Raw genomic sequence first — 57068 nt, forward strand, 5'->3', positions numbered from 1 at the left:
ATCATCGTCTCCGGCAAGACCAAGCAGATCGAGCGCTTCACCGACCTGCCCTGAACACCGGTTCTGACCTGCGCGGACGGCGGTCAGGGCCGGGTGGGCACTCGATGATGTTATCCCGAAATGGGATTTTCCCTAGGAAAACCGGGTTCATACGATCCACCGTGACGACGAAAGAGCGGCGGCCGTCCGTGCCCTGCCTGCCCGGCGGCGCGTCCACTCAGGAATGAGGGCCCGGTGAGTCGAAAACGCATTCTGTCTCTCGTGACCGCGCTTCTCGCGCTTCCCCCGCTGGCGGTGACCACCACCGCCTCCGCCACCGTCACTGCCGCCCCCTACTGTTACGAGGAACCCTCACAGCCGACCGCGGACGTGAGCGACCTCAGGGCGAGGTTCACCTCGTCCAACTGGATGCAGACGCTCCAGGCGGTGTACGGCAGGCGGTGGCCGAGCGGCCAAGCGCTGGCCGTCGCCCAGGCCAGGGACAAGTACTGGACCCAGTTCGTCCAGACGAGCAGCTTCGAGGCCTTCGCCGAGTCGATGATGGTGGCGATCCACGAGGAGACCCACATGTGGGACCTCGACCCGGCGCGGACCAGGTGGAACGTGCACACCGCGGCCTGGATCAACGCCTCCCGGCAGGACACGGTCGTGCCGCTGTACGACGGGTTCCCCCGCAAGGAGATCCTGCCGCTGATCCAGGACCGGCTCAGCGACTCCATGGACGGCATCTACCTGCGTGACCGGACCCAGGGGGAGTATCACCTCCAGGGTGTGCTGGCCGAGCTGAACGCCGGACTGACGGGCCTGCCCGCGGTGACGGTCCTCCAGGAGTACATCAGGGGCATCGGCGCCAGCAACGCCCGCGACATCGCCGCGACCAACCTGCGCTACCTGCTGCTCTACCTCCGGGTGGCCAAGAGCAGGCACCCCGACTACTGGACGAGGATCAAGAACGAGCCGAAGCTGCGTGAGCTGGTCCTGACCCAGTTCCTGCGCACGGCCTACTGGCTGGAGAAGTCGGCGCCGTACACCGGCAAGCTGGGCAGCGCCGACGCCGACCGGATCACCGCGACCAACTACTCCCCGGCGAACATCGCGATCCTGGAGGAGTTCACCGGCAGAAGCGTCCGCACCGACACCCAGAAGAACTGCACCCTCTGAACGCCGAACGATCCCCTCCGGGTGCGGCCCCGGGGGGATCGTCTGCGTATTTCAGGAAATTTCCGTAATGCCTTGGATGGACTCCTGTACGTTCGCCGGGGCCGTACGCGAGGGGCGGTCAGGCGCAGCGCCAGTCTCCGTCCCAGTCGTGGGAGTCGTACGCCTCAAGGACGAACCGGTGGCCACCGGCGACTTCCTCGTCTTCGAAGAAGAGGGAGATCTCCGCCCTCGTCTCGGCTCCCGCGACCGACACGTTTCTGTAGAAGCGTTGGATCTCCTGCGGCGTCAGCGCCGTCCGGAGCGTGAGCCTGACGCGGTAGTCGCAGGAGGACCCGCTACCGCCGACCAGGTTCGGTCCGAAGACCACGTCACGGTCCGTCGAATAGACGCTCCGCGTCCGTGGCGGGAGAGGAAGGTCGAGAACGCGTTCGCGGAAGGCTTCGAGACGAACCGTGTCCCGCCAGATGGGAGCGATGACCAAGGCGGCCCCAAGGACGGCCGGCACCAGCACGAGCGCCGACCTCGTCCACATGGTCCACGTGCTTCGTCTCATGAGATCGCACCCTAGGGCTGCCGGCGACCGTATCCATGCGGAACAGGATTCAGGTGGCTCCTCATCATGGAGAGGAGCCACCTGGCGATCGATCGGGACAACTCAAGGCCCGCGGTGTTCACCGTCATCTTCATGACGGCTGTTTCGGGAGGAAGCCCTGGTTCCCGGTTATCTGGATGAGTGGGGAGACGAGCTTCGCACGACCGGGAATCCCGGACGACCCGGTTACTCGGGCACCGTCAGGGTCACCGGGACCTTGATGACCGGCTGGCGCGCGCTGGTCGAGTGGATGACGAGTTCCCCCTCCCGCGTGTCGCCGGGGGCGAGACCGGCGGTCGAGACGGTGACGGTCAGGGTCGCCGACTGGTTCTTGAGGAGTCCGCCCGTCAGGGGCGAGACGCTCAGCCAGCCGGACTGGGCGGATTCGGCGGTGACGTCGTAGGGGGTCGGCCAGCCCTGGTTGGTGAGGGTGACCGTCGCGGTCCTGGTGGTGCCGGGCGGGGCGGTCAGGCTCACCTGGGTGGGGGCGGCGACGACCTTTCCGGTGATCAGCTCGGTGTCCATGGTGGTGCTGTCGCCCGCGACGACGGTCACCTGCCGGGTGGTCGTGCCGTAGTTCTCCCCGGAGACCTGCGCGGTGTGGTTCCCGGCCCGGATCTGACCGGAGAAGGCGCCGTCCTGGCCGGTGGTGAACGTGGCGACGTAGGGGAAGGTCACCGTCGCCCCGGCCACCGGCCGGCCGTCGTTGGCGTCGGTGACCGTACCGCGCACCACGCCGTGGTCGGCGGCGACGAACGTCAGGCTCTGCCCGTCGGTGAGGGAGGCCGTGTTGTAGGAGTAGAGCAGCGCGTCGGTGCCGTCGGCGTTCTCGATGCCGACCGTGGCTCTCAGGCCCCGCTCGACCAAGCCGTCCAGGTCCTTGTAGCGGTAGCTGATCGTGCCGTCCTCACCGAGGAGGGCGGAGAAGGAGATCCTTGGACCCAGCGTCACGACGGAGACGTCCCGCCATTCGATCACGAAGGATCGGTGAGGGGCGGTGCCGACCGTGGCGGTGTAGACGTCGGAGCCGTTCTCGATTCTCAGGTCCTCACTCCAGAACGGATAAACCCCCAGATTGGGTGTGAAACTGTCCGGCAGCGTCGTGTGTGCGTCGCCGGTGGACAGGGTCTCGATGAAGCTCGCGAAGCCGTCGGAGGTGACCCACGCCTCGCTTCGCGACGTGCCGTAGAAGGGCACGGGGAACGGCAGGGCCACCCGCTTGGGTGTGAAGTCGGCCAGCGCGAGAGCCTGGGTGCCCGCCACGTACGGCTCGGTGCCGACCTTGCAGGTGTAGCCGAAGGTGTCACCGCGCGGTTGCAGGCCGATGTTCTTGGTCAGGGTCCCGGCCACGGTGATCTGCTCGTCAGTGGGTGTCTCGCAGAGCGAGGCGCTGATCCGCAGCAGGTGGGAACCGTACGGCAATTCCATCTGGTAGTGACCCGTGGCGCCGGTAACCGCCGTGACCGTCGTGCCGGGTACGGCGACCGTGGCGTCCTTCAGCGGGGAGCCCGCCACGGTGACCGTCCCCGAGACGACGCCCTTCGGCTTCATGGTCAGCGTGGCGTCGAAGGTCGTCGTCTGGCCGTCCGTGACGGTCGCCGTCCCGGTGAAGTCCTGGTAGCCGAACTTGGAGACGGTGACCTGGTAGGAACCGGGAGACAGACGCGGCAGGGAGTAGACGCCGTCCTGGCCGCCGGCCGCCGTACGGCCGAGTGGGCCGGTGACCCTCACGTCGGCGTGGGGCACGGGCTGACCGTTCGCCGTGACGGTGCCGTGCAGGTCGCCGAGCGGGTCGTCCGGCGCGGCCAGCACGGCGGCGTGGGCGTCCATGGCGCCCTCACCGGCGACGTTGTTGTCGTCGGCTGTCCCGCCGCAGCTCGTGTCGGGGATGTCGACGGCGGTGTCGTCGAGCAGCGCACGGATGGCGCTGACGTTTCCCCGCAGGGAGGGCGCGGCGGACAGGACGAGCGCCACCGCTCCGGCCACATGCGGGGCCGCCTGAGAGGTTCCGTCCATGAGGGCGTAACCTCCCCCGGGCATCGAAGAGCGTACCTGTTGTCCGGGGGCGGAGATGTCAGGCTTCATGTCCCCGTTCTCGCCCGGCCCTCGGCTGGAGGTGCTGGTGACGTCTCCGGCGGAGTTGAGATTGCCCACGCTGTAGCTCTCGACATACTTACCGGGCCTGCGACTCGTGTCGCACGGCCGCATCGTCCCCTCGTTGCCGTTGGCGAAGATCGGAAAGATTCCGGCGGCGATCCAGGAGGTGACGACGGATCTGAAGTCGGCTCCCCCCTCAAGCCAGCCCCATGAGCTGTTGACGACGTCGGGGGCGAGATCTTCACGAGGGTTCTGACCGTTCAGGTCGGTGGGCTTGATCATCCACTGACCGGCCGCCGCCAACCCCGCGGTCGTGCAGCCGTGGTCGCAGGCGTTGGAGCCGATCCACCTGGCGCCCGGCGCGACTCCGATCCCTTCGGCACCGGCCGCGATGCCGGTCACGTGTGTGCCGTGCCCGTCCTTGTCACACGGAGCGGCGGAGGGGCACGCCCCGTAGGCGTCGAACCAGTTGTAGTTGTGGTCAACGGACCCGTCGGCCCGTGTGCCGCGGTAGGACCCGATCAGCGCCGGGTGCGTGAAGTCCATCCCGCTGTCGATGACACCGATGACGATGCCCTCGCCCCGGTTGTGCAGGTCGTTCCACACCTGCGGGGCCTTCACCATGTCGATGTTCCACTCGACCCCGGCCGCCGCCTTCGAACGAGCCTTGTCCGGCTTCGGCTTGGGCTTCTTCGGCATCTCGATCTTGGCCACCGGCTCGACGGCGGTCACCTCGGGCAGGGCGGCGATCTCCTCGGCCAGCTTCTCGTCGGCGGTCACCTTCACCGCGTTGACGATCCAGAACGGCGTGAACTCGGCGTTCCGTCTGGTCAGCAGCGCGCGGAGCCCGGCCTGGGACCGGTCGGCGTAGGCGGTCTTGGCGTCGTAGACCGCCTTGCCCTTCGCGGCCTTCGTCGTGGCTCTGGACGCGGGGCTGAGGTCGGCCTCACCCTTCAGCCGGACCCAGAGGGCGGCCTTGCCGTCCTTCAGGCTCGCGCGGGCCTTCGCCGTGATCTTGCCGGGCTCGTACGGCTTGGCGTTCGCCACGTTCTGGGGGAGGAGCAGGCACAGCAGGGCGAGCACGCCGACGAGTGCCCGGGATAAGGAAGTACGTCGTAGGGCATGGGACATGTGTTCTCCTAGCGTCCGCCGGAGTTCGGGACACCGGACCTCCTCAGGGAGGTCCACATGACTCTCCCGCGGCCGAGGAGGGACCTTCCTCGGCCGCGGAGCACTGGTGGGGGAGGACACGCCTGTCAGGCGGTCCCTGGCCGCGGCCCTCGTGGGCCGGTCGTCATGGGGCAAGCATGGCGGCGGGGGTACGCCGTGATCGATCCCGCCCGCTGCCGGGACGGGGTACAGCCTGCGCTACCCGTGCGTGACGCGGGCCTGGATGCCGTGGAGCACGTTGTGGGCCGCGCGGATGGAGCCCTCCTGCCAGCCGTTGATGTGGCTCATGCGTTCGCCCGCGAACCAGTACGGCCCGTCCGGCGGCAGCAGTACGGAGTAGATGTCGCGGCGGGTGGCCAGGTCGTCCCCCCAGTCGATCCAGGCACCTCCCTGGAAGGGCACATTCGGCCACGCGACGGAGACGGGACGCCGGACCAGGTTCCGGTAACCGGGGTGGAGGTGTTCGCCGTCGGCGACGGCCGCGGCGGCGCGTTGCGCGGGCGTCATCGCCGAGAAGGAGTTCCCGATGTCGTGTGTCCAGATGTAGGCGCCGACGAGGATGCCCTCGCGGGCGTGGAGGTTCGAGCTGGGGTACCACATCTGGGTGATGTCCCGGCTGCTCCACGAGATGCCGCCGTAGATCTGGTGGTCCTTCTCCCACCACCGGTCCGCCTGGAACGCGATCTTGACGGCCGGGATGTAGTAGGGGACCGCCGCCTCGACGGCCCGTTTCACGGGCGGCGAGAAGTCGCTGTCGATGGCGTTGACGACCGTGAGGGGGACCGTCACGATCACGTGGTCGGCGTCCCAGACCTGCACGCGCCCGGTGACGCGGTCACGCCAGGTGACCTGGGCGCCGGACCCGGCGCGCCTGAGCTTCGTCACCTGCGCGTTGAGCGTGATGAACCGCCGGGTCCGCTGGTAGAAGGCCCGCGCGACGGCGTCCATGCCGCCGGTCGGCTCCACGACGGTCGACTGCTGCGGATACTGCTCGCTGAACAGCGCGCGCCAGCGCAGCGACGAGCCCTTGGAGATCTCGACGAGGTCGAGGGGTTCGAGGACCTGGCCCGGTTCCGGTCCCCCCGGCGGCTCGGAGTATCCGGCGTCAGGCGACCCGGTGTAGCGGTAGTTCCCGTCGAGCCCGCCGAACCCCTGGATGAAGTCACGCACCCGGGCGAGGTCCTCCTCCGACATGGGACGGTCCAGGTCCTGCTTGAGCGCGCGCGCCGCCAGCTCCGCGACGGCTCCCCGCGTGTCGGTGATCACCCGGCGGGCGCGCTGCGGCCGTCCGCCGAACGCGGCGGCGTCGTGCAGGTAGGCGGCGCGGTTGTCGTTGACGAACACCTGCAGGGGGACGTCGAAGTCGCGGCAGTACCCGAGGAGCGCCTCGTGGTGGTGGGGGAACCTGGCGGGCCCCGCGTTGAAGTAGAGGCCCGGGTCGCGGTCCCAGTCGACGCGCTGGACCGAGCCGTTCTCGACGACGGTGTCCCCGCCGCGGTAGGTCCTGATCCGGCCGCCGACCCGCTCCTGCGCCTCGAAGACCCGCACGTCGTACTGCGCGGCCGACAGTTCGAGCGCGGCGACCATGCCGGAGACGCCGGCGCCGATCACCGCGACCTTGACGCCCCGCCCGCCGCCGTGTCGTGCCAGGTCCGGCCGTCCGGCGTAGGCCTCGGGTACGGCCAGCAGGCCCATCGCCGTCAGCGTCCCGTACGCGGCTCCCACGCCACCGGCGCGTCCGACCAGGTTCACGAACGCCCGGCGTGTCAGTCGATCACGGTACATACGCCCTCCAGTACGGGGATGAGTGCGTCGGGATCGGTGGGGCGCCGCCCGGCGGAGCGTGGGCGGGAGAGAGCCCACAGCCGCTTGGCGGCGACCTGGCCGGGGTCACGAACCGGGAGGCGTCGACGCGCTGAGCTCGACGGGTCCGATACGCCTGTTCTCCAGATGCGCCTCTCGGGAAAGCACGAGGTTCTGGGGAGGTGCGAGGCCAGTTTGTCGTTTTATGACGGGAATGTCATTGACGGTTTCTGTAGTGGTTGTTGATGGTTTCTGCGCGCTCTCTCGGCGGGCGGGGCATGGCCGTTCGCCGGGGACGGCCCCTGTCGTCGCCCGCTCTCGCCGGGTGGGCCGCCGATCAGGGACTTCCGCCGCCCTCGCCCCGCGTGGCGCCCTCGTGGCTCGCCTGCACCGGAAATATATGGATATATCCGACTATTCCTCACTCAACAGGTGTAACTCTCCCTGAGGTCGGTAGCACCTGAAGTCAGGAGAGGAGGAGCCATGGAATTGACGGCCACGACGACAATCCGCAAACCGGCGCGGGACGTTTACGCGTTCTGGCGTCACCTGGAGAACCTCCCGACGTTCATGTGCCACCTTGACGAGGTACGTGTCACGGGCGAACGGACGAGTCACTGGACGGCGAGCGCCCCGTTCGACCGGACGGTCGGATGGGACGCCGAGATCACCGACGAGGTGCCGGGAGAGCTGATCGGCTGGCGCTCGACCGGCGACGCCGACGTGCCGAACGCGGGAAGGGTCCGGTTCGCGCCGGCCCCGGACGGCGTGAGCACGGAGGTGTACGTACTGCTCGTCTACGACATCCCGGGCGGCCCGCTCGGCAAGGCGGTCGCCAGATACTTCGGCGAGGAGCCGCACCAGCAGCTCGACGACGACCTGCGCAGGCTGAAGCAGGTTCTGGAGACCGGTGAGGTGATGCGATCCGACGGGGCGCCCTGGGGCAAACGCGCCCGCCGGGAGTTCCCGCAGCGTCCGGCGCGGCCCCTGTCGGCGGAGGAACTCGCGAAGGGGGCGGGGGCATGAGGGCCAACACCTGGGCCGGACGCAACAAGGTCGAGGTCCGCGACGTGCCGGACCCGACGATCCTCAACGGCCGTGACGCGATCGTCCGGATCACCTCGACCGCGATCTGCGGTTCCGACCTGCACCTCCTCGACGGGTACGTGCCGACGATGCAGGACGGCGACGTCATGGGCCACGAGTTCATGGGCGAGGTGGTCGAGGTCGGGAACGGCGTCGACCCGTCGCGGCTGCGTGTCGGCGACCGCGTCGTGGTGCCGTTCCCGATCGCCTGCGGCGCCTGCGCGGCGTGCGCGGCGCGGCTGTACTCGTGCTGTGAGAACAGCAACCCCAACGCCGGGATCGCGGAGAAGATGTTCGGCCACCCGGTCGCCGGGATCTTCGGATACTCGCACCTGACCGGGGGGTTCGCCGGAGGGCAGGCGGAGTACGCACGCGTGCCGTTCGCCGACGTCGGGCCGCTGCGGATCGAGTCGGAGCTGAGCGACGAGCAGGTGCTGTTCCTGTCCGACATCCTGCCCACCGGTTACATGGGCGCCGAGATGTGCGACATCCAGCCCGGCGACGTCGTCGCCGTGTGGGGCGCGGGCCCGGTCGGGCAGCTCGCCATGGACAGCGCGAGACTGCTCGGCGCGGCCGAGGTCATCGCGATCGACAGGGAACCGTACCGGCTGCGCATGGCCGAGGAGGCGGGCCACACCACCGTCGACTTCGAGGAGACCGATGTCCGCTCCCGGCTGCTGGAGCTGACCGGCGGACGCGGCCCGGACAAGTGCGTGGACGCCGTCGGCCTTGAGGCCACGCACGGCAGCGCCCACATCGGCGCCTACGACCGCGTCAAGCAGGCCGTCCGCTCCGAGACCGACCGTCCGCACGCCCTGCGGCAGGCCATCCTGTCGTGCCGCAGCGGCGGAGTGGTCTCGGTCATCGGCGTGTACGGCGGGCTGGTCGACAAGTTCCCCGCGGGGGCGTGGATGAACCGGTCGCTCACCCTGCGCACCGGGCAGTGCCATGTGCAGCGGTACATGGAGCCGCTGCTGAGGCTGGTCGAACGGGGCGAGCTCGACCCGACCCGGATCATCACCCACACCCTGCCGCTCGAACAGGCGCCGTACGGCTTCGACATCTTCAAGAACAAGCGGGAGGACTGCGAGAAGGTCGTCCTCAAGCCCTGAGAGGGCCCTGGGCGCCACGCCGCCGGAGCACCCCGCCCCCCGAGGGCGGGGGTCAGACGCCCGGCGAGGCGTGGACGGGGGCCAGGTCGGTGAACCCGGAGATGTTCAGGACGGGGAGCAGGAGAGGAGGGGCGATCAGTTCGATCCGGTCGACATGGGCGAACAGGACCGACAGGCCGGCGCTGTCGAGGTAACCGACGGAGGTCAGGTCGAGGACGACCGCGCCCGTCGTGCGTTCGAGGGCGGCGGCGAGGACGTCGGTGTTGCTCATGTCGATCTCACCGACGGCCGTCAGCAGGACGACGCCGTCCGGGCGGAGATCGGGGACCAGGGTGAGCGGTGTGGCCATCAGGTGATCCTCGTGTGCATGTCGACGGTGGTTCCGGTGGAACCCGGGGTGACGGTGACGTGCTGCATCATGGCGCGCATCAGGGCCATGCCACGGCCGCGATGGGCGTTGATCTCGGGACGGGGAGGCTTCCAGTGGCCGCTGTCGGTCACGGTGAGCCGCAGATCGTCGACGGAGGCCTCGGCACGCAGGCGGATCGTGCCGCCGGGGGCGTCGCGGTGCCCGTGCTCGATGGCGTTGGCGCACGCCTCACCGGCGGCGAGCAGGATGCCCTGCAGGACCGGTGGGGAGAGCCTGCACTGGGTGAGCCAGCCACGCAGGGCCGTACGGATGGGTGCGAGCTGGGACGACTCAGCGGGGAAGACCACGTCCAGGGGAGCGGGGTGCCGGTACAGCAGCAGGGCGACGTCGTCGTCGTAACCCCCCTCCGGGGCCAGGCGGGTCATGACCTGGGTGGCGAGATCGTCGACGGCGATGTTCCGGCCCGCCTGGACCGCCGCGCCCGCCTGGTCGATGCCCGCGGTCAGGGGGCGGCGACGGCGCTCGACGAGGCCGTCGGTGTACAGCAGCAGGGTGGCGCGCGCGGGGATGTCGCACTCGCCTTCGGGACGCGCCCTGCCGGGGAGGACGGCCAGCGGGGCGGAGCGGCCCTCGGACAGGAGGCGGACGGTGCCGTCGGGGTGGGCGAGGATGGCCGGTGGATGCCCGGCGCTGGAGTAGGTCAGGTGCCCGGTGTGCGGATCCAGGACGCTGCAGAAGACAGTGGTGCACCTCGCGCCGGGGAGACCGGCGGCGAAGTGGTCCAGGGCCATGAGGGTCCGGCCCGGCCGGGCGTCCTGCAGCAGCAGGGCGCGGCAGGCGCTGCGCAGCTGCCCCATGACGGCCGCCGCCTCCAGCCCGCGGCCGACACAGTCGCCGACCACGATGCCGATGCGGCCGTCTGGCAGGGCGACCGTGTCGTACCAGTCGCCGCCGACCTCCAGGGGAGGGGTGGCCGGTTCGTAGCGGACGGCGAAACCGTCGGGAAGGCTGGAGGGGCCGAGGATGGCGCGCTGCAGGGCGAGGGCGGTCTCGCGCTGCTGGTCGATCTGGTGGGCGCGGACCAGGCCCTGGGCGAGATGCCCGGCCAGCAACGACAGCAGCAGCTGGTCCTCACCGGTGAAGGGCCGGTGGTCACCCAGGTCGATCCACAGGGCCAGCGGGCCCTCGGGGTGCTCCAGGAGGACGCCGGCCCCGGTGCGGTCGGTCACCGAGGAGAGCGGAGGCCGTCCGCGCAGTTCGGTGAGGGCGTCACGGCGCCGCTCGGGCAGCAGCCGCCAGACGGGTGAGCCGTCGGTTGCGGTCAGGGCCGGCTCGTCGTCGCCGTCGAAGACGGCGGCCAGCACCGACCGGGCGCGCCAGAGGTTCTTCAGTTCGGTCAGCGCGCCGCGCAGCGCGTCGTCCAGGCTGGTGGCCCGGGACAGGCACGTGCTCAGCGACGCCAGGGCGATCTCCCGCTGGACGGCGTAGTGCTCCGCGGTGACGTCGCGGAAGGTGCCGACGGTCACCCTGCGGCCGGTTTCCGGGTCCTGGGCCTGGTTGAAGGTGGCGCTGATCCACAGCCGGTGCCCGTCGCGGTGGGTGACGGGCAGGGTGTGGCTGCCCCGGCCCCGGCCGAGCAGGTCCGCGAAGGACTCGGCGACCTGCCGGTGCGCCTCGGGATCGGTCTCGGCGTCGGGCCACCAGGGATGGGCGGGCGCGTACGGCAGGCCGTCGGCCCCGTAGCCGAGGATGTCGGCGAAGGAGGCGTTGATCTCGATGACCGCGCCGTTCTCGTCGCAGACGAAGAACGCCTCCCGAAGGGAGTCGATCAGCGCGGTGCGCCAGCGGGCGTGGTGGCCGCGCAACCGGGCCAGTTCCACGCTCGCCCGTACACGTGCCAGCAGTTCGGCCGCGGTGAACGGCTTGACGAGGTAGTCGTCGGCACCGGCCCGCAGGCCCTCGATGGAGGCCTCCTGTCCGGCCCTGGCGGACAACAGCAGGATGGGAACAGAGGCGGTGCGTGAGTCGGCCCGGAGCGCCGCGACCAGCCCCAGGCCGTCCAGGTGGGGCATCATCACGTCGCTGACCACCAGGTCGGGAGTGGTCGTGCGGACGGCCCGCAGGGCCTGCCGTCCGTCGCCGACCGCGTCGACCAGGTAACCGGCTCCCCGCAGGATGCGGGCGAGGTACTCGCGCATGTCGGCGTTGTCGTCGGCGATCAGCACCCGTGCCGGGGGGTCGGAGGCCGGAGCCGTCCCCGCCGCCTCCGTCGTCCCGGCGGCCGGATCGTCGGGCAGCCAGCGCAGCGCCTCCTGCAGGTAGGGGTCGGCCGCGGCGGAGGTCACGGAGAGGGGCCCGGCGAGGGGCGGGGCCGTACCGGTGGCCGGGGTCAACGCCTCGGGGGGCAGGTGGGCGTGCCCGAAGGGCAGACGGATGGTGAAGGTGGTGCCCTCTCCTTCGACGCTGTCGGCGGTGATGGTGCCGCCGTGCAGACCGACGAGCTCCCACACCAGGGCCAGCCCGATTCCGCTTCCCTCGTTGGAGCGGGACCGGGTGTTCTCGATGCGGTGGAAGCGCTCGAACAGCCTGGGCAGTTCCCCGGCGGGCACGCCGATGCCGGTGTCCTCGACGGTGACCACGGCGTGGCCGTCGCAGGCGCGCACGCGGACCCGGATGGAGCCGTCGAAGGTGAACTTCAGCGCGTTGCTGAGCAGGTTGAGGATCACCTTCTCCCACAGGCCGTAGTCGATGTGGACCGGATCGTCCAGCGGGGGACAGTCGACGTCGAAGGACAGACCGGCCTTCTCGACGGCCGAGCGGAACACGCTGGCCAGGTCGGAGGTGACGGCGGCCAGGTCGACCGGCCGGTAGCGGGCCCGCATACGGCCGGCCTCGATGCGGGAGAAGTCCAGCAGGGTGTTGACGAGCTTGCCCAGCCGCAGCCCGTTGCGGTGGACGGTCTCCAGCTCCTCGCGTATCCGGGGGTCCGCCTCGGCGAGCTGCCCGCGCAGCTCCTCCAGCGGCCCCATGATCAATGTGAGCGGGGTGCGGAACTCGTGACTGATGTTGGAGAAGAACGTGGTCTTGGCCCGGTCGAGCTCGGCCAGTTCCTCGGCCCGCCGCTGCTGGGCCTGGTAGTTGCGGGCGCCGGCGACCCCCGCCGCGATGTGCCCGGCGACCAGCTCGGCGAATCCGCGGTAACCGTCGTCCAGCGGCCGGTACCGGTTCAGCGCGGTCACCAGGAACCCGTACGGCCCGCCGCCCTGTCGCAGCAGCGGCAGGACCAGTGCCTGCGTGGGCGGCTGTGGCCAGTCCCCGGTGGGCAGGGCGGTGAACGGAGCCCTCCCGAGGTCCACGAGCGCCGGTTCTCCCTGGGCGAGTGTCGCGGCGGGCCACACTCCGTCCGCGTCCCCGGCGGGCAGGGCCGCCGGGGCGGCGGGGTGCCCGGGGGCGACGCCGGTCGCGTTCGCCAGCCGGGCGGAGCCGTCGTCCTGGAACAGGTAGGTCAGCGTGAAGGGAAGGTCCCGCAGGTTGCGGCCGAGTTGCCTGCCGGTGAAGGCGAGCATCTCCTGCTCGGTGCGCACCACGCTGAGGTCGGAGCCCAGGTCTCGCAGCGTCGCCATCCGCCGTCCGCCGACGACCCGCTCGGTGTCCTCGCTGACCACGCACAACATGCCGACCACCTGGCCGTCGTCGTCACGCAGGGGGCTGTAGGAGAAGGTGTGGTAGGTCTCCTCCGGATACCCCGAACGCTCAAGGAACAGCAGCAGGGCCTCGTCCCAGGTCGCCCTGCCGGTGGACAGCACGGTGTCGATCCGGGAACCGGCGTCGTCCCAGACCTCCGCCCAGACCTCGCTCGCCGGGCGGCCGAGCGCCCACGGGTACTTGCGGCCCAGCGTGTCGCGCCGGTAGGCGGCGTTGCAGAAGAACGTCAGGTCCGGCCCCCAGGCCATCCACATCGGGAACCGGGACGACAGCAGGATGCTCACCGCCGTCCGCAGGCTCTGCGGCCAGCGAGCCGGTGACCCGAGGGGGGTCGCCTCCCAGTCAACCAGGGCGAGATCACCGCCGATCTCGCCGTCGACGGCGAACACGTCGGCACCCGCCGTCACCGACGGTTCACGCCCAGCGTCTTCAGAACGCGTCACCGAACGCCCTTTCACCCACCTGACCGGATCCCGAAGCCGCCACTCGTCCCGGTCGCGTCCACGGCCCATGATGCACGTCCCGTTCTCTTGCCGATGTGGGGAAGAAAACACCGGCATCGCCCCGCTACCTTGGCCGCTGTATTATTTTTTCGCCCATTGTAGGACAATTCGGTCTTTTTTCGGTGCGTGTGGCCGGGCCGACGAGGTACGAAAAGCACCCCTCGGGAGTACGGTGGCCAGGGCCTGAGGGCCCGGGGCAGGAGAATCCACCCCGGAGCGCAGGCACATATCGGCCGTCCATGGGCAGTAACCGGTTCGGCGCTCGTCGCCACGACCAGTAAGCATCACACAAGACAGGTGAACACCGATGTCGACCAAGGGCGCCGAGGACAGGCGGTGCGAAGAGCGAGGACGGACCGGCCTGTCGGCCAGGGCGGACACGAACATGGAGCGCTTCGCCGCTCTGGTGGCCCGGACGTTGCGGGCACCGGTGGCGCTGGTGTCCCTGGTCGAGGGAGACCGTCAGGTCTTCCCCGGCCTGGCAGGCCTGACAGGACCATGGGCCGAGAGCCGGCAGAGTCCGCTGTCGCACTCGCTGTGCCGGTACGTCGTGACGGACGGCGAACCGCTGGTCCTGACCGACGCCCGCCTCGACGAGCGGGTGCGCGCCGTCCCGGCCGTCGCCGAGCTGGGGATGGTCGCCTACGCGGGGATGCCGCTGACCGACGAGGACGGGCGGGTGCTGGGGTCGCTGTGCGCGGTCGACACCACCGCCCGCCGGTGGACCGACGCGGAACTGACCGACCTGGCCGACCTGGCCGCGGCGTGTTCGAGTGAGTTGCGGCTGCGCCTGGCCTCCCGCGCCGCGGAGGACGCCCGCGCGGCCGCGGAGGAGGCGCGCGCGACCGCCCAGGCCAACGCCGCGATGCTGCTGCGCGCCTCCCAGGAGATGGCCGAGGCCACCAGCGTCCAGGACGTGCGGCAGCGACTGCGCCACCTGGTGATCGGCGCCCTGGCGCCGCACTACATCGGACTGAGCCTGCTGCGGGACGGCAGGCTGACGCGGGTGCCCGACACGGACGGCCCGCACGAGGTCGAGGAGGTCCTCGGCCAGTACGACACCGAGGCGCCCTTCCCCTCGGCACGGGCGCTGCGCGATCGCCGGATGATCGCCATCCCCAGCCGGGAGGACCTGGCGGCCCGGTACAGCCCCGAGGCGGTGGCCGCGTTCGACTCCCTGGGCCTGACCTCGGCGGTGTGCCTGCCGCTGATCGCCAGCCGCGGCCCGGTCGGCGTGCTCATGGTCGGCTGGAATCGGCACCACCAGCCGGACCTGGTGGAACAGGCGACACTGAACGCGCTGGCCAGCTACACCGCGCACACCGTGGCACGCGCGCTGTTCCTCGGCGAACGCATCACCGTCGCCCGTCAGCTGCAGAGCGCCATGCTGACCGACCTGCCCGCCACGCCCGGACTGGACAGCGCCGCCCTGTACCGGCCCGCCGCCACCGACGACATGGTCGGGGGCGACTGGTACGACAGCTTCCCGCTGCCCGGCGTCCCCGGCGGGCCGGTGACGTCCTCCCTGGCGATCACCGTGGGCGACATCACCGGCCACGACATACGGGCCGCCGCCCTGATGGGACAGGTGCGCAGCATGCTTCGCCAGGCCGTACTCGATCATCCCGCGCTCGGGCCCGCGGCCGCGCTGACCGCTCTCGAACACGCCTGCCTGAGCCTGCGGCTGCCCGCGACCGGCAGCATCCTGCACGCCCGTCTGGAGCACGGCGCCGCCGGATGGGCGTTGACCTGGTCGAACGCCGGTCACCCGCCTCCACTGCTGCTCCTGCCCGACCGGAGCACCCGGCGGCTCGACCAGCACGACGTGCTGTTCTATCCGGGTCTCGGCCATCCACCGCGTACCGACCACCGCATGGACCTGGTGCCCGGCTCGACGCTGCTGCTGTACACCGACGGCCTCGTCGACCGGCCCGGCCGGGACGTCGAGCAGGCCATCGGCACCACCCGCGCGTTGCTGGCCGCCCACGGGGAGCGGCCGCTGCCCGAGCTGCTGGAGACACTGGCCGACGAGATGGCCGGGCCGAAGGCCGACGACGACGTCGCCATGCTCGCCGTACGCGTCCCGCTCCGTCCGCATGTCTGAGCCCGGTGGGCACCCGGGGCCGGCGCGGCGCACAGGACGCCCGGATGTGCCTTACCGTGGTCCCAGAGCCGTGTACCGGCAGGGGGCGCCTGTCAGTGGAAGGGAAGCCATGTCGCACCACGCCGACCAGAACGACCAGACGGGGCAGGCGCAGCAGGCCTTCATCGTGGAGGCCGGTACAGACGGCTATCCGACGATCGTGCACGTGTCCGGTGCGCTGGACTACGACACCTCTCCCGTGCTGGGCGCCGTGATCGACAGGCTGTGGGAGGAGCTGGACGGCGACCACCTGCTGCTGAACCTGGAACGAACCACCTTCTGCGACTCGGTCGGCCTGAGCCGCCTCATCGCCGCCTTCACCGGTTCCCAGCAGCGGGGGGTGACGCTGCTGCTGGTCGCCCCGCAGCCCTTCATGCGCCACGTCCTTGACCTGACCGGCCTGTCGCGGATCCTGATGATCCGCGACAGCCTCGCCCAGGCGCTCGACGAGGCCCGGGAGCGCTCCACGAACGACCAGGGCCACGTGCCCTCCCTGTGAGGCCCTCGGCCGGCGCCACGCCCGGACCCCGGGCCGCGGGACCGGTTACCCGTGCTGGGGCACCGGCCGCGTGTCGGCGAAGGGGACCGCGGGAAGGGGGAGCGTCACCTCGACCGTGGTGCCCTCCCCGGGGCCGCCGCTGACGAGGCAGAGCCCGCCCAGCTCCGCGGTGCGCTCGCGCATGGAGGTCAGGCCGACACCCGCGCGGCGATCCGGCGCCAGCCCGGCGCCGTCGTCGACGATCAGCAGGCGCAGCGCCTCGGGTTCGCGGCGCAGTTCGACCCGGACGTGGGTGGCGTTCGCGTGCCGCCGGACGTTGGTCAGCGCCTCCTGCGCGATCCGGTAGACGGCCACCTCGACCGCGGCGGGCAGGTCGTCCAGCTCGCCCTCGACGCTCACCTCGGTGACGGGCCCCTCGGGGGTGGCGGGTTCGGCGAGCGCCCGTACGGCGGCGGCCAGCCCGAGGTCGTCGAGGGCGGGCGGGCGCAGGCCGTAGACGAGCTGCCTGATGTCGCCGGTGACCGAGTCCATGCCGGAGCGCAGCTCACGCAGCAGCCCGTCGGCGGCGTCGGGGGAGGTCTTCAGGCTGAGGCGGGCCATGTTGATGGTCATGGCCAGCCCGCTGAGCGTCTGCCCGAGGCCGTCGTGCAGGTCACGGCGCAGCCGCCGCCGTTCCTCCTCCCTGGTGCTCAGGATGCGCTCCCGGGAACGTTGCAAGTCGGCCGACATCCGCAGCGCGTGCGCCACGTCGGCCGCGTAGGGGACCAGCGTGGCCAGCACCCGCTCGTCGTGCGCGGCGGGGAAGCGGCGCGGGGTCGGCGGTCCGACCAGCAGCCGCCCCACCCGCTCGCCGTGCCAGACCAGCGGCACCTCACGGGGAGCGTCGCCGATCTGCCCGCTGGTCGCGCTCGCCACGCCGACCCGCTGTCCCGGCTCGCCGCCGGTCACCTCGACCGTGACCCCCTGTACGGCCAGGCCCTCACGCAGCACGCCGATCACCGACGCCAGCGCCTGCGCCGGATCCCCCCGGCGTACCTCCTGGACCAGCCGTTCCGCGAGCACACGCGGGTCGCCGACCGGACCGTAGAGCAGGCGGTCGATGGACCGTTGCAGCGTCCGGCGCAACGGCTGGAAGAACGCGCCGGTGAACAGGGCCGCGGCGAGCCCGGCGATCTGGTCGAGGCCGGAGACCAGCAGGCTCGACAGCGCGGCCACGCCGAAGTAGACCCCACCGACCACGGCCAGCAGCCCCGCCGCGACGAAGGTCCGGCTGACGATGGTGTCGATGCCGTACAGCCGGTAGCGCATCACCGAGAACAGCAGCGCGACCGGGATGAGCATCGCCCACAGGATCGACAGCCAGGTCAGCTCCGGCGCGGCGACGCCGACGAACATGAACACGATGTACCCGGCGAACGCCAACAGCGGCCAGCCGATCTGCCGCCTGACCTCCGGGTCCGCCCCGCGGAAACGCAGCAGCATGGACAGCGCCGCCAGCGGCAGCGTCGCCAGGATCCCCGTCCAGTTCACCACCAGCATCGTCTGGTGGTACGGCGCCAGCTCGGGGATCTGCAGCGGGTTGTGGATGACCGCAGGAAACAGGTAACCCTCAAGCGGCGGGTCGGGCCGGATGAACTGGCGGGTGGTCTCGGCGACGGTGGACACCACGCCGAGCAGCACCACCGCCCGCCAGCGCCGCGAGGGCAGCCTGCCGTCCGGGGAGTACAGCGGCAGCAGCATCTCCAGCGCGAGCCCGGAGACCCCCCAGCCCAGATACACCGCGAACCTCAGGAACCCCGCGAGCGTGAGGTTCCCGTGCGAGGCGGTCAGCAGCATCATCGCCTGGCAGAAGTCGTGTACGGCGCCGCCGAGCCCGCCCAGGCACATCAGCCACGCCAGCTTGAGCCTGGGCCGGTGCGCGATGAGGAACGCGCCGACCGCGGGGAAGGTCACCCCCGCCGCCGTCAGCGGCGTGACGGTCTCGGGCGACTTCCACTCCTCGGGGAGGGTCGCGTAGATCCATATGGCCGCGGTCACGAGCAACGGAGACACCACGGCCAGGACGACGGTGACCGCCCTGGCTGCCCACGCCATCCCACTCCCGCTTTCCGGCGCCTGTTTTCGCCTGACCCTAGTGTGCCTTTGGGGCGGTACAAAGGTCACGATTCACCACCATTGTGGCAGGGGCGTTATCAAGGGAAGCGCCGGATTTCACACTGATGACCGCCAGCTCGTTCACACGACGACGGGAATGAGATACAAACTCTCAGTGATCCCGATCGATGGCACTGATCCTCGGCGAATCGGTCCGTACCACATCATGGGCAGATTGGGAGCGGGCGGCATGGGGGTCGTGTACGCCGGTCTTGCCCCGGACGGTGCTCGTGTCGCGGTCAAGCTCGTCCACGACTCCCTCGCCGGAGACCCGGAGTTCCGGATGAGGTTCGCGCGGGAGATCTCCGTCCTCACCCGGGTACGGGGCCTGTGCACCGCGCGGATCCTCGAATCCGACGCGGACGCGGCACGCCCCTGGCTGGCCGCCGAGTACGTGCCGGGGCGGACGCTGGGCGACCACGTCCGGGCCGACGGCCCCCTGACGGGGGATCAGTGGTTCGGCCTCGTGGTGGGGCTGGCCGAGGCGCTGGTCGCGGTCCACGCCGTGGACGTCGTGCACCGTGACATCAAGCCCTCCAACGTGATCCTCGCGCCGAACGGCCCCAAGCTCGTGGACTTCGGGATCGCGCGGGCCCTCGACGGGACGTCCGTGACCCGCACCGGGGCTCTGGTCGGCACCCCCGGCTGGTTGAGCCCGGAGGAGTACCGCAGCACGTCGGCAGGACCGGCCGCCGACGTCTACGGCTGGGGACTGCTCGCCGTGTACGCGGCGACCGGCAGACCGCCCTACGGCACGGCCCGTCCCGAGGTCCTCGCGCTCAGGGTCCTCAACGACCCGGTGGACACCTCCGAAGTCCCCGAACCCCTGCGCGAGCTGGTCGGCAGAGCACTGGCCAAGGACCCGGCGTCGCGGCCCTCCGCGCGGGAGATCCTGGCGGAGGCGTCGCAGGCGTGGCGGATCGACGGGACCGACGAACTGACGACACGGCTCGACCACACCTGGGAGCCTCCCGTCGAGGATGTCTCCTGGCGGAAGGAGGAAGAGGAGGAGCAAGCCGGGCAGGAAGAGCAGGACAGCCCGGACAAGCAGGGGGAGCAGGGCAGGCGGGAGACGCGGAAGGGCGGCCGTCGCCGGGGCGTGCTGGCCGGTACCGTGGCCGTCGCCGTCGTGGGGGTGGTGGGGGCGGTCCTCTGGTCCCTGCCGGACGGGGCCGGCCTGTTCGCCGCGCCCTCGTCCACGCCACGGTCGACCCCACCGTCCGCCCCGGTGTCCACCCCACCGTCCAGCCCGTCGACCGTGCCCGCCTCGACGACTCTCTCGACGCCCCCGCCACCTTCGACGACCCCGGCCACTCAGATACGGCCGGAAGCCCCGGAGACGACCGCCGACCTTGCCGCCGCCCTCGACCTGGCGCTGACCATGACCCCTTCGGCGAGTTTCTCCTACGAGGGCGGTTTCACCCAGAGTTCCGCCGTCGCGACGGTGACCGGCAGGGTGGTGAACCGTACCGCTCACGCCGGCCGTGACGATTTCGACATCAGGATCGGGGGCGACGAGTTCGATGATCGTCACGTCGTCGTCCGTGACGGTGTCCTCTATCCCGGTAAGAAGAACCTGTTGAGCCTGAAGGCGGGCACCGCCGAGTGGGCCGTGCTCATGGTCGCGGGAACAGCCGGGCCGTCCGTCATCGGTGAGGTGGTGGCCAACTCCACCCGGATGGAGCGCAAAGGACACACCTACTCGGGAACCCTGGCCGTCGACAAGACGAACGGGCTCCTGCGGGAGCTTCTCGACTCGTGGATGGGTGGGGACGTCATGAAGGAGGGTTCTCGTTCGTACCTCACTTACCTGCTGACCACTGACACGCACGACAGGCCGAAGGCGTTCCACCTCGTCTGGAGCTTCCCCACCGGAAGCGCCGGCATCTACCGGGCCGACTTCACCACCACCTACAGCGACTGGCGCTCCGCCGAGTGACCTCGGGGTCTGGGTGTTCTCAGCGGTTCGGGCTGATCAGGCCTGGCTCGTAGGCGATGATCACGCGTTGTGCATCGTGTCTCCCGGCCAGTACTTGGTCACGGCGCCCAGCATGAACTGAAGGGCTATGAACCCGCACAGGCCAGTCTTCAGGTGTTTCGACATGTGCTCTCCCCTTTCGGGGCAGGTCAGACCTCCGCGTTGCCGGAGGCGTCGTTTCTCTTCGCTGGGATCGCGACACGCCCCGCGCCGGGGTGCAGCCGTCCGGGACGGCGGCGCGTGGTCCGCCGTCCCGGGCTTGGCGCAGAAGGTCGCGGTCACTCCGCGTAGGGCTGGTCCGTTCCCCGGGGGCTGTAGCCGAGACTCCAGACGTAGCCGTCCGGGTCGGCGAAGGTGCCGCCGTACCCGCCCCACGGCAGGGCACCGGCGGGCTTGAGGACTGTGGCGCCGGCCTTCTCGGCCTCCGCCATGATCTCGTCGACCCGCGCCTCACCACGGACGACGTAGGTCAGGACCAGTCCGCTGAAGCCGCTGCCCTCAGGGCTTGTGCCCACCTGGTCGGCCAGGCCCTCACGACCGTAGAAACCGACGGGCGAGGCGCCGTCCGACTCGAAGAACACCGAGATGCCGTAGTCGTTCTTGATCTTCCAGCCGAGTCCCTCCGTGTAGAACCGCTTGGCCCGGTCCATGTCCCGGACTCCGAGAAGGATCGAGCTGACGTGCGCTTTCATGCCTTGCTCCCTGTGCGTGGGGTGGTGTGCGCCGGCGGGCCGGACATCCGGGCCGGGGCCCGGATGTCACATCGGCGTGCGTTCGCCGGTCAATTGGTATGACAGGCACGGACGGAGGAATGTGACAGATGGCTGAGCAGGACTGGCTGAGCGAGCGGTTCGCCGAGCACCAGAACCGCCTGTACGCGGTGGCCTATCGGATGCTCGGCTCCTCGACCGAGGCCGAGGACGCGGTGCAGGAGGCCTGGCTGCGGGTCGGCCGCGCCGAAACCGGCCAGGTGGAGAACCCGGCCGGTTGGCTGACCACCGTCGTCGCCCGGGTCTGCCTGAACATGCTGGAGACGCGCCGGGCCCGGCGTGAGGAGTCGGCCGGGGCGCTGCCGCCAGAACCGGCCGAACCGCGACCGAGCACCCACCCGGTCGGCCAGGCCACCCCCGAGGAGGAGACGCTTCTGGCCGATTCGGTCGGTGTCGCGCTGATGGTGGTGCTGGACACGCTGACTCCCGCCGAGCGGCTCGCGTTCGTCCTGCACGACGTCTTCGCTGTGTCGTTCACCGAGATCGGCGCCATCCTCGACCGCTCCCCGGCGGCGGCCCGGCAACTCGCGAGCCGGGCCCGGCGCCAGGTGCGGGGAACGGCCGACGCCTCCGACGCCGCGCGATCGGCGAAGCGGGAGATCGTCGAGGCGTTCCTCGCCGCGGCCAGAGGAGGGGACTTCACCGCCCTGGTCGAGTTGCTCGATCCGGAGGCCGTGGCCATAGAGATCCGCGGCGCCGAAGCGGTGGCGGCGTTCTTCGCCGGACGGGCCCAGGCCGCCAGGCTCGCCCTGGTCGACGGCGTCCCGGCGGCCGTCTGGTCACACCGGGGCCGGCCGAAGGCCGTCATCACGTTCACCGTCCACGACGGGAAGATCACCCGCATCGCCGTCGAAACCGATCCGGACCGGCTCCGCGACCTCGACATCGTCCATCTCCTGGCCGGTGACGAGGAGCGGCGTTGACCGGCGTCGGGTCAGGGCGCGGAACGCCGTTTTCGGGGAGGGGGGTCAGCGGTTCGGGCTGATCAGGCCCGACTCGTAGGCGATGATCACGAGTTGGGCTCTGTCTCGGGCGTGGAGTTTCGCCAGCAGCCGTCCGATGTAGGTCTTCACCGTGGCCGGTGACAGCTGTAGCCGCTCGGCGAGTTCGGTGTTGGACAGGCCGCGCGCCACCAGGGTCAGGACCTCCCGCTCCCTTTCGGTCAGGAGCTGGAGTTCGCGGGTCAGCACCGGGGGCCGTTCGGGGGAGCGGGCGAACTCGGCGATCAACCGGCGGGTGACGGTCGGGGCGAGGAGCCCCTCTCCCCGGGCGACGAGGCGGATCGCGTCGCACAGTTCCGCGGGCCGGGTGTCCTTGAGCAGGAACCCGCCCGCCCCGGCGCGCAGCGCGGCGTACACGTGGGAGTCCAGGTCGAACATGGTCAGGATCAGGACCCGCACCCCCTGGGTCTCCGGCGTCCCGCAGATCCGCCTGGTGGCCTCGATGCCGTCCATCGTCGGCATGCGCACGTCCATGAGCACGATGTCGGGCAGGTGGGCGAGGGCGAGTTCGACGGCCTCCGCGCCGGTGCCCGCCTCCGCGACGACGGTCATCTCGGGCTCGTTCTCGATCAGCGCCCGGAAACTGCCCCGCAGCAGGGCCTGGTCGTCGGCGACGAGCACCCGGATCGGCTCGGTCACAGCGCCTCTTCGTAGCGCAGGGTCGCGTTCACCTGGAATCCCCCATCCGGCAGCGGCCCCGCGGCGAACCGCCCGCCGTACATCGTGACCCGCTCCCGCATGCCGATGATGCCGTGTCCCGGGGAGGTCGCGGGAGGCGGGGCGCCGTGGCCGTCGTCGGTCACCTCGATCGTCACGACCCCCTGCCCGGCCAGGACGTTCACCCGGCAGCGGGCAGGGGCCGCGTGCTTGACGACGTTCGTCACGGCCTCCTGGACGATCCGGTAGGCGGCGAGCTCGACGGGTTCCGGGAGGTCGTCCCCGCCCTCGACCGACAGTTCGACGTCCACCCCGGCCATGGCGGCCCGCTCGGCGAGTTCGGTGAGGCCGCCGAGGGTCGGCACGGGGGCCGGTCCGGTGTCCTCCCGGAGCACCCCGAGCAGCCTGCGCGTCTCGGTGAGCGCCTGCCTGCTCGTCGCCTCGATGACCCGCAGCGCGTCGAGGGCCTCCTCCGGCCGGTTCCGCGCCAGGTGGTTGGCGACGCTCGCCTTGACCGCGATCAGCCCCATCCCGTGGGTCATCACGTCGTGCAGCTCACGGGCGATCCGCAGCCGCTCGTCGACCAGCACCTGGTGCTCACGCTGCCGTTCCAGGCGTGCCTCCTGGTCACGGCGTTCACGCACGTTGAGCGCCCACCGCCAGGCACCCCCGAGCAGCGGCAGGGCCAGGACGTACCACCACGCGCCGCCGGGGAGCGGCAGGTCACCGACGGCGGCGGCGACCACCGTCGCGGCGGCGGCGCAGGCCATGGCCCGTGCCGCGAGTTCCCTGCGGGCGCCGAGTGTCAGCGTGTACAGAGCGCAGGCCGTGGCGACGAACGGGTCCCACAGCAGGCCGAGCGCGGCGGCGGGGGCCGAAAGCGCCATGATTACGACGAACGCCCCGAACGGCCGGTACCGCCTGAGCGCGAGCGGTACGGTGATCGCGGCGGCGACGGCCAGTGAGACCGGGAGCCGCCACGGGGACCCGGTCTGGTCCATGAGCAGGTTGCCCGCGAGACCGATGTCCACGGTCAGGAGCGCGACGGCCGTCATGACATCGGCGGCGACCTGACGGCGGGTGGGCTTCTCTGCGGGCATGACCGGTACGGTAACGCGCCGCCGAACCAGGACACATCCACCCAGGGAGGATCATCCCTGGGGATGAACGACAGCCCTGGGGCTGACCGGGAAGTGTCCACGGAGGGCTGATCCGCCCCGGGTGGACGCGGTGCGATCGTCGGGCCATGCCAACCGACCACAGCTTCCCCGGCCGCCGGATCAGCGCGGTCTCCATGATCGTCGGACCCCTGCTCCTGCTGGCGGGGGCGTTGACGCGGGTGCCGTTCCCCTTCTCCTTCACCGAGCAGCTGGCGGCCGTACAGCGGGCTCCCGGCCTGGTGATCGGCGGCTACACCGCGTTCCTGGCGGGCAACGTGCTGATGTGGCCCGCCGTCGTCACGCTGGCCCGCGGGATCGGGCGGACCCATCCCATGTGGGCCGCGTGGGGTGGGGCGTTCGTCATCTTCGGGCTGTTCGAGCGCACCTTCCACGCCGGAATCAACCAGACCGCGTTCCGGCTGGTGCTGCGGCGCGGCCTGGACTCCGCGACGGCCTTCGTCCAGGACTCCTACCAGGACACCCATCTGTTCAGCTACCTGTCGTTCACGATCATGTTCGGCTGGTACGTCCTGGCCTTCGGCGCCTACCGCAGCCGGGTCCTCGGCCTGACCGGCTCGATCGCGCTCGCCTCGATGGGGACGGTGCCGCTCGGCGTGCTCAAGGGGACGGACGCGTTCACGATCGCCGGGACCCTGGGGTTGTGCGTGGCGTTCCTGCCGCTGGGGTTCAGGCTCGTGCGTGAGGGGCCGAGGCCGAGCCGCCGCTCCGTCCTGCTCACCCTGCTCGGCACGGCGGTCGTCGGCCTGCTCGCCTACGCGAGCACCCTCGGCTGAGCCACTCGAACGCCGTTCTCACCCGTTGTTAGACTCCCGGAATGCGGATTCCTGGAGACGAACAGATTCGCGCGCTCCACGAGAAGTACGCGCCCACGCGGGAGGCGTTCGAGCTCGTCTTCACCCACTGCGAAATCGTGTGCGGCATCGCCGAGCAGATTCTCGCGCGTACCGGATCCGACCTCGACAGGGACCTTGTGCGGGCGGGAAGCCTGCTTCACGACATCGGGGTCTACCGGCTTTACGGCGCCGACGGAGAACTCGATCACACACGTTACGTACGGCATGGCGTGCTCGGTCACGAACTCCTCCGTGAGGAGGGATTCCCTGAGGAGATCTGCCGCTTCTGCTCCTGCCACACCGGAGTGGGGATCAGCCGGGACGACGTGCGGAACCAGGGGCTTCCCATCCCCGTCGCCGACTATGTCGCCGAGTCGGGTGAGGAGAGACTGGTGATGTACGCCGACAAGTTCCACAGCAAGTCCACCCCGCCCACATTCGTCTCCGCCGCGTCCTACGCCACCCGGGTCCGGCGCTTCGGCGAGGACAAGGTCGTCGCGTTCAAGGCGATGTGTGAAACCTTCGGCGTTCCCGATCTCACGCCTTTCACCACGGCCTACGGGTGCGCCGTGGTCTAGGACCTGTTTTGTGGATCTTTACGCCTACTGCGGTCGTCCAGGCGGCCCCCCGCCGCGTTGTCGTCGTCGCCCATAACTCCGTTATGAGCTCCTCCTCCGCCTTGCGGGGCATCCACCTGGACGATCCTCGCCACGGCGAAGATCCACAAAACAGGTCCTAGGAGGGCGGGCGTACGGCAGGGCGGCCTCTCCCGTCTGACGAGGTCGTGGTCCCGTCAGGAGAGCCGGAGGTGATCCCACTCGGAGGCCTCCAGCGGGGTGGCCGTCTCCACGGGGACGACCAGCCCGGCCCTCCCGCGTGACCCGCCGGGGCCTGTGGGGTCGCCGACGCGCAGCAGGACCCGGGCGGGCTCCCCCAGAACCTCCTCGGGCACCTCGTACAGGGCGAGGGTCAGGGCCGGGTCGCGGGGGTCCTCCGCCGAGGCGACCAGCGGCAGTCCGGTCTCGGCGACGTAGCGGTCCCAGCCGAGGGACTCGATGGCGCACCTGCGGACCTCGGCGTCCTTCTCCGCCGCGATGGCCTCGCAGTTCGGGGCCTCGATCACCCACTTCGGAACGCGGGTGCCGTGCCAGGCGTAGAGCGTGTGCCCGTCGGGCCAGGAGAGCGCGGGCCCGTTCTCGCAGTGGAGCCGCAGGTCGCCGTCACGCCGGATCGCGACGGGACGTCCGGACATGACGACCGCGCCGGCCAGGGGGATCCACCAGCCGAGCCTGCGGGTCACCTCCGCCAGCGCGTCCAGGCGTTCGTCGGATCCCGCCCCGGCCACACGCAGGGCGGAGGTGTAGAACGCGATCCAGTAGGCGTCCCTCCAGATGTCCTTGGCCCCCCACACGTACCTGGACGGATCGGATCCGGCCCGGTCACCCAACTGGCTCAGGAGCTGCCCCCGTAACTGGGCGCGGAGCTGCCCCCACAGCGGCTCCCAGAGCCGGGCGCGGAGCTGACATCGGAGCCGGTCCAAGAGCCGCTGCCCGAGCCGGTCCCTGAGCCGGCCCTCCAGGCACTCCTTGAGCCGGTTCTCGAAGTGCCCACAGCGGACGATGGAGCCGCCAAGGGCGGAGACCATCGGGAAACAACCGGGTGGCGAGTCCACCCACACCTTGAGAAGGGGCGGCTCCAGGCCGACCAGCGCGTACATCTCGCGCACCGCCCGCTCCGCCTCGCCCCTGTCGACGGGGCGGGTGGACAGGCCGTCGCGCATCCACTGGTCACGGATGTCGGCGACGAGGGTCTCGTGCTCGGCGGTGAGGACGCCCTCGAAGGGGGGCAGGGGTGTGCCGCTCATCTGCAGTCGGTCATCCATCTCGGAGAGTCGCTCAGGACGATCGGTGACACCGCCGGTCCGGACTTCTCGTCGGCCGCCTCCGGACGCGTTCGCCGGGTCGAAGGAGCCGGGCGAAACACGAAGCGTGCCGGCGCTCTTCTTCGAGCGGCTCGGTCCGGAGGGGAAACCTGCGTTGTTCCGATGCCGCCAGGTTCACCGAACATTCTTGCGAGCCACTTGGAATTCGCTGGAGGACATTCTTGTGAGCCACTTGGAATTCGCTGGCGTCAAGGAAGTCGCCGGTCAGGGCGCCGGATCTCAGTCGCGGTGTGGTGCCCGCGGTTTCAGAGGGGCGAGGTGGCGGCCGACGGCACGGGCCAGTGTCTCGACGTCACCGTCGGGCTCGGGCTGCACGTTCCCCTCGACGAGCAGGCTGGCCAGGCCGTGCATCATCGCCCATGTGGCGACGGCGGCGGTCCAGTCGGTCGAGCCGTCCGGCATGGTGGTGCCGCTCAGCCACTGGTGCCAGGCCCGGTCGCGGGCGGCCACGAAGTCGGGGTCACGGCTGTTGAGCAGGTCGGGGACGCGCATGACCGCGAAGTGGGCGGGGTGGGCGGTAGCGAAGAGGACGTAGGCGACGCCCTGCTCGACGAGTCCGCCGGTGGCCCGGACCCGTTCCAGCTCGTCGGCCAGCAGGTGGTAACCCTCGACTGCGATCGCGGTGAGCAGGCCGGCCTTGTTGCGGAAATGGTGAGTGGGAGCGGCGTGGGAGACGTCCGCCCGGCGGGCGATCTCGCGAAGGCTCAGCGCGACCGGCCCGTCCTTCGTGACGGCCTCCAGCGCGGCGTCCAGCAGGGCCCGCCGCAGGTCCCCGTGATGATAGGACTGCTTACTCACGGCGATCAGCCTACCGGGGCCGCCTGAACGCCGTAATGCCCCCTCAGGGCTGCGGACCTGCTCAATCATCGGCCGGGCGGCCGCCCCGGGCCCCGGTTCTCGCGGGAACCCCACGACGCGGGCCGCCTCCGGGATCACGGCTTCGCCGGTCCCGTTCGGCTCCCTTCGGCGGCAGGAGAAGAACCGGGACGAGGGCCGCGTGGCCCGCCGTGCCGGACGGCTCGCCGTACGGGCTCGGGGCCGGGCGGACATCGGCCCCGGAATGACCCACCTCAATCTTGCCGTTGCCAAGATTGAATCCGCGTCGTATCTTGTCGATGTCAAGTTCGGCATCGGGGGGCCGGCCGGCAGGGGTGGTGCCGGCGGATCCCACGACGGCCTCGGCCGGGGGCCGGCCTGCTCAAACGGTGGTCTCGACAGACCGGTGAGCGGACCGGTGCCGACGCCGCTCACCCGGAGCCGAACCCGGACGGTGAGCCGTTCGCGTCCGTCGTGGACGACGCGGATCGAGATCGAGTGAAGACGATGGGGAAACGTGGACATGCAGGCTGTCAACGGGGGAAACCGGTTCGATGAGGATCGTCACGTCCTGCGGGACGTCGCCACGGCGACGCTGGCGAGGGCCGTGAGCGGACCGGGCGAGGCGGAACCACGGGCGGAGGGAGGGGTCGTCCCGGGCTGGGAGATCCAGCAGGGCGAGCCCTGGACCTACGTGACACCGCAGAGCGCGGCGACCCGCCCGCAGGGCTGGAAACTCCACGTCTCGGCGACGCCGCTGTCGGCGCCGCTGGTGCTGGCGCGGGTGGTGGAGGTGCTGGCCCGTCACCGCTGCTCGTTCAAGTTCGCCGCCACGCTCACGGAACTGAGCGGACTCGTCTCCCGTGACCAGAACCGCGGGTCGATGGGCAAGTTCGTCACGGTCTACCCGCCCGACGACGAGGCCGCCGTGGCGATCGCCGAGGAACTGCACACCGCCACGTACGGGCTGCCGGGCCCGCCGATCCTGTCCGACCGCGCCTACCGGCCCGGCAGCCTGGTGCACTACCGCTTCGGGGTGTTCTCCGCCCTCAGCGAGCTCGACAACGACGGCACCTACGCCTCCCGGCTGACCGCCCCCGACGGCACCCTGGTGACCGACGAACGCAACGCCTGGTACTCCCCGCCCGCGTGGGCGCCCTGCCCCTTCGAGTCGGGACAGGCGACGGTCAGGACCACCGCGCCCGAGGCGGTCCTGCTGGCGGACCGGTTCGTGGTGCGCCAGGCCCTCCGGCACAGCGCCAAGGGCGGGGTGTTCCTGGCGGAGGACCGCACCGACGGCGGCATGGTCGTGATCAAGCAGGCCCGCCCGTACCTCGGCGCCTCGATCGACGGACGCGACGAACGCGATCTGCTGCGTCACGAGGCCCGCATGCTGGAACTGTTCGGGCCGCTGGGGGTCACCGCACGCGAGGTGGCGTTGTTCGAGACCGGCGGCAACCTGTTCCTCGCGCAGGAGCACCTCACCGGGACCCCGCTCAGCGCCTGGGTCAACGAGCGGCGCCCTTCCCTGCCCGGCGCGGAGTGGCGCAAGACGGTGGTCGGCCTGGCGCGGAGGATGACGGCGCTGGTCTCGACGGTCCACGAACAGGGATACGTGCTGCGCGACCTGACGCCGAACAACGTCATGGTCCTCCCCGACGACGAGTGCCTGCTGATCGACCTGGAGATGGCCGCCGTGCCCGGCACGCCGGTCGGCCGGGCCTACACACCCGGTTACGCCCCGCCCGAGCAGGTGCGGGCCGCCCACTACGGCCCCGCGCCCGATGCCACGGTCGACCTGTTCGCGCTGGGAACGACCCTGTTCTTCCTGGCCACCGGCTGCCAGCCGTCGGTTCCCGAGGACCTGTCCCCCGAGGTCAGGCCGTGGGAGTCCCGGCTGCGCACGCTGCTGAGCGTGGTGACCGCCGACGACGCGACGGCGACCGCGCTGGCGCCGATGATCCTGGGACTGATGAGGGAGGAGCCCTCCCTGCGCTGGGACCTGATCCGGGTGCGGGCGTTCCTGGACGAGATGGCCGACGGGGCCGGGCCGGCTCCCTCCGCGGGGGGCGCCTACCGCCTGAGCGTGGCCGACCAGGATCGTCTGCTCGGGGACGGGCTCGCCCACGTCCTGCGGACGATATCGCCGTCCGGACCCGGAGGCGGTGTGACGCGGCGCGGTTCCCTGTGGCCCGTCACCGGGTTCGGCACGACCGCCGACCCGTGCGCCCTGCAGTACGGCTCGGCCGGGGTGCTCACCCTGCTCGCCGCCGTGGTGGATCCCGAGCTTCCGTCGTCCTCCGAACCGGGTACGGGCGGTGACCTCCTGGCGGGCTCGCGCGAGGACCTGACGGCGGGGCTGCGGCAGGCGGCGGACTGGACCGTACGCCGCCTGGCCGGTGAGCCGCGGCCCTCGCCGGGGCTGTACTTCGGCCGGGCGGGCATCGCGTGGAGCCTGTACGAGGCGGGCCGCGCGCTCGACGACGCCTCCCTGCGGTCCCAGGGGCTCGACATGGCCCGGGGCCTGCCGGACGACTGGCCGAACCCGGACATCTGTCACGGCCTCGCCGGAACGGGACTGGCCCTGCTGCACTTCTGGCACGCCACCGGCGACACCGAGTTCCGCGACAAGGCGGACAGATGCGCCGACGCCCTGCTGAAGGTGGCCCAGCGCACCCCGGAGGCCGTGCTGTGGCGCATTCCCCCGGACTTCGACTCCGCACTGGCGGGAGTGCTGCACTACGGCTTCGGCCACGGCGTGGCCGGGATCGGGGCCTACCTGCTGGCGGCGGGAACCGCGCTCGGCCGGGACGACTGCCTGGAGACCGCCGTGGCGGCGGGGGAGACCCTGCTGGCCGCGGCCATCCGCCAGGACGACGCCGCCTGGTGGGCCGAGAGCCCCGGTGGCGTGGCCCGCAAAACCCACTGGTGTAGCGGCTCCTCCGGGGTGGGAACGTTCCTGGTCCGGTTGTACGCGGCCACCGGCGAACCGCGCTTCCGTGACGCGGCCGAGGCCGCCGCGGTGGCCGTGCACTCCGGCCGCCTGCACATGGGTACGGCCGCCTGCCACGGGCTGGCCGGTGACGGGCAGTTCCTCCTGGACATGGCCGACCTGCTCGACGAGCCCGCCTACCGCGAGCGGGCCGAGGAACTGGCCGCGTGCCTGTGGGCACGCGCCATGCTCCACGACGGGCTGCTGGTCGTGGCCGACGAGAGCGGGCACGAGGTGAGCCTCGGCTGGAACACCGGCATGGCGGGTGTGCTGGACTTCCTGCTGAGACTGCGCCACGGCGGGCCACGCCCCTGGATGGCGGACGAGCCGAAGGGCGTTCCGGTGCCCGTGGCGGCCACGGGCCGGGCGCGATGAAACTCGGCACGGCGGACGCCGGCCGTACGGCGGCAGGCCTCGCGACCGGAGCTGACCGCCTTCCCGACGTCCGCCGGATCAACTTCCGCTTCTCCGGGCGCGGCCGGTACCTCGCCTGCCTGGCCGACCACGGTCACGGCCGCCTCGCCCCCGAGATGTGGGACCTGACCGACACCGGGCGGGAATCCCGGGAACTGCGCGTCCGCGACGAGCAGACGCCGATGACGGTGCCGATGGCCACCGACGACGGGAACCTCCTGCTCTGCCACATCGGCACCGAGGGCGTGCACCGCGTCCTGCTCGCCGTCCCCTCCCGGGGCGGCGGGCGGCCCGAGGAGCACGAACTGGGCACCGTCCTCGGCAACGGCCTCGGGGTCGTCGCGGGACGAGGCGGGGGAACGGCTGCCGTGGCCTTCGCGACCGGCGTCGAGCAGAGCAGGGTGCTGCGCCTGTCCGGCAGGCCCGAACCGCCCGAGCTGGTCACCGTACTGCCGGACCTGGTCGGCGGAGGGATCTGGCTCGACGAGAACGGCACACGTCTGGCCGTCCGCTCCATGGCGGGAACGGGCACGGCGGTCCTGGACCTGGCGCGCGGCGCCCTCGAACCCCTGACCGGGCTGTCCGGTGACGAGCACCTGCTGCTGGCCGCGCCCCGTACGGGTGCGCTGCTCACCGCCGCCCGGCGCGACGGCGCGTACCGGCTCGGCGTGCGACTCCTGCACGACGACAGGCCCACCGTCTTCCCCGACCGGCTGAACGCGATCGAGGGAAGCGTGACACCGCTCGCCCTGTCCCCCGACGGGCGACGGCTGGCCCTGGCGGTCACCCGCCGCGCCCGTTCCCACCTCCTGCTGCACGACCTGGTCGGGGACGTCACGGAGGAGAGCGGCCTGCCGGGCGGGACGCTGTTCCCCCTGGCGCACTGGGGCGACACCCACCTGCACCTGATCCACACCACGCCCGACCGGCCTCCCGGCCCGATCACCGTGTCCCGGCGGACACACCGGATCCCGTCCGTCCCCGAACCGTCCCGGCCCCGCTGGGCCGGTGCCCGCGTTCACACCTATGACGGCCCCGCCGGAGCCATCGAGGCCGTCGTGTACGGCGAGCCGGCCACCGCCGCGCAGGTCGTGATCGCCCTGCACGGAGGCCCCGAGGCGGCCTGGCAGCTCGGCTTCGACCCGTTGTTCCAGAGCCTGGCCGCCGAGGGGATCGCGGTGGTCGCCCCCAACCAGCGCGGCAGCACCGGATACGGCGCCGCCCACCGCGACGCGATCCAGGGCGTGTGGGGCGGCCCCGACCTGGACGACGTCCTCCACCTGGGACGCGCCCTGGGCGCCGCCCGAGGGCCGCTCCTGGAGCGACCGGCGCTGTACGGCGCCAGCTACGGGGCCTACCTGGCGCTGCTGGCCGCCGCCGCGCGGCCGGAGCTGTGGGCCCGTGCCGCGGTCGTCGCCCCGTTCCTGTCCGGGCGGGAACTGTACGAGGACGGGCCCCCCACGGTGCGTACGATGCTCGACCGGCTCGGCGGCCGCGAGGAGATCCACGACGACCTCGGGCCCCGCGACCTGCTGATGCTGGCCGACCGCCTGCGAACGCCCCTGCTCATCGTCCACGGCGAACGGGACCCGATCATCCCCGTCTCCCACTCCCGGCGCCTGCGCGACCGGCTGCTCCGGAGCCGCCACCACGGTGTGGGCCCGGCCTACCTGGAGATCCCCGGCGCGGGCCACGACCCGCTCTCCGAGAGCGACGGGAAGGTCGTCCGCGACGGCCTCGTCGGCTTCCTGCGCACCGGGACGCCCCCGTCCGCCTAACCGTCGTGGACGGGGCCACAGCCCCGGCCGGCCCGGGGGCTCCCACGGGCTCGCCCGGTGGAGGAACCCGGGACCGGCCGGTACGGAGGGCCGTCGTCATCGAAGGCGGCCGGCCCTGACGACCAACAACAAAGAAGGGAAAACGATGGAACTCGACATCACCGCTCTGGACCTGCTCCCCGCCGAGGAGGAGTCCCCGCTCTACCCGTGCCAGGTCACCTGCTACCCGCGTACCTGCGGCACCCACCGTACCTGCCAGATCACCGAATGGTGACGTCTCCCTCGCACTGATCGGTATCAGAACCAGCGGATCAGCAGAAAGGCACCACCGTGGAACTCGACATCACGGCCCTGGACATGCTCCCCGCTCAGGAGGAGTCCCCGCTCTACCCGTGCAAGGAGACCTGCCCGCGCACCTGCGCCCGCACCTGCTTTCTTCTCACCTCCGCGTGACGTCTTCTTCACGCTGATCAGTACCGAAAACACCGAACCAACAGAGAGGCATCGCCATGGAACTCGACATCACCGCTCTGGACCTGCTCCCCGCCGAGGAGTCCCAGCTGAAGGACTGCCAGGTCACCTGCAGCATCACCTGTCACGGCCGCACCTGCATGATCACCTCGGCCTGAGGCCGTCCGTCCTCGTGTGGCCGCCGGGTGTCCGGTGTGTTCCGAGGACAGTCCTGACGGTGCCGTGCCCGGGCGTCGGCCCGGGCGCGGCCCCTTCCGGCGCGGTGGTGTTCACGCGACACCGCCGGAGAAGGTGCGCCTTCGCGCCGGACATCTCCCAGAGAACAGCAAGAAAGGCAGAAGCCATGGAACTCGACATCACCGCTCTGGACCTGCTCCCCGCCGAGGAGTCCCCCCTCTACGTGTGCACGGTGACCTGCGCCAGGACCTGCAGCATCGGCGGCACCTGCCGGGTCACCAGCAGCTGACGTCTCTCCTCGCTCCGAGAGAGCGGGAAAGAGGCGGACACCCGCGGACCTTGACGGCGACCGGAGAGAAAGGAGGAGAAGGCGATGGACCTCGACGTCGCGGCCCTGGACATGCTCCCCGAGAGGGAGGAGTCCCGGCTGTACCCGTGCAACCACTCCTGTGAGTACACCTACCACTGCCAGCTCAGCTGCGAGGGCACCAACCGGTGACACCTCCTCCCCAGCGGGAGGAACGCGAGGAGATCGCGGATCTCCGAGGCGAAGGAACGTCACGGACCGTCCCCGGAGTCCGCACCTCCCAGAAGGACACCGCGGGCGTGTCCACGCCCGCGGTGATTCCGACCACGGAAAGGAAGAAGTCATGGAACTCGACATCACCGCTCTGGACCTGCTCCCCGCTCAGGAGGAGAGCCCCCTGTACCCGTGCCAGGTCACCTGTAACGGCAAGTCCTGCGAGCACACCTGCACCGGTCCCACCTGCGACTGGACCAACCCCGTCTGACGTCTCCCGCGTCGGGAGGGTCCCGGGGGACGACGGCCCCGCTCGGGGCCGTCACGACCACGGTGGCCCGGACCTCCTGCGGGGCGATACGCGCCCCGCAGGAGGCACACCTGAACATCGCCCGCGAGGCGGCAACGCCCGCGGCGACTCCCATCACAGAAAGGCAGAAGTCATGGAACTCGACATCGTCGCCCTGGACCTGCTCCCCGCCGCCGCGGAGGAGTCCCAGCTGCGGGAGTGCAGCGGCCCCACCTGCGGCATCACCTGCAAGGGCCGCACCTGCAGCATGACCACCACCTGAGCACGTCCGCCTCGTGGGAGGCGCCGGAGCCCGGCGTCTCCCCGGGAGGACGGCCATGACGNNNGCCCCTTCCCGGCCGGATGGCTCCCCAGCCGTGACGCCGCCGGAGAACCGAGAGAGGACAACGATGTCAGACCATGCGTCGGACGCGCCGGAAGAGCGAGTGACGCACAAGCACGGCGACCGGCTCCTCTGGTCGCTGACGCGTGGCGCGTGGGCGCCGCTGGCGGTGGCCACGGTGTCCGTCCTCACCTCCTCCGCCGCCGCACTGGCCCTGCCCGCCGCACTCGCCGCCGCGGTCGACGCGGTCCTGACCGGACGGGGAACGGCGGACGCCGTGACATGGCTCGCCCTCGTCATCGCCGTCGCCACGGGCGCCGAGGTCACCGGCGCGCTGGCCGGGGTGACGGCCACCGCGTCCGCCACGTCGGCCCTGCGCTCCCGCCTCACCGCCCACGTCCTGGGACTCGACACCGTCCAGGCGCGCCGGTTCCCCACCGGGGAACTGGCCAACCGCCTGGTGAGCAACACCGCGATCTCCGGATACGTCCCGCTGACACTGCTGTACACGGTCACCGGGCTTCTCACCTCCATCGGCGGCGCCGTCGGGCTGTTCCTGATCGACTGGCGGGTCGGTCTGACCTTCCTGGCCGGTGTGCCCGTCGCGATCGTCGTCATCCGCGTGTTCGTCGCCCGGGTCTCGGGGTTGTACGACCGCTACCAGGACGCGCAGGGCCGCCTGGCCGCGCGCCTCACCGACGCCCTGGCGGGCATCCGTACCGTGCGGGCCTCGGGCACCGCCGACCGCGAGATCTCCCGGGTGCTCGCCCCGCTGGCGGAGCTGTCCGCCAGCGGGCACGCCCTGTGGCGCGCCCAGGCCCGCAGTGTGTGGCAGCTCTCGCTGTTCCTGCTGCTCGTCGAGGTGCTGGTGCTCGCGGTGACCGGTCTCGGCATCGCCGACGGGCGTCTTGAGCCGGGCCGGTTGCTGGCCGCGGCCGGTTACACCGCGCTGGCCCTGGCCGTCGTCGAGAGGATCGACTCGCTGATGGATCTCGCCCACGCCCGTTCCGCGGCCCGGAGGGTCGGGGAGGTGCTCGCCCTGCCCGCCCAGGTTCCCGGCTCCCGCCCGCTGCCCGAGGGCGCCGGAGCGCTCTCGTTCCGCGCCGTCACGGTGGCCGGCGACGGCCCGCCGCTCCTGGACGGCGTCGACCTGGAGATCCCCGCCGGGGCGCTGACCGCCGTCGTCGGGCGTTCCGGCGCGGGCAAGAGCACCCTCGCCCTGCTGGCGGGACGGTTGATGGACCCCGACCACGGCCAGGTGCTGCTCGACGGCCTGCCCCTCACGGAGGCCGACCCCGACGCGCTCAGGAACGCCGTCGCCTACGCCTTCGAACGCCCCGTGCTGCTGGGCGGCGACCTCCTGTCGGCCGTCGCCTACGGCCTGCCCGCCGACGCTTCCGACGTCCGCGAGGCGGCGCGCGCGGCGCACGTCGACGGCGTCGTCAGCCGCCTTCCCCAGGGGTACGGCACGCCCGCCGACACGGCCCCGCTGTCCGGCGGTGAACTCCAGCGGCTCGGGCTGGCCCGCGCGCTGGTCAGACGAGCCCGCCTGACCGTTCTCGACGACGCGACCTCCAGCCTCGACACGGCGACCGAGGCCCAGGTGATCCGGACCCTGACGGAGGAGATGCGCGGGCGTACCCGGCTGGTCGTCGCCCACCGCGCCACGACCGCCGCCCGCGCCGACCTGGTCGTGTGGCTGGACGACGGGCGGGTGCGGGCCCGCGGTCCCCACCGGGAGCTGTGGCGGGACCCGGCCTACCGCGCCCTGTTCACCGCCGCCGCCCCGGTGCCCGGCGCCTCAGCGTCCGCCGCTCCGGCGTCCGGCGTCCCGGTGTCCGGCGCCTCAGCGTCCGCCGCTCCGGCGTCCGGCGTCCCGGTGTCCGGCGCCGGTCGGGAGCCGACCGGCGGCGACCCGCTCCACGAGGAGGAACCGTGCCCGGTCCGTCCCTGACCCGCCCACGGCCCGGGCGGGACATCCCGCCGTCCGGGGCCGCCCCCGCGCAGGCCCCGCCGTACGACGGTCGTCTCACAGGGGACGGCGGGCTCCGGCTGCTGGTGTCGCTGCTGCGTCCGCGCCCGCGTCCCCTGGCGGTGGCCGCGCTCTGGTCCGTCGTCGAGGCGCTGCCGACGCTGCTGTCCGGCCTCCTCATCGCCACCGCCGTCGACCGCGGCTTCCTGGCCGGGAGCCCGGGGACCGGTCTGGCCTGGCTCGGCCTTCTCGGGCTCACGATGCTCGTCCAGGCGGCGGCCGTCCGGATGATGTTCCCCGCCCTGGCGGCGGTGGTCGAACCGCTCCGCGACGACCTGGTCGCCGCCGTCGTCACGGCCGCCGTCACCCGCGCCGCGAAGAGCGCGCGACCACCGGACGCCGCCGCCGTGACCCGCCTCACCGAGCAGGTCGAGACGGTGCGCAACCTGGTCTCCGCGCTGCTGCGGAGCACCCGTGCGCTGGGTGTCTCGCTCGTCGCCGCGCTGGGCGGCCTGCTGCTCCTGTCGCCCCTGCTCGCCGCCGTCGTCGCCGTGCCCGTCACCGTGGCGCTGGTCGTCTTCGCTCGGCTGCTCCGTGTGCTCGTGGCCCGCCAGCGCGCGCTCATCCTCGCCGACGAGGAACTCACCGGCCAGGCCACCCCGATCCTGGCGGGCCTGCGCGACGTCGCCGCCTGCGGAGCGCGCTGGCAGGCCTACGCGACCGTACGGGCGGCCGTCGACACCCAGGTGGCGGCCACCCACGCCCTGGCCTGGGCCGGCCTGAGCCGCCGTCTGGTCGTCGCGCTCGGCGCACACCTGCCGCTGTTCGCTCTGCTGATCGCCGCCCGGCCCCTGATCGGGGACGGCCACCTGAGCGCGGGAGAGGTCGTCGGAGCGGTGACCTACCTGGCCACCGGCCTCGACCCGGCGCTGCGCGCCCTCACCGGCGTCGTCGGCGGCTGGGGCGTGACCCTCGCCGTCACCCTGCGCAGACTCGGCGAGACCATCGCCCCGCCGCCGGAACCGTCCGCCTCCACACCTGTTCCCCCTGCTCCGTACGGCACCGCACCGCAGCCGGGACCGTCCGTCCCCGCGCCCGTCCCGCCCTCTCCGTACGGCATCGCCCTGGCGGCCGTCGCGGACGTGGAGCCGGTCGGCCACGGGCTGCGCCTGGAGAACGTGGGCTTCGCCTACGCGCCCGAGGCCACACCTGTGGTGCGTCACCTGGACCTCACGATCGCCGAGGGCGAGCACCTGGCCGTCGTCGGCCCCAGCGGCATCGGCAAATCCACCCTGTCCATGCTGCTGACCGGGATTCGCCGCCCCACCGAGGGCCGGATCCTGCTCGGCGGCCTGCCGATCGAGGCGGTCCCCGAACACCGGCTGCGGTCGTTGATGGCGCTGGTGCCGCAGGAGGCGTACGTCTTCACCGGCACCGTGGCGGAGAACCTCGCCTACCTCCGCCCCGAGGGCACGAGGGTCGCCGGCGAGAGGCTGGAGGCCGCGGCCGAGGCCGTGGGAGCCGGAGCGCTCGTCGAACGGCTCGGCGGGCTCCGGGCCACGATCGAGGAACCCGCCGCGCTCTCCGCCGGAGAACGGCAGCTCATCGCCCTGGCCCGCGTCCACGCCTCCCCGGCCAGGATCGTCGTCCTGGACGAGGCCACCTGCCATCTCGACCCGGCCGCCGAACAGCGCGCCGAGGCGGCCTTCGCCGCCCGCGGGGGCACGCTCGTCGTGATCGCGCACCGCATGAGCTCAGCGGGCCGGGCCGGGCGGGTCCTGCTGATGGACGGCACCGCCGCGCTCACCGGATCGCATCGGGAGCTGACGGCCCGATCGCCCCTCTACGCCGACCTGGTCGGCCACTGGCACGGCGGTGACCCGTCGGGGCACCGGCCGCCTGAGGGCTCCCGCTGACCTTCCGCTCCGCCCGCCGCCGACGGCGGCAGGGCGGAGCCGTGCCCGCAACGACGAAAGGAACCTCTGACATGGACGACATCCTCTCCGGACCCACCGACGTCATCTGGGACGTCACCTACGCCTGCCCTCTGCGGTGCGCGCACTGCTACTCGGAGTCGGGCAGGCGTCCGGCCCGGCAGCTGAGCCACGGTGAGATGCTCCGGGTCGCCGACGCGATCGTCTCCCTGCGCCCGGAGGCGGTGGAGTTCGGCGGGGGCGAACCGCTGCTGGTCAGGGAGATCTTCGACGTCGCCGAACACATCAGGCGGGCAGGCGTCCAGGTGAACCTCTACACCGGCGGGTGGACGCTCACCGCACGGATGGCCGAGCAGGCCACCCGGGTGTTCTCCCGGATCACCGTGAGCGTCGACGGGGCCGACGCCGCCGTCCACGACCGGATCCGGGGGAGGGTGGGCTCCTTCGACCGGGCGATGAACGCCCTGGCCCTCCTCGACGACGTCTCCGGCAGGCGCGTCGCGGAGGGCGCCGACCCCGTGGAGTTCGGGATCGACTGCGCGGTCGTGCGGAGCAACCTCCACCAGACGGAGGAGTTCTGCACGGCCGTCCTGCCTCGCTTCCCGCACGTCCGGTTCCTGAACTTCGGCGCCGCCGTACCGTCCGGTCTGGCCAGCCGGGCCGATTTCGCCGAGCACGAGCTGCTCACGAACGACGAGATCCGCGCGCTGACCGGCGCCGAGCACCTCGAGCGCCTGGTGTCGGCGGCGCCGCCGTCGGTGCGGGTGTCGGCCTCGGACAACGTCATCCTCCAGATGCGTCCGGCCTTCGTCGAGCAGGGTTTCGTGATTCCCCTGATGCAGGTCGAGCCCGACGGGGAGGTGCGCGCGATGCCCATCTACGAGGGGACCGTGGGCAGCCTCCTGACGGAGGAGCCCGCCGTACTGTGGCGGCGCGCCGTCGCACGCTGGAGCGACCCGTTCGTGGCCGAAGCCCTGTCGTCGGCCCGGTCGATGGGCGACTGGGCCGAGGCCACCCGCCGTATCGACCGCCACTTCGGCTCCCAGGAGGTCCTCCTGCGCATCGACCGCCGCCCCGCCTACCCGGCCCCCGCTCTCGGGAGGTGACGGAGAATTCGGAACCGCGGGAGCGATGCAGGTCGTCGCGCAGCCGCTGACCGGGAGGCGCGTGTAAGACCGAGCCGAAGACGAAGCAGTGGGGCAAGTGACAGGAGCCGACTGAAAACTCACCGATCGCGCTGTTCGGGCACGACTTGAGCTGAGCATCCGCCTGCTGGATCCGTAAGCGTAGGCTTGTGGTCATGAGCGCCGGGCATGCGTATGAGGAGCTTCACCACCTGGTGGATCGGCTGTCGCCGGACCAGGCGCGTCGGCTCCTGCGCTTGGTGAAGACAGATCCGGAGCTGGCTGAAGCGACAGAAGAGGAGCGGTCCGGCCCGGTTCGGCGTCGTCGGCTGTCGATTGCCGGAATCGGTGCGTCCGGTGAGGGCGATCTGTCGGAACGGGTCGAAGACCTGCTGGTGGAGCGGTTCAATCGCTCAGTGTGAGCGCCACACTCCTGGATACCGGCCCTTTGATCGCTGTTGTCGATCGAGACGACAAACACCATGCTTCGTGCGTACGACTCCTTGAGGAGTTGGAGGGGCCACTACTTCTGCCGTCAACGATCCTGATCGAGGCCGGATGGACGATCAACCGGCATATGGGTCCTGCCGTGCATGCGCAGTTCCTCGATCTCGTTGTCGAAGAATTCGAGCTGGTCGACCTGCTCCCGCAGATGTACGACGCATGGCTGAACTGGTCCGGCTTCACAGGAGCGCCCGACTTGACCCGGCCGACGTGTCCGTGGTCGCCATCGCGGAACGTCTGGGCATCACCCAGGTCGCGATGATCGACCGGAGGGACTTCAGTCTGATTCGCCCTCGACATGCGTCGGCGTTCAGATTATTGCCGGAGGTGCTTGCGTGACGGCCGTTATGGTCGTTCTGTGACTTTTCGGGTTGAGCTCATCACGCCCGCCAACGTCGAGGCGGCCATGAAGGTGAACGTCCGTCCTGAGCAGGAGCGGTTCGTCTCGCCGGTGGCGACCTCGCTGGCCGAGGCCTACGCGTACGGGGAGGCGGCCTGGCCGCGTCTCATCCTCGACGGTGATCGTCCGGTGGGTTTCCTCATGGCGTTCCTGAACATCGACTGGGACGGAAAGGGGGTCGACTTCCGTTCCGGGCTGTGGCGGCTCAACGTGGTTCCCGAGGCGCAGGGACGTGGGGTCGGCCGTTTCGCCGTCGAGGTGGTGGCCGCCGAGGTGCGGCGCCGGGGCGAGAGGCGGATATACGTCACCTGGGAGCCGGGGGAGGACGGCCCCGAGGGCTTCTACCGGAGGCTCGGGTTCGAGCTGACGGGCGAGACGTCCGGGGGCGAGACGGTCGGGGTGCTGGACCTGGGCGAGGTCCCCTCCGGCGACCGGCCGTTCTGATCTGGCTCTGATCTGCGCTGCCTACTGTCGCGGACAACGCACCGGTTCCGCACCGACGGCCCGGTGACCGGACAGGTCCACGAAGGCAGAAGGCAGAAGACAAGAGGAGCCAGTCATGCACGAGTTCCCGTCGTTCACCGAGTCCGTCCGGCCCGCCGGGTCCCCCGAACCGCCGTTCCCCTACGCGCTCCTCGACGCGCTGCGGAGCTCGCCCGACAGTCCGATCTTCGAGCAGGGGACGCGAGTCGTCTCACGGGGTGAGCTGCTGGACCTCGTCGGGCGCATGGCCGGTGCGATGCTCGACGCCGGACTCGACCCCGTCCGGGGCGTCGCCGTCCACACGGGCGTCTCGCCGGAGGCGTTCGCCGCGCAGACGGCCGCGCACGTGCTGGGCTGTCGTGTCGTGTTCGTACGCCCGGGACAGACGCCGGGCCAGCTCGCCCACATGCTCGACACGGGGGTGGACGCCGTGGTCGTGGACGCCTCGACGGCGGATCCCGAGGTGTTCGCCGCCGCGGGGGCGGCCACGATACTGACCCTCGGCCCCCTCCCCGGGGACGTTCCCGGCGCGGTCGACCTGCTGGCCCACCAGGGCGGTGTGCGGCTGCCCGCCCTCCTGGGGCACCCCGACGACGTGGCCCTGATGGCCTTCACCAGCGGCAGCACCGGGCAGCCCAAGGGGTGCGCGCTCACCTACCGCGCGCTGGGGGAGAGCTGGTCGTGGCAGCCCAGGCTCTGGTCGCCGCTGGCGACCGAGCTGGCCGGGGCGTTCCGGCGCTATCTGCTGCTCGGCACCCTGTCCAGCCTGGTGGTCCAGGAGTTCCTGGCGTTGTGCCTGCTCGGAGGCGGTGTCGCGGTCATCCCCGAGGACGACGGACGGCCGCCGTTCCCGTACGCGATCGAGCGCCACCGCATCACCGGGGCCATCCTCCCGGTGCCCAGGCTGTGCCGCATGCTCGACCTGCTCCGCACGGAACAGGTCGACGTCAGCAGCCTGCGGGCGCTGATGGTCGCCGGGTCGCCGATCAGCCCGCACCGGCTGGCGGAGGCGGTCGAGCGGCTCGGGCCCGTCGTCTACCAGGCGTACGGGTCGAGTGAGGCCGGGATGATCTCCATGCTCACCCCCGGGGACTTCGCGAGGTTCCCCGACCGAGCCCTCGCCTCGGTCGGCCGCCCGCAGCCCAGGGTCGAGATCAGGGTGCTCGACGAGGAGGGCCGTCCGGTCGCCACGGGACGGACCGGGGAGATCCACGTCCGCAACGACTACCTCATCGCGGGCTACTGGGGGCAGCCGGAGGAGACCCGCGCGGTGCTGCGGAACGGCTGGCTGCGCACCCGCGACCTCGGTTACCTCGACGAGGACGGCATGCTCTACCTGGTCGGCAGGACCAGGGACGTCATCATGGTCAACGCGATGGTGGTCTACGCCGGGCCGATCGAGCGTGTGCTGGCCGGCCACCCCGACGTGGCCGAGGCGTACGTGACCGGCGCCATGGACGAGCGGACCGGGGAGGCCGTACACGCCTTCGTCGTGCCCGCCCCCGGCCGTGTCCCGGACCTCGGCGAGCTGACCGCGCTGGTCGGCACCGAACTCGGCGCCGACAGCGTCCCCCGGACGATCATGTCGATCCCCGCCCCGCTGGTCGCGGCCAGCGGGAAACCGGACAAGCGCGCCCTGATCGAACGGTACGGCCCGGTGGCGCACTGACCTGATCTCCAGGAACACGGCCCCCGACGGCGCCGTCCCGGACGACTCTGATCAATCTCTGAGAATCACGCGCCAACACTGATGTCGTCCCGTTCGACCGTACGCAGTGACGGAGGCATCAGTGTCTGACAACACCCTTGACTATCTGGTGATCGGCGCCGGGCCTGCGGGCCTGCAACTGGGCCACTTCCTGCACCGGGCGGGGCGGAGGTACCGGATCCTGGAGGCGGGCCCCGAGCCCGGCCAGTTCTTCCGGACCTTCCCCCGCCACCGGATGCTCATCTCCATCAACAAGAAGCACACCGGACACCACGACCCGGAGCTCAACTTCCGGGTGGACTGGAACTCGCTGCTCTCGGACGACCCTGATCTGGTGTTCACCCGCTACAGCGACCGTTTCTTCCCCGGCGCCGACGACCTCGTGCGTTACCTCGGTGACTTCGCCGCCGCCCTCGACCTGCGGATCACCTACGGCGCCCGGGTCGTCGACGTCTCCCGCCCGGACGCGAAGGGGCCGTTCCGGGTGATCGACGGGCAGGGCCGGACCCACCAGGCCGAGCACGTGGTCGTCGCCACCGGGGTCTCCAAGGCCAACGTCCCGGAGATCCCCGGCATCGAGACGGCCGAGGGCTACGACACCGCCTCCGTCGACCCGGCGGACTACACGGCCAAGCGGGTGCTCGTCATCGGCAAGGGCAACTCGGCCTTCGAGACGGCCGACAACCTCATCGAGACCGCCGCGGTGATCCACGTCGCGGGCCCCCACTCGGTACGGCTGGCCTGGCGGACCCACTTCGTCGGGCACCTGCGCGCGGTCAACAGCAACTTCCTCGACACCTACCAGCTCAAACTGGGAAACGCGGTGCTGGACGGCGACGTCAGGCGCATCGAGCGCCGCGCGGACGGCACGTACCTGGTGACCGTGAGCTTCGCCAGGGCCGACGAGGTCACCAAGGACATCCCGTACGACCGGGTGATCGTCTCCACCGGGTTCCGGTTCGACGCCTCGATCTTCTCCCCCGAGTGCCGTCCCGAGCTGACGATCAGGAACCGCTTCCCCGCGCTGACCCCCGCCTACGAGTCGGTCAACGTGCCCGGCCTGTACTTCGCCGGGACCATCACGCAGTCCCGCGACTTCAAGCGCGGCACCAACGCCTTCATCCACGGTTTCCGTTACGGCGCCCGCGCCCTGCACCGCATCCTGGAGACCAGGCACCACGACGCCCCCTGGCCCGGCCGGGACCTGCCCGCCGACCCCGGCGCGTTCGCGGACGCCGTACTCGAACGGGTCAACCGCAGCTCCGGGCTGTTCCAGCAGTTCGGCGTGCTGGCCGACGTCATCGTCCCGGACGGCGACGGCGGTGCGCGTTACCTGGAGGAACTGCCGGTCGACTTTCAGGGCCCGCCGATCGGCGACGGCGGCCACTTCGCGATCACCCTGGAGTACGGCCCCGACCACGACAAGGTCGACCCGTTCGACATCTCCGTGTCGCGGATCAGGCAGGGCGACGCCTCCCGGGCCCACGAGGGCCACTACCTGCACCCGGTGGTGCGCCACTACCGGGGAGGAGCGGTCGTGGCCGTACACCACGTCACCGAGAACCTGGAGAACGACTGGACCTCCGAGGAGGTCCACCTGCGGCCGCTGCGGGAGTTCTTCCAGCGCCAGAGCCTTCCGGTCCCGGCGTGACGGCCATGCGCCCCCCACTGAACGTCAGGGAGTTCGAGGAGGTCGCCCGCGACCGCCTGCATCCCGCGCACTACGACTACTTCGCCGGTGGAGCCGGTGACGAGACGACCGTCCGGGCCAACGAGGCGGCGTTCGCGCGGCTCGCCCTGCTGCCACGTGTGCTGCGCGGCGCGGGCGAGCCGAGGACCGGGGTCACCCTGCTGGGCGACCGGGCCGCCATGCCGGTGCTGGTCGCGCCGACCGCGTTCCACCGGCTCGCCGACCCCGAGGGTGAGAAGGCCACGGCCCGCGCGGCGGCCGCCGCCGGGACGATCATGATCGTGAGCATGGCCTCGACCGTCGCCGTCGAGGACGTCGCGACGGCGGCTCCGGAGGCCACCCTGTGGTTCCAGCTCTACGTCCAGCCGGACATGGCCTTCACCGAGAGGATCGTCCGGCGCGCCGAGGCGGCCGGATGCACGGCGCTGGTCGTCACGGTCGACTCTCCCGGCAGGGGACGGCGGGAGCGGGACCTGCGCAACGGCTTCGACGACCTGCCGGAGGGCATGTGCTGCGAGAACCTGCGCGACGGCGACCGGGTGCGGCCGATCGTCATGTCGCCGGACATCTCCTGGCGGCACATCGACCTGCTCAGGCGGATGACGGAGCTGCCCGTCGCGCTCAAGGGCGTCGTGCGTCCCGCCGACGCCTGCCGCGCGCTCGACCACGGCGTCTCCGCGCTGTTCGTCTCCAACCACGGAGGCAGGCAGCTCGACACCCTCCCGGCGACCGCCGACCTGCTGCCGGGGATCGTGGCCGCCGTCGGCGGGGCCGTACCGGTGCTGCTCGACGGCGGGGTCCGGCGCGGGGTGGACGTGGTCAAGGCGATGGCGCTCGGAGCCTCGGCGGTCGCGGTCGGCCGCCCGGTGCTCTGGGGTCTCGCGGCCGAGGGCGAGCGCGGCGTGGCCCGGGTGCTCGGGCTGCTGCGCGAGGAGGTCGAGCGGGCCCTCGTCCTGTGCGGCGCCGCGTCGGCGCACGACCTCGACCCAGAGCTGGTACGGCCATGCTGACCGCGCTGACCGTGTCGTTCGCAGCCGTCCTGATCAGCCTGCCCTGGTGGCTTCCCGCCCGGATCGTCGCGCTGCGGGTGCGCGTCCTCACCAGGATCAACGGCGAGGAGAGCATCCCGGTCCCCGGTGACCTGGTCGGCGTCGACCGGTTCAGGGAGGTCTACTCCCACCCGGCCGCCTCGGGCCGCAGCAGGGGAGCCGTCCTGTCCGACCTGTTCTGGTACTGGCTGGCACCGGGACCCGAGATGCACCAGGAACACCTGGAGGCGGGGGAGCGCTACGACGCCGTCGCCCTGGCCACCCGGCGGATCCTGGCCGTGCCCCGGACGAGGGTCGAGGAGCTCACCCGCCGCTGCGTCAACCGGGCGCTGCGGGACAGGCGGGGGATGGTACGGCTGCGCGACCTGATGATGCCGGTCTGGGCGGAGTTCTCCTACGAACTCGTCTTCGGCGAACCGTGTCCGCCGAAGGCCCGCGACCTGATCGTCGGCAACGCGGACGACGTCGTCACCTCACTCAAGTGCTGCGGCCTGCGGCACATGGACCGGCGTGACCGGCTGACCGGATACCTCGTCGAACGGCTGCCCGAGGTGCGGCACGAGCTTCCCCAGGACCTGTCGGCCAGGGAACAGGCGCTGTACCTGCAGGGGGCCTTCTTCAACACGGCGGTCGTCCAGATGTCGGAGGCGACGGCCCACGTGCTGATGGTCCTGGCCCAGCACCCCGGGGTGCAGAAGGCGGCGCGGGGCGGCGACGACCGGTATCTGGACCAGGTGATCTCGGAGACGCTGCGGCTCTACCCGCTGTTCGGCATCGCCCACCGCGTCACCACCGGGGAGATCCCCCTCGGCGAGGGCGCCGCGATCCCGGCCGGTTCCGTGCTGTGCTTCAACTACCCCGAGTTCCACCGCGCGGGCCTGCCCGACCCGGACCACTTCGACCCGGCCCGTTTCGCGGCGCGTCCGGCCAGGGAGATCAACCACATCCCCTTCGGCATGGCCGCGAACCGGCCCTGCCCCGCGTGGCGGCTGGCGCCGATCGCCCTGCGGGTGGCCGTACGGGAGACCCTGCACGCCTGCGAACTCGGCTCGACCGCCTCCCACACCCGGTCCCTGCCCAACAGGGGGCCGTGCCTGCTGACCCCGCTGGGAGCCGGGAGCGGCCCGGAGGTCCGGGTGAAGTTGCTGTTCATGCGGTTCAGGGACCGCTGGGAGGACGTGTGGCGCAGCCTCGTGCAGCTCGTCCTCGGCACGTACATGGTGTGGGACGCGCGCAGGCTGCGGCTGTGCGAGCGCCACTTCGCGCAGGAACCCCATCCGGTCGGCGTACGGAGGCACGAGTCATGAGCGGTTTCCTGGCCTTCACCCAGGCCTCTCCGGTCGATCCCAACCTGGGGCTGGTCCTCAGGGTGCTGCCCGCCCTGGTCGTGATCCTGCTGGCGGCGGCGGTGTGCGGCCGGCTGGCGACCATGGTGATGCAGCCACGGGTCGTCGGTGAGATGGTCGCCGGGGTCCTGCTCGGGCCGACGCTGCTGGGCGCCGTGTTCCCCGGCGCGCAGGAGGCCCTCTTCCCCGCCGACGTCCGGCCGATCCTGTACGTGCTCAGCACCATCGGGCTGACGCTGTACATGTTCCTGGTCGGGGCGGGGATGGACCACAGCGTCCGGACGCCGGGGGAGACGCGCAGGGCCATGGCGCTGGCCGCCTCGGGGATTCTTCCGTCCCTGGTTCTCGGCAGCGCCCTCGGGTTCCTGCTGTGGGATCGTCTCTCCCGGCCCGACGTCGGCCGTGTGGAGTTCGCCCTGTTCCTCGGCGGCGCGCTGTCGCTGACCGCCTTCCCCATGCTCGCCAGGATCCTGTACGAACGCGGTCTTGAGAACACCCGCGTCGGCAGGATCACCCTGGTCGCGGCCTCCATCGACGACGCCGTGGCGTGGTGCCTGCTCGCCGTGCTCTCGGCGGTCCACCTGGGCACGGGCGGCGGTGACGCGCTGCGCACCATAGGCCTGGCGGTGGTGTTCACGGCGGTGATGCTCGGGGCGGTCGCCCCGCTGCTGCGCCCCCTGGGCCGCCAGGTCGAGCGCACCGGCCGTCTCGGCGCGAACGTCGTCTACGTGATCGTCCTGGTGCCGCTCACGGCGGGCTGGATCACCGACTGGATCGGCGTCTACTCGGTGTTCGGCGGCTTCGTCGCCGGGCTGGCCATGCCCCGCGAACCGGCGTTCCGCCAGGCGTTGCACAGCCGCATGATGGACGTCGTCTCGACGCTGCTGCTGCCGGTCTTCTTCGCCTTCTCCGGGCTGAACACCCACCTCGGCGGCATCACCGGTGGTTCGATGCTGCTGGTGCTCGTCGCGATCCTGCTCACGGGTTTCTGCGGGAAGTACTTCGGCTGCGCGCTGTCCACGAGGGCGCTGGGGTTCGGCTGGCGTGAGTCGTGGGCGGTCGGCGCCATCATGAACGCCCGGGGGCTGATGATCCTCATCTTCATCAACATCGGCCTGGCCCAGGGCCTGATCACCCAGGAGGTCTTCGCGATGCTCGTCCTGGTGGCGGTGCTCACCACGGCGGGGGCGCTGCCGCTGTACAAACTGGCCATGCCCGAGCGCCACGAGCGGGCGAGCATCCAAGAGCCCGCCGGGATCGGTGAGACGGAGCACGGACGGGAGGCGGCGCCGGTGAGCGGATGATCATGCCTGGTCACCGGGACCGTGACGGGCTGTGGTGCGGGCGCGACGCACGCGCCACGCCTGCGCCACGCCTGCCTTTGCGCCAGAGTTGACTAGAAATTTACCAATATCAGTGCAATTGTTGACCAGTGGCACGGATACCGGCGACATCCGAACCGCGCTCTTCCCGGCTGCTGCTCGTCGAAGACGACCGTGATCTGGCGGACATGCTGGCCGAAGTGTTCGCCGACCAGGGATACACCGTAGACCTGGCACCGGAGGGGCAACGTGGCCTGCACCTGGGGTTGAGCCGCGGTTACGACATCATGATCATCGATCGGGGACTGCCCGCGATCGACGGGCTCGACCTGCTGCGACGGCTGCGCAGGCAGGCCGTCACCGTGCCGGTGCTGGTGCTCACGGCCTTCGGCACGACCGCCGACCGCGTCAGCGGACTCGACGCGGGCGCCGAGGACTACCTGGTCAAACCCTTCGAGATCGACGAACTGCTGGCCAGGGTGCGTGCCCTGCGGCGCAGGAACCTGGACCAGGCCAGACTGCTGCCGCTCGGCGCGGCCTGGCTCGACTCCGACTCCCACCTCGTACGGTTGCCCTCCGGCGAGCAGGTGACCCTGTCCGGTCAGGAGTGCCGCCTGCTCCACGCGCTGGCGGTCCGCCCGAGGCAGGTGCACACCCGCGACTCGTTGCGGCAGCGGGTCTTCGACGGCGCCCAGACCGAGTCGATCGTGGACACCTACGTCTACTACCTGCGCAACAAACTGGGGCACGGCGTCGTACGCACCGTACGGGGCGTGGGGTACCGCCTGGGTGAGCTGTGAACGGGCGGCGGCGCTTCGACCCGGAACGGCGGCTGCTGATCCGGGCCCGCCGCCGGATCACCGTGCAGATCGCGGGCGGATTCACCCTCGTGCTCGCGCTCATGGGCGCGATGGTCTACTACGTCACGGTCAACGGCCAGGACGTCGCCGCGCGGCGTGACCTGTTCGTGGCGGCGCGGTCGGCCTCGATCACCCAGCCCCCGCCCTGCATGTGGCTGTTCGAGCTGGGCGGAGGCACCGTACGGAGGTCTCCCGGGTCCCCGGACCGGCTGCCGGTGCGCGCGTTCATGGACCTGGTCGCCGCGGACGGGCGGCCCCGGGTCGAGGTCGCCGAGGTCGGCGGGCTGACCTACCTGATCAGGACCCAGCGACGTGACGACGTCGTGGTGCAGGCGGTGATGGACCTGCGCTTCCGGATAGCCGACCGGGAACGGCTGCTGAGCACCCTCGGCGCCGCCGAACTCGCCGGGCTGCTGGCGGCGCTGCTGATCGGCCAGGTCCTCGCGGGCCGGGCGATCGCGCCGCTGGGCGAGGCCCTCGACCGGCAGCGGCGCTTCACCGCCGACGTCAGCCACGAACTGCGCACCCCGCTGACCCGGCTGCACGTCCGCGCCCAGCTCACCGCCCGGCACCTGCGCCGGGGGTCGGAACCGCTCCTGGCCGTCGGCGACGTCGACCAGCTGGCCGCGGGCATCGGGCAACTCGGCGAGGTGATCGAGGACCTGCTGCTGTCCACCCAGCTCAGACGGCGGCTCCAGCCGTTCGGCCCGGTTGACCTGGCCGCGCTGACCGAGGAACTCGCCACGGCGGAGGCGGCCCGCGCCGAGCAGCGCGGGGTGACGATCGAGGTGAGGAAGGGCCCCGGTGAGCACGTCGTGCGCGGAGCGCGGTCCGCGCTGCGCCGGGTGATCTCCGCGCTGCTCGACAACGCGCTGCGGCACGCCCGCGAGGGCGGCGACATCTGGATGACCCTCCGCTCGGGTCCCGAGTGGGTCCAGCTCAGCGTGCGGGACGACGGCGTCGGACTGGACCCGCGTGACGGTGAGCACCTGTTCGCCAGACACGTCGGCAAGCCCCACCAGGGAGGCCTGGGCATCGGTCTCGCCCTCGTGAGCGAGGTGGTGGACGCCCACGGCGGCACGGTCGGCGTGGACGGACGGCCGGGCGCCGGTGCCACGTTCACCATCCGCCTTCCGGCGCACCCCGGCGGCGACGGCGCACCGCGCTCCCCCCGGATACGGCTCCCGCAGCAGGTGCGGAACCGGGCGCACAGGAAGACGCGGGTGCCGGTCCCCGAGTACGGCGAGGGCCGCCCGTAGGCGGCACGGTCGGCGTCACCGGCCTGCCGGGACGGCACGCTCGGAGGCCCCCGTGATCCGGGCGAGTTCGTCCGGCAGGGGATAGGGGCGTTCCACGGGAAGCATGTCCGTGATGTCCTGGCCGTCGCGCAGTGCCTGACGGATGTCGTGGACCCGGCCGGTCAGGTCGGTGATCCGCAGTGTCCACCGGTCGAGATAGCGGGTCACGGCGTCGCCGGAGAGGCCGATCTGGATCGACCGGTATGACAGGGGATTGTGGCGCGGGCCGCGTTCGGGGTCCCACTGGACGCGCACCGGGCTCTCCCGCAGGCGCCGACGCCAGACCTCGGGATCGACGCCGTCGCCGGGGTGGCTGAGGCAGGAGTGCCGGAGTGCCCACTCGAAGCCCTCCCGGCTGATGTCGACGGCCAGGACCCTGGTCTGACCGGGCTTGGTGGCATAGCCGCAGCGGTACATCATCCAGAGAAAGGAGGGTTTGATCCAGGTCATCCGTTCGCGTTTGAAGGGCGGCACGAACCGCTGGGCGGCGACGGCCGGGTCCGCGATGGCGGGGTCGTAGGCCTGGTAGACGGTGATGGCCTCCTCGGTGAAGGCCGCGCGGATCTGGCGATAGGGGATGGTCATGTCCCCGAGCATGGTGAGCCGTGTGTAAGCCCCGCAACGGGATTTAGCGGGCGGTCACCGCCGGTTTCGCAGCACCTCAAGGCGTTGCCGGTACTCCTCGGCGTCGACCTCTCCCCGGGCCAGCCGTTCGGCCAGCACCTCCTCCGGAGGGACCCGCCCGCCCGCCGCGAGCCAGCCTGTCCGCCGCCCGCCGCTGACGTAGTGGAGCAGCGCGACGATCCCGGCGATGATCAACACCCACAGCAGGATCGTCGTTATGCCCATGACCAGCCAGGAGCCGATTCCGTAACCCCACATCATCGTCGGTCCCCTTCCCGAGAGGTACCTTCAGCCTTCCTCCGCCGAGTCCGTGCGAAAGAGGGCCATTGGTCCCGCGACCGGCGCCGATGGTCCCGGCGCGGCTACCAGCCGAGTTCGTCGCAGCCCCGGTGGTCGGCCGGCTCGATCTGCAGGGTGGCGTGCTCGACGCCGTGGCGGGTGCGCAGCAGGTGACGCGCGCGGTCCAGTACGGCGTGGCCGTCGGCGAAGTCGGTGGCGACCAGGTGGGCGGTGGCCACGTTCATGCCGGAGGTCAGCGTCCACAGGTGCAGGTCGTGCACGTCGCGTACCCCGTCGATGGCGGCCAGGTCCGCGGCCACCGCGGCGGCGTCCATGCCCTCGGGCACGTGCTGGCCCAGGACGGCGAAGACCTGGCGGCCCAGCGACAGGGCACGTACCGCGACGAAGACGCCGATGGCCAGCGCCACGACGGTGTCCCACAGCACCTGGCCGGTGGCCGCGACCAGCCAACCGGCGATGATGACGCCGACCGATCCCGCGGTGTCCGCGACGACCTCCAGGTAGGCGCCCCTGACGTTGAGGCTCTCACCGGCGCCGGAACGCAGCAGCAGCAGCGCGACCAGGTTGACGAGCAGGCCGATGGCGCCGACGACGAGCATCGGGCCTGAGGAGACCTCGGCGGTCTGGCCGATACGGCCGACGGCCTCGACCACCACGTACACCGCGACGCCCAGCATCAGCACCACGGCCAGCAGGGAGGCGAACACCTCGGCCCGGTAGGAGCCGTAGCTGCGCCTGCCGGTGGTGTCGGGCCGGGTGGCGATCTTCGTGGCCACCAGCGCCGCGCCGAGGGTGACCACGTCGGCGGCCATGTGCCCGGCGTCGGAGAGCAGCGCCAGCGAGCCGGAGACCAGTCCGTAGCCGAGTTCGACGACGAAGAAGGCGCCGATCAGCACGAAGGACAGGGCCAGCCGCCTGCGGTGACGGCCTCCCGCGTGTCCCTGGACGTGCCCGTGGCCGTGTCCGGTTCCCATCTCAGCCCTCTCCGTCGCGCTCGGGGTGCAGAAGCTCGGTGTGCTCGATGTGGACCAACGCCACGTCGAGGAGCATCCGCACGTGCGGGTCCGCCAGCCGGTAGTAGACCATCCGGCCCGCGCGGCGGCTGGTCACGACACGGTGGGCGCGCAGCAGCCGCAACGCGTGCGAGGCGGCCGACTCGCTCTGCCCGGTCACCGCGGCCAGGTCGCACACGCACATCTCCCCCTCAAGCAGGGCGACCAGCAGTCTCAACCGGTTGGCGTCCGACAACAGGCCGAAGACGTCGGCCACGTCGGAGAGATCACGGGGGGCGGGCATGCGCTCCCGCACGTCGGCGACCCGGTCGGGATCGACTTTCCTGACGACACATCCGTCAATCGATGGAACATCTGAATAGGTATTCATATGAGCAGATTAGCGAGTGGGGTCACCGGGCTGTCAACCGGTCCGCGTCGGCCGGGCCGGTACGGCGGGTCCGCGGTGGCCGGGTCGGCTCCGTGCTGGTCGGCCCGGCCGGCCCGCGTTGGCCGGTACGGCTGGTCCCTGTTGGTCGGTACGGCTGGTCCGCCCGGTCGGTACGGCTGGTCCGCCCGGTCGGTACGGCGCACGCCGCGGACGGTGGCGCACACCATGGTGCGCCACCGCCGCTCTCTCATCCGGGATCACCCGGCCCCCGCCGCCATGCCCACGATGACGCCAAGGTGTCCGAGAGTGCGGGGGACCTACCCCTGGGTCCCCTTGCGGCGCGTGATCAGCCACGCGCCCGCCCCGGCGAGTACGACGACCGCGCCGACCGGCCACACCCACCCGGGCAGGCCGGAGGTGCCGCTCGGCTCGGACGCGGCGGCCGGAGAGGGCTCGGCGGCGGAGGATTCGGTGGCGGCCGGGGGAGGGACGGCCTCGGAGGGGTCGGCGGAGGCCTCCGCCGTACTCGCCGGTGTGGAGACCGACGGCGACGGGGACTCCGGGGTGGGAGAGGGGCTGTCGGGGTCGGCGATCACGGTGAAGGGGATCTGACCGCTGATGGGGTGACCGTCGGAGGAGGCCACGTGCCAGGCGATCTGGTAACGACCCGGGGCCAGCTGGTCGGGCACCTTGGCGCGGATCGTGCTCCCCTCGTCCGGTGCGTCGAGCTTGGTCGTCTCGTCGCCGGGGCCGGTCAGGACGACCTTGGCGAAGCGCATACGGGAGGAGAACTCCAGGGTGACGGTCTCGGGGCTGGTCACCTTGGCGTTGGCGGCCGGTGAACTGCTCTTGAGACGGTCATGGGCGAACGCCGGTGAGGCGGTGCCGATCAGCACCAGCAGGCAGCCGACGGCGGCTGCCAGGACGGTGCCGACGGTTCGGCGCGGCGATGCCGCCGAGGTCAGGAATGACAAGGTGGGGACTCCCGAAGACGGCCCGGCGATGGCCGGGGCGAAGGCGACGCCCGAGCGTGCGGGCGTCGATGACACGGGTGCGCCGCTCCCCGGAGGGGGCGGCGTCGTCCGCGGGAGGTCCACGGCGGTGGATCGTGGAGGTGGGCCACCGCCGGGCGAGGCCGGAGGAGGGCCACGACGCGGGGGCGACGGGCCGAGGCGTCGGCGGGTCGTCGGAGGCGGCGGACGGCGGCCGGAGCAGTAGGGGCCACGAGGGCCGCAGCAGGCGCAGCATGAGCCAGAAGGCGCTCTCGCCCCGGTGCAGCCACCAGCCGCTCATCGCCCCGACCGCGAGGTGGACCAGCGCCATGCCGACCGCCTGGTGCCCGTGCCCGTCCTGGGCGGCGAATCCGCCGGAGGTGCGGGCGAACAGCTCGTGCAGCAGCACCTGGGCGCCGATCGTGGTGCCGACCACCGCCGCCGGTGGGTGCTCACGGCCGACGAGCGGCAACACCACGACCAGGAGGCCCGCCGCGCCGGCCGCGAGGGCCGCGACGGAAAGCGAGGCCCCCGCGCTGAAGGCGTGCCCGCCCGCCGAGACCGCCAGGCAGGCGGTGGTGAACGCCAACGCCCGTAGCAGGCGCAACGTCATCGGTAAGGGCGGCACATGTCCCATCTTGCCGTCCGATGTCGCATTGGCAACCGCCACGCTGACCCCAGGCCCGACTGGCTACTCTCTGTCATAAGTCGATGACGAAGGGTGATGTACGGTTGTGGGGTGATCGCACCGATGCGACGAGCCGTACAGCGCGCGGGCCTCTCCCTCGTGCTGTGCCTGGCCGCGCTCGCGGCGGCCCTGCTCGCGCATCTGATCCTCTCCGCCGCCCACACCCAGGTGGCGCACCACCATCACGGACCCGGCCCGGGGCAGTCGGGCATTTCCGTCGCCGTGGCCGGTTCACCGCGGGAACGGGTGCCGGAGCGCTGCCCCGCCCCCGATCCGCCGGAGCACGACCACAGCCTGTGCGGGGCGGCGACGGTGGCGCCCGCCACCGAGGCGCGCCCGCTGTCGTCCGGTCCCTTCACCGGCCTGCCGGTCATGGCGTCGCCGCAGGCCGCACCGGCGCCGACGACGCGGCGCGCACGACCGGTCCACGCCCTGCCCGGAACCACCGTGCTGATCTCCAAATCCGTCTTCCGCATATAGGCCGTCCCGTGCGGGCGCGCCCTTCGACGACTCACCTTCCGGTCCGAGCCGTGGCTTCGGCGTGCCCGAGAACCAGCCGACCATCTCACGTCCACGGGAAACGGATCATGACAGACACACTCAGCGAAGCGCGGACCATCACCCCCGTCCTCAGCCGGTTGGTCACCGGCGGCACCTGCCACACCCTCGAACACGTGGTCGGTAACACGCCGACCCTGTGGATCCCGGACATCGCCGCGGGCACCGACCGCGGATTCTGGGCCAAGCTGGAGGGAGGCAACCCCGGCGGCATCAAGGACCGCTCCGCCCTGTACATCGTCGAGCGCGCCCGCGAGCGCGGGCACCTGGCTCCCGGCGCGCCCATCGTCGAATCCACCAGCGGAACCTTCGGGCTGGGACTCGCCCTGGCGGGCATCGTCCACGGCCACCCGGTCACCCTGGTCAGCGACCCGGGCCTGGAGGCGCCGATGCGGCACCTGCTGGCCGCCTACGGCGCCCGCGTGGTCACCGTCACCGAGCCCCACCCGGCGGGCGGCTGGCAGCAGGCCCGCCGCCTGCGGGTCGGGGAACTGCTGGCCGAGTCTCCCGGCGCCTACTGTCCCGACCAGTACGCCAACCCCGACAACGTCGCCGCCTACACCTCGCTGGCCACCGAACTGGCCGGGCAGCTTGGCCGGATCGACGTCCTGGTCTGCGCGGTCGGCACCGGCGGCCACAGCGCGGGAACCTTCCGCGCGCTGCGGCGTTTCCACCCTGACCTGCGCCTGGTCGGCGTCGACTCCGTCGGCTCGACCATCTTCGGCCAGCCCGCCCGCCACCGCTTCATGCGCGGCCTGGGCAGCAGCATCCATCCACGCAACGTCGACTACGCGGCCTTCAGCGAGGTCCACTGGGTCGCCCCGGCCGAGGCGGTGTGGGCCTGCCGTCGCCTGGCCGCGATGCGGTACGCGACCGGAGGCTGGAGCGTCGGCGCGGTGGCCCTGGTGGCCTCCTGGCTGGCGCGTACCTCACCCGGCCACACCCGGATCGCGGCCGTCTTCCCCGACGGCCCCCACCGCTACGCCGAGACCGTCTTCAACGACGACTACTGCGCGGCCCACGGCCTGTGCGGTACCCCGGCGGCCGACCCCGACCGGATCGGCCATCCGACCGAGCGGGAGGTGACGCGCTGGACCCGGTGCGCGAACGTGCTCGACCCCGTGGGCCTGCCCGCCGTACAGGGGAGCGTCGTGCCCGCCGTACAGGGAGACGCCGCGCGGGGGAACTCCGCGCGGGGAGGCGTCACGCAGGAAGCCCCCGTCCCGGGAGGTCCCGCGCCGGGCGGCCTTCCGCCGGGAAGCCCCACACCGGAAGGTCCTGAGCCGGGAAGTCCCACGCTGGGGGACCCCGCGCCGGGAGGTTCCGTTTCGGGAGGCCGCAGGTGAAGAGCACCCTGGCCCTGACCCGCTCCTTCGAGCGTCCCATACGGCTGCTGCTGGTCAACCAGCTCACCATCAACATCGGCTTCTACATGCTGATGCCGTACCTCGCCGGGCACCTGTCGACCACCCTGGCCCTGCCCACCGCGCTGGTCGGTCTGATCCTGGGCGTGCGCAACCTCAGCCAGCAGGGCCTGTTCCTCCTCGGCGGAACGCTGGCCGACCGGCTGGGCTGCAAACCCCTGATCGTCGCCGGTTGCGCCCTGCGCACCGTGGCCTTCGCCCTGCTGGGGGTCGCCGACTCCCTGCCGGTGCTGCTGGTCGCCTCGGGGTTGGTCGGGCTGGCGGGCGCGTTGTTCAACCCGGCGGTGCGCACCTACCTCGCCGCCGAGGCCGGGCCCCGAAAGGTCGAGGCCTTCGCCGCCTTCAACGCCTTCTACCAGCTGGGCATCCTGATCGGGCCGCTGATCGGCCTGGTGCTGGACGCGATGGCCTTCAGCGTGGTGTGCCTGACCTCGGCGGCGATGTTCGCCGTCCTGACCGTCGCCCAGGTGCGGGCCCTGCCCGCACGGGCACCGTCCCGCCCCGACGACGAACGGCGGCGGCCCGGTGTGCTGCAGGACTGGCGCGCCGTGCTGACGAACCGGTCCTTCCTGCTGTTCTCCCTGGCCATGACCGGTTCCTACGTGCTGGGCTTCCAGGTCTATCTGGGGCTGCCGCTGGAGATCCGCAGGGTGAGTTCGAGCGAACTCGGCGTCACCGGCGTCTTCGTGGTCTCGGCGGTGCTGACCGTCGTCCTGCAGGCCAGGCTGACCGCCTGGGCGCAGGCGCGCTGGCGGCCACCCCAGGCCATCGCCAGGGGTCTCGCCCTGATGGGCCTGTCCTTCGTGCCCGTCGCCGTGAGCACCCTGTGGCTGCAGGGGCCGGTCCCACCGG

51 protein-coding genes and 1 pseudogene (1 of these 52 running past the window's edge) are annotated in these 57068 nt (G+C 71.4%); 35 read left to right on the forward strand and 17 right to left on the reverse strand.

What is annotated here, in order from left to right; genetic code table 11:
• Window positions 1-261: 261 nt before the first annotated feature.
• Entirely contained in the window at window positions 262-1161 is a 900-nt protein-coding gene (locus ACFOYY_RS04515) for a hypothetical protein (protein WP_362914850.1), read from the forward strand.
• A gap of 118 nt (window positions 1162-1279) precedes the next feature.
• Here ACFOYY_RS04515 and ACFOYY_RS04520 read toward each other — a convergent pair whose 3' ends face one another.
• From ACFOYY_RS04520 to ACFOYY_RS04530, 3 genes are all read right to left on the reverse strand, one after another.
• Window positions 1280-1714 carry a hypothetical protein gene (locus ACFOYY_RS04520; protein WP_386188064.1) on the reverse strand — a complete coding sequence of 145 codons (435 nt, stop codon included), beginning with the start codon at window positions 1712-1714 and terminating at the stop codon, window positions 1280-1282.
• 225 nt (window positions 1715-1939) lie between these two features.
• Window positions 1940-4981 (reverse strand): S8 family serine peptidase, encoded by a 3042-nt coding sequence (locus tag ACFOYY_RS04525; protein WP_386188066.1) that lies wholly within the window; start codon window positions 4979-4981, stop codon window positions 1940-1942.
• 237 nt (window positions 4982-5218) lie between these two features.
• Entirely contained in the window at window positions 5219-6805 is a 1587-nt protein-coding gene (locus tag ACFOYY_RS04530; RefSeq protein WP_386188069.1) for a flavin monoamine oxidase family protein, read from the reverse strand.
• 501 nt (window positions 6806-7306) lie between these two features.
• Between ACFOYY_RS04530 and ACFOYY_RS04535 the strand changes: the two genes are divergently transcribed.
• Both ACFOYY_RS04535 and ACFOYY_RS04540 read left to right on the forward strand, forming a co-directional pair.
• Complete coding sequence (locus tag ACFOYY_RS04535) at window positions 7307-7849, forward strand: SRPBCC family protein (RefSeq protein WP_352015624.1); 543 nt, start codon at window positions 7307-7309, stop codon at window positions 7847-7849.
• Window positions 7846-9021: a zinc-dependent alcohol dehydrogenase gene (locus ACFOYY_RS04540; protein ID WP_362914857.1), complete on the forward strand. Its 1176-nt coding sequence runs from the start codon at window positions 7846-7848 to the stop codon at window positions 9019-9021. The genes ACFOYY_RS04535 and ACFOYY_RS04540 overlap by 4 nt, the downstream gene beginning before the upstream one ends.
• Window positions 9022-9073: 52 nt before the next feature.
• Here ACFOYY_RS04540 and ACFOYY_RS04545 read toward each other — a convergent pair whose 3' ends face one another.
• Both ACFOYY_RS04545 and ACFOYY_RS04550 read right to left on the reverse strand, forming a co-directional pair.
• Entirely contained in the window at window positions 9074-9370 is a 297-nt protein-coding gene (locus ACFOYY_RS04545; RefSeq protein WP_386188074.1) for an STAS domain-containing protein, read from the reverse strand.
• Window positions 9370-13539, reverse strand: coding sequence for a SpoIIE family protein phosphatase (locus ACFOYY_RS04550; protein WP_386188077.1), 4170 nt, complete (start codon window positions 13537-13539; stop codon window positions 9370-9372). The genes ACFOYY_RS04545 and ACFOYY_RS04550 overlap by 1 nt, the downstream gene beginning before the upstream one ends.
• Before the next feature lie 367 nt (window positions 13540-13906).
• On the opposite strand from ACFOYY_RS04550, the gene ACFOYY_RS04555 reads away from it, so the two are divergent.
• Together ACFOYY_RS04555 and ACFOYY_RS04560 are read left to right on the forward strand one after the other, a co-directional pair.
• On the forward strand, window positions 13907-15703 hold the full coding sequence (locus ACFOYY_RS04555; protein ID WP_386188080.1) for a SpoIIE family protein phosphatase: 1797 nt from the start codon (window positions 13907-13909) through the stop codon (window positions 15701-15703).
• 109 nt (window positions 15704-15812) lie between these two features.
• The gene (locus ACFOYY_RS04560) at window positions 15813-16241 is read left to right on the forward strand and encodes an STAS domain-containing protein (protein ID WP_386188082.1); all 429 of its coding nucleotides are present in this window, start codon (window positions 15813-15815) and stop codon (window positions 16239-16241) included.
• 45 nt (window positions 16242-16286) lie between these two features.
• Here ACFOYY_RS04560 and ACFOYY_RS04565 read toward each other — a convergent pair whose 3' ends face one another.
• On the reverse strand, window positions 16287-18335 hold the full coding sequence (locus ACFOYY_RS04565; protein ID WP_386188085.1) for a sensor histidine kinase: 2049 nt from the start codon (window positions 18333-18335) through the stop codon (window positions 16287-16289).
• 226 nt (window positions 18336-18561) lie between these two features.
• On the opposite strand from ACFOYY_RS04565, the gene ACFOYY_RS04570 reads away from it, so the two are divergent.
• The gene (locus ACFOYY_RS04570; RefSeq protein WP_386188088.1) at window positions 18562-20334 is read left to right on the forward strand and encodes a serine/threonine-protein kinase; all 1773 of its coding nucleotides are present in this window, start codon (window positions 18562-18564) and stop codon (window positions 20332-20334) included.
• A 317-nt stretch (window positions 20335-20651) separates the two neighbouring features.
• Here the strand turns inward: ACFOYY_RS04570 and ACFOYY_RS04575 are convergent, their stop codons facing one another.
• Window positions 20652-21065 (reverse strand): VOC family protein, encoded by a 414-nt coding sequence (locus ACFOYY_RS04575; RefSeq protein ID WP_352015633.1) that lies wholly within the window; start codon window positions 21063-21065, stop codon window positions 20652-20654.
• Between the two features lie 128 nt (window positions 21066-21193).
• Here ACFOYY_RS04575 and ACFOYY_RS04580 point away from each other — a divergent pair, with 128 nt between their 5' ends.
• Entirely contained in the window at window positions 21194-22066 is an 873-nt protein-coding gene (locus tag ACFOYY_RS04580; protein ID WP_352015634.1) for a sigma-70 family RNA polymerase sigma factor, read from the forward strand.
• 45 nt (window positions 22067-22111) lie between these two features.
• On the opposite strand, the gene ACFOYY_RS04585 is transcribed toward ACFOYY_RS04580, so the two are convergent.
• Together ACFOYY_RS04585 and ACFOYY_RS04590 are read right to left on the reverse strand one after the other, a co-directional pair.
• Window positions 22112-22783 (reverse strand): response regulator transcription factor, encoded by a 672-nt coding sequence (locus ACFOYY_RS04585; protein ID WP_362914873.1) that lies wholly within the window; start codon window positions 22781-22783, stop codon window positions 22112-22114.
• Window positions 22780-23901, reverse strand: coding sequence for a sensor histidine kinase (locus tag ACFOYY_RS04590; protein WP_386188093.1), 1122 nt, complete (start codon window positions 23899-23901; stop codon window positions 22780-22782). Before ACFOYY_RS04590 ends, ACFOYY_RS04585 begins: the two co-directional genes overlap by 4 nt.
• Window positions 23902-24047: 146 nt before the next feature.
• On the opposite strand from ACFOYY_RS04590, the gene ACFOYY_RS04595 reads away from it, so the two are divergent.
• Window positions 24048-24755 (forward strand): hypothetical protein, encoded by a 708-nt coding sequence (locus ACFOYY_RS04595; protein WP_352015637.1) that lies wholly within the window; start codon window positions 24048-24050, stop codon window positions 24753-24755.
• Between the two features lie 41 nt (window positions 24756-24796).
• Window positions 24797-25393 (forward strand): HD domain-containing protein, encoded by a 597-nt coding sequence (locus ACFOYY_RS04600; protein WP_386188095.1) that lies wholly within the window; start codon window positions 24797-24799, stop codon window positions 25391-25393.
• 215 nt (window positions 25394-25608) lie between these two features.
• Here ACFOYY_RS04600 and ACFOYY_RS04605 read toward each other — a convergent pair whose 3' ends face one another.
• A complete protein-coding gene (locus tag ACFOYY_RS04605) occupies window positions 25609-26697 on the reverse strand; it encodes a DUF6745 domain-containing protein (RefSeq protein WP_386188098.1) in 1089 nt (362 codons plus the stop codon).
• A gap of 279 nt (window positions 26698-26976) precedes the next feature.
• A complete protein-coding gene (locus ACFOYY_RS04610) occupies window positions 26977-27555 on the reverse strand; it encodes a TetR/AcrR family transcriptional regulator (RefSeq protein WP_386188100.1) in 579 nt (192 codons plus the stop codon).
• A 541-nt stretch (window positions 27556-28096) separates the two neighbouring features.
• Between ACFOYY_RS04610 and lanL the strand changes: the two genes are divergently transcribed.
• The 23 genes and pseudogenes from lanL to ACFOYY_RS04725 all read left to right on the forward strand — a co-directional run bounded on the left by lanL (window position 28097) and on the right by ACFOYY_RS04725 (window position 50208).
• On the forward strand, window positions 28097-30940 hold the full coding sequence (gene lanL / locus ACFOYY_RS04615; RefSeq protein ID WP_386188475.1) for a class IV lanthionine synthetase LanL: 2844 nt from the start codon (window positions 28097-28099) through the stop codon (window positions 30938-30940).
• On the forward strand, window positions 30937-32757 hold the full coding sequence (locus ACFOYY_RS04620; protein WP_386188102.1) for an alpha/beta hydrolase family protein: 1821 nt from the start codon (window positions 30937-30939) through the stop codon (window positions 32755-32757). Before lanL ends, ACFOYY_RS04620 begins: the two co-directional genes overlap by 4 nt.
• A gap of 145 nt (window positions 32758-32902) precedes the next feature.
• Complete coding sequence (locus ACFOYY_RS04625; RefSeq protein ID WP_386188105.1) at window positions 32903-33031, forward strand: ALQxL family class IV lanthipeptide; 129 nt, start codon at window positions 32903-32905, stop codon at window positions 33029-33031.
• A gap of 56 nt (window positions 33032-33087) precedes the next feature.
• Window positions 33088-33210, forward strand: coding sequence for an ALQxL family class IV lanthipeptide (locus ACFOYY_RS04630; RefSeq protein WP_386188108.1), 123 nt, complete (start codon window positions 33088-33090; stop codon window positions 33208-33210).
• 56 nt (window positions 33211-33266) lie between these two features.
• Entirely contained in the window at window positions 33267-33386 is a 120-nt protein-coding gene (locus tag ACFOYY_RS04635) for an ALQxL family class IV lanthipeptide (RefSeq protein WP_386188110.1), read from the forward strand.
• A gap of 185 nt (window positions 33387-33571) precedes the next feature.
• Window positions 33572-33694, forward strand: a complete 123-nt coding sequence (locus ACFOYY_RS04640) for an ALQxL family class IV lanthipeptide (RefSeq protein WP_352015646.1) — start codon at window positions 33572-33574, stop codon at window positions 33692-33694.
• A gap of 84 nt (window positions 33695-33778) precedes the next feature.
• Complete coding sequence (locus tag ACFOYY_RS04645; protein WP_386188114.1) at window positions 33779-33904, forward strand: ALQxL family class IV lanthipeptide; 126 nt, start codon at window positions 33779-33781, stop codon at window positions 33902-33904.
• Between the two features lie 151 nt (window positions 33905-34055).
• The gene (locus ACFOYY_RS04650) at window positions 34056-34196 is read left to right on the forward strand and encodes an ALQxL family class IV lanthipeptide (RefSeq protein WP_386188116.1); all 141 of its coding nucleotides are present in this window, start codon (window positions 34056-34058) and stop codon (window positions 34194-34196) included.
• 172 nt (window positions 34197-34368) lie between these two features.
• Window positions 34369-34497, forward strand: coding sequence for a hypothetical protein (locus ACFOYY_RS04655; protein ID WP_362914890.1), 129 nt, complete (start codon window positions 34369-34371; stop codon window positions 34495-34497).
• A 163-nt stretch (window positions 34498-34660) separates the two neighbouring features.
• A complete protein-coding gene (locus ACFOYY_RS04660) occupies window positions 34661-36511 on the forward strand; it encodes an ABC transporter ATP-binding protein (protein WP_386188120.1) in 1851 nt (616 codons plus the stop codon).
• Window positions 36493-38445: an ATP-binding cassette domain-containing protein gene (locus tag ACFOYY_RS04665; RefSeq protein ID WP_386188122.1), complete on the forward strand. Its 1953-nt coding sequence runs from the start codon at window positions 36493-36495 to the stop codon at window positions 38443-38445. The genes ACFOYY_RS04660 and ACFOYY_RS04665 overlap by 19 nt, the downstream gene beginning before the upstream one ends.
• A gap of 71 nt (window positions 38446-38516) precedes the next feature.
• Window positions 38517-39569 carry a radical SAM protein gene (locus ACFOYY_RS04670; RefSeq protein WP_386188125.1) on the forward strand — a complete coding sequence of 351 codons (1053 nt, stop codon included), beginning with the start codon at window positions 38517-38519 and terminating at the stop codon, window positions 39567-39569.
• 194 nt (window positions 39570-39763) lie between these two features.
• Complete coding sequence (locus tag ACFOYY_RS04675) at window positions 39764-40009, forward strand: hypothetical protein (RefSeq protein ID WP_352015653.1); 246 nt, start codon at window positions 39764-39766, stop codon at window positions 40007-40009.
• Window positions 40006-40200 (forward strand): annotated as a pseudogene (locus ACFOYY_RS04680) (PIN domain-containing protein); the annotation flags it as partial. The gene ACFOYY_RS04675 and the pseudogene ACFOYY_RS04680, both read left to right, overlap by 4 nt.
• A gap of 50 nt (window positions 40201-40250) precedes the next feature.
• Window positions 40251-40430: a hypothetical protein gene (locus tag ACFOYY_RS04685; protein WP_386188487.1), complete on the forward strand. Its 180-nt coding sequence runs from the start codon at window positions 40251-40253 to the stop codon at window positions 40428-40430.
• Window positions 40431-40449: 19 nt separating this feature from the next.
• Window positions 40450-40935, forward strand: coding sequence for a GNAT family N-acetyltransferase (locus ACFOYY_RS04690; RefSeq protein ID WP_386188127.1), 486 nt, complete (start codon window positions 40450-40452; stop codon window positions 40933-40935).
• 115 nt (window positions 40936-41050) lie between these two features.
• Window positions 41051-42643 carry an AMP-binding protein gene (locus ACFOYY_RS04695; RefSeq protein ID WP_386188129.1) on the forward strand — a complete coding sequence of 531 codons (1593 nt, stop codon included), beginning with the start codon at window positions 41051-41053 and terminating at the stop codon, window positions 42641-42643.
• A gap of 121 nt (window positions 42644-42764) precedes the next feature.
• Window positions 42765-44333, forward strand: a complete 1569-nt coding sequence (locus ACFOYY_RS04700; protein ID WP_386188131.1) for an NAD(P)-binding domain-containing protein — start codon at window positions 42765-42767, stop codon at window positions 44331-44333.
• Between the two features lie 5 nt (window positions 44334-44338).
• Entirely contained in the window at window positions 44339-45382 is a 1044-nt protein-coding gene (locus ACFOYY_RS04705) for an alpha-hydroxy acid oxidase (protein WP_386188133.1), read from the forward strand.
• Complete coding sequence (locus ACFOYY_RS04710; RefSeq protein WP_386188136.1) at window positions 45376-46728, forward strand: cytochrome P450; 1353 nt, start codon at window positions 45376-45378, stop codon at window positions 46726-46728. The genes ACFOYY_RS04705 and ACFOYY_RS04710 overlap by 7 nt, the downstream gene beginning before the upstream one ends.
• Window positions 46725-48071 (forward strand): cation:proton antiporter, encoded by a 1347-nt coding sequence (locus tag ACFOYY_RS04715; RefSeq protein ID WP_386188138.1) that lies wholly within the window; start codon window positions 46725-46727, stop codon window positions 48069-48071. The genes ACFOYY_RS04710 and ACFOYY_RS04715 overlap by 4 nt, the downstream gene beginning before the upstream one ends.
• A gap of 128 nt (window positions 48072-48199) precedes the next feature.
• Window positions 48200-48889, forward strand: coding sequence for a response regulator transcription factor (locus ACFOYY_RS04720; RefSeq protein ID WP_352015661.1), 690 nt, complete (start codon window positions 48200-48202; stop codon window positions 48887-48889).
• Window positions 48886-50208 carry a sensor histidine kinase gene (locus ACFOYY_RS04725; protein WP_386188141.1) on the forward strand — a complete coding sequence of 441 codons (1323 nt, stop codon included), beginning with the start codon at window positions 48886-48888 and terminating at the stop codon, window positions 50206-50208. Before ACFOYY_RS04720 ends, ACFOYY_RS04725 begins: the two co-directional genes overlap by 4 nt.
• 15 nt (window positions 50209-50223) lie before the next feature.
• On the opposite strand, the gene ACFOYY_RS04730 is transcribed toward ACFOYY_RS04725, so the two are convergent.
• From ACFOYY_RS04730 to ACFOYY_RS04755, 6 genes are all read right to left on the reverse strand, one after another.
• Entirely contained in the window at window positions 50224-50832 is a 609-nt protein-coding gene (locus tag ACFOYY_RS04730) for a DUF4291 domain-containing protein (RefSeq protein WP_362914913.1), read from the reverse strand.
• Between the two features lie 54 nt (window positions 50833-50886).
• A complete protein-coding gene (locus tag ACFOYY_RS04735) occupies window positions 50887-51132 on the reverse strand; it encodes an SHOCT domain-containing protein (protein WP_352015664.1) in 246 nt (81 codons plus the stop codon).
• A gap of 101 nt (window positions 51133-51233) precedes the next feature.
• Window positions 51234-52145 carry a cation diffusion facilitator family transporter gene (locus tag ACFOYY_RS04740; protein WP_362780019.1) on the reverse strand — a complete coding sequence of 304 codons (912 nt, stop codon included), beginning with the start codon at window positions 52143-52145 and terminating at the stop codon, window positions 51234-51236.
• Between the two features lies 1 nt (window position 52146).
• Window positions 52147-52554 carry an ArsR/SmtB family transcription factor gene (locus ACFOYY_RS04745; protein ID WP_362780016.1) on the reverse strand — a complete coding sequence of 136 codons (408 nt, stop codon included), beginning with the start codon at window positions 52552-52554 and terminating at the stop codon, window positions 52147-52149.
• 317 nt (window positions 52555-52871) lie between these two features.
• The gene (locus ACFOYY_RS04750; protein WP_362780014.1) at window positions 52872-53450 is read right to left on the reverse strand and encodes a copper resistance CopC family protein; all 579 of its coding nucleotides are present in this window, start codon (window positions 53448-53450) and stop codon (window positions 52872-52874) included.
• Window positions 53413-54174, reverse strand: a complete 762-nt coding sequence (locus ACFOYY_RS04755) for a hypothetical protein (protein ID WP_352015668.1) — start codon at window positions 54172-54174, stop codon at window positions 53413-53415. The genes ACFOYY_RS04750 and ACFOYY_RS04755 overlap by 38 nt, the downstream gene beginning before the upstream one ends.
• Before the next feature lie 111 nt (window positions 54175-54285).
• Between ACFOYY_RS04755 and ACFOYY_RS04760 the strand changes: the two genes are divergently transcribed.
• From ACFOYY_RS04760 to ACFOYY_RS04770, 3 genes are all read left to right on the forward strand, one after another.
• Window positions 54286-54714 (forward strand): hypothetical protein, encoded by a 429-nt coding sequence (locus ACFOYY_RS04760; protein ID WP_362780011.1) that lies wholly within the window; start codon window positions 54286-54288, stop codon window positions 54712-54714.
• 107 nt (window positions 54715-54821) lie between these two features.
• On the forward strand, window positions 54822-56138 hold the full coding sequence (locus ACFOYY_RS04765) for a PLP-dependent cysteine synthase family protein (protein WP_386188146.1): 1317 nt from the start codon (window positions 54822-54824) through the stop codon (window positions 56136-56138).
• Window positions 56135-57068, forward strand: the 5' portion of a protein-coding gene (locus ACFOYY_RS04770; protein ID WP_386188148.1) for an MFS transporter. 344 nt of this gene lie beyond the right edge of the window; the window shows 934 of its 1278 coding nt (coding positions 1-934); its start codon is at window positions 56135-56137; the stop codon falls past the right edge of the window. Before ACFOYY_RS04765 ends, ACFOYY_RS04770 begins: the two co-directional genes overlap by 4 nt.

Origin of the sequence: Streptosporangium jomthongense, assembly GCF_042650425.1 — a bacterium.
Lineage (GTDB): Bacteria > Actinomycetota > Actinomycetes > Streptosporangiales > Streptosporangiaceae > Streptosporangium.

Excerpts from the sequence above, each read along its gene's own strand:
- ACFOYY_RS04520 (WP_386188064.1), bottom strand. The coding sequence starts at position 1,714 with ATGAGACGAAGCACGTGGACCATGTGGACGAGGTCGGCGCTCGTGCTG.
- ACFOYY_RS04525 (WP_386188066.1), bottom strand. The coding sequence starts at position 4,981 with ATGTCCCATGCCCTACGACGTACTTCCTTATCCCGGGCACTCGTCGGC.
- ACFOYY_RS04530 (WP_386188069.1), bottom strand. The coding sequence starts at position 6,805 with ATGTACCGTGATCGACTGACACGCCGGGCGTTCGTGAACCTGGTCGGA.
- ACFOYY_RS04535 (WP_352015624.1), top strand. The coding sequence starts at position 7,307 with ATGGAATTGACGGCCACGACGACAATCCGCAAACCGGCGCGGGACGTT.
- ACFOYY_RS04540 (WP_362914857.1), top strand. The coding sequence starts at position 7,846 with ATGAGGGCCAACACCTGGGCCGGACGCAACAAGGTCGAGGTCCGCGAC.
- ACFOYY_RS04545 (WP_386188074.1), bottom strand. The coding sequence starts at position 9,370 with ATGGCCACACCGCTCACCCTGGTCCCCGATCTCCGCCCGGACGGCGTC.
- ACFOYY_RS04555 (WP_386188080.1), top strand. The coding sequence starts at position 13,907 with ATGTCGACCAAGGGCGCCGAGGACAGGCGGTGCGAAGAGCGAGGACGG.
- ACFOYY_RS04560 (WP_386188082.1), top strand. The coding sequence starts at position 15,813 with ATGTCGCACCACGCCGACCAGAACGACCAGACGGGGCAGGCGCAGCAG.
- ACFOYY_RS04565 (WP_386188085.1), bottom strand. The coding sequence starts at position 18,335 with ATGGCGTGGGCAGCCAGGGCGGTCACCGTCGTCCTGGCCGTGGTGTCT.
- ACFOYY_RS04570 (WP_386188088.1), top strand. The coding sequence starts at position 18,562 with ATGGGCAGATTGGGAGCGGGCGGCATGGGGGTCGTGTACGCCGGTCTT.
- ACFOYY_RS04575 (WP_352015633.1), bottom strand. The coding sequence starts at position 21,065 with ATGAAAGCGCACGTCAGCTCGATCCTTCTCGGAGTCCGGGACATGGAC.
- ACFOYY_RS04580 (WP_352015634.1), top strand. The coding sequence starts at position 21,194 with ATGGCTGAGCAGGACTGGCTGAGCGAGCGGTTCGCCGAGCACCAGAAC.
- ACFOYY_RS04590 (WP_386188093.1), bottom strand. The coding sequence starts at position 23,901 with ATGCCCGCAGAGAAGCCCACCCGCCGTCAGGTCGCCGCCGATGTCATG.
- ACFOYY_RS04595 (WP_352015637.1), top strand. The coding sequence starts at position 24,048 with ATGCCAACCGACCACAGCTTCCCCGGCCGCCGGATCAGCGCGGTCTCC.
- ACFOYY_RS04600 (WP_386188095.1), top strand. The coding sequence starts at position 24,797 with ATGCGGATTCCTGGAGACGAACAGATTCGCGCGCTCCACGAGAAGTAC.
- ACFOYY_RS04605 (WP_386188098.1), bottom strand. The coding sequence starts at position 26,697 with ATGGATGACCGACTGCAGATGAGCGGCACACCCCTGCCCCCCTTCGAG.
- lanL (WP_386188475.1), top strand. The coding sequence starts at position 28,097 with ATGCAGGCTGTCAACGGGGGAAACCGGTTCGATGAGGATCGTCACGTC.
- ACFOYY_RS04620 (WP_386188102.1), top strand. The coding sequence starts at position 30,937 with ATGAAACTCGGCACGGCGGACGCCGGCCGTACGGCGGCAGGCCTCGCG.
- ACFOYY_RS04625 (WP_386188105.1), top strand. The coding sequence starts at position 32,903 with ATGGAACTCGACATCACCGCTCTGGACCTGCTCCCCGCCGAGGAGGAG.
- ACFOYY_RS04635 (WP_386188110.1), top strand. The coding sequence starts at position 33,267 with ATGGAACTCGACATCACCGCTCTGGACCTGCTCCCCGCCGAGGAGTCC.
- ACFOYY_RS04640 (WP_352015646.1), top strand. The coding sequence starts at position 33,572 with ATGGAACTCGACATCACCGCTCTGGACCTGCTCCCCGCCGAGGAGTCC.
- ACFOYY_RS04645 (WP_386188114.1), top strand. The coding sequence starts at position 33,779 with ATGGACCTCGACGTCGCGGCCCTGGACATGCTCCCCGAGAGGGAGGAG.
- ACFOYY_RS04650 (WP_386188116.1), top strand. The coding sequence starts at position 34,056 with ATGGAACTCGACATCACCGCTCTGGACCTGCTCCCCGCTCAGGAGGAG.
- ACFOYY_RS04655 (WP_362914890.1), top strand. The coding sequence starts at position 34,369 with ATGGAACTCGACATCGTCGCCCTGGACCTGCTCCCCGCCGCCGCGGAG.
- ACFOYY_RS04670 (WP_386188125.1), top strand. The coding sequence starts at position 38,517 with ATGGACGACATCCTCTCCGGACCCACCGACGTCATCTGGGACGTCACC.
- ACFOYY_RS04675 (WP_352015653.1), top strand. The coding sequence starts at position 39,764 with ATGAGCGCCGGGCATGCGTATGAGGAGCTTCACCACCTGGTGGATCGG.
- ACFOYY_RS04685 (WP_386188487.1), top strand. The coding sequence starts at position 40,251 with ATGGCTGAACTGGTCCGGCTTCACAGGAGCGCCCGACTTGACCCGGCC.
- ACFOYY_RS04695 (WP_386188129.1), top strand. The coding sequence starts at position 41,051 with ATGCACGAGTTCCCGTCGTTCACCGAGTCCGTCCGGCCCGCCGGGTCC.
- ACFOYY_RS04705 (WP_386188133.1), top strand. The coding sequence starts at position 44,339 with ATGCGCCCCCCACTGAACGTCAGGGAGTTCGAGGAGGTCGCCCGCGAC.
- ACFOYY_RS04710 (WP_386188136.1), top strand. The coding sequence starts at position 45,376 with ATGCTGACCGCGCTGACCGTGTCGTTCGCAGCCGTCCTGATCAGCCTG.
- ACFOYY_RS04715 (WP_386188138.1), top strand. The coding sequence starts at position 46,725 with ATGAGCGGTTTCCTGGCCTTCACCCAGGCCTCTCCGGTCGATCCCAAC.
- ACFOYY_RS04730 (WP_362914913.1), bottom strand. The coding sequence starts at position 50,832 with ATGACCATCCCCTATCGCCAGATCCGCGCGGCCTTCACCGAGGAGGCC.
- ACFOYY_RS04735 (WP_352015664.1), bottom strand. The coding sequence starts at position 51,132 with ATGATGTGGGGTTACGGAATCGGCTCCTGGCTGGTCATGGGCATAACG.
- ACFOYY_RS04740 (WP_362780019.1), bottom strand. The coding sequence starts at position 52,145 with ATGGGAACCGGACACGGCCACGGGCACGTCCAGGGACACGCGGGAGGC.
- ACFOYY_RS04745 (WP_362780016.1), bottom strand. The coding sequence starts at position 52,554 with ATGAATACCTATTCAGATGTTCCATCGATTGACGGATGTGTCGTCAGG.
- ACFOYY_RS04765 (WP_386188146.1), top strand. The coding sequence starts at position 54,822 with ATGACAGACACACTCAGCGAAGCGCGGACCATCACCCCCGTCCTCAGC.